We start from the raw sequence: 45,423 nt of genomic DNA, 5'->3' as shown, positions 1-45,423 counted from the left end.
TCCATGGCCCAGTGCGGCTAACCCGGCGTCCTGCCGGGTTACCCACGGATTCAAGCCTGCGTTCGGCCAGCGTGGTTTAACGGGGCGCCTAAGACCAAGATCAAAAGCCAGATCAAGAGCGACTCGCTTCGCATCGTGGTTACCGTTGGGTGCTACGCAGGTGTGTAGATACCTATGCCCCCGATGACGCCGGCCCAGCCAACACAAGACTCAGCGCTTGGGCAGGTAAGCCGGCAAATAAAGCCCCACATACGCATCAAACACCCGCATGCCTTCCTGCGCCATGCGCGGCGTAATCTGCCCATGCTGATGCACCGAGCGCGCATACACGCGGTCGCTCAATTCAAGCGCCAGGGCGAACACATCCACATCGCTCGGTAGTGTCGGCACTTCAAAGTGGCGATTGAATACCGCCAGCATCAAATCGCCGAGTTCCAGGTCATGCTGACGATCCGCCTGGGTCACTTCAGTCAACCCATGCTGGGCCAGGATCAACTGGCGCGCGGCGGCGTCATGGCTGTAGATGGCGAGCATGCGCTGCTCGACGATGCAGGACAGGTCGCGCCAGGTCTTGAGCGAGTCGTGTTCGATGGGCGCCTGGATGGCCGCGCGAAAGGCGGCGTGCACATCGGCCGTCAACGCCTCGAGCAGTGCCGGCACGCTGGCGAAAAAGTGGTACACCGACGATGGCGGGATCTGCGCCCGTTCGGCCACGCTGTAGATCGACAAACCGGCCACGCCTTCGGCCGCCAGCAAGGCGCGGGCGGCGTCCAGGATCGCGTCGATCCGCGCTTGACTGCGGGCGCGGGGTTTGCGAGTGGCGGCGGTTGTCATGGAAGTCTCCTACAAGGCAGCGGGCATTGTACGCGACCCTAGGATCGTTCCCACGCTCTGCGTGGGAATGCCTCACTGGACGCTCCGCGTCTGCTCTTGGGACGCGGAGCGTCCCTTGATGCATTCCCACGCGGAGCGCGGGAACGAGAGTGCAGCGCAAAAAAAACGCCACAGACCCTCAAGCCTGTGGCGTTTCTTCAATACCGCAACCGCTTACACGGTATGCAGGTACCAGTTGTACTCAAGGTCGGAGATGGAGTGTTCGAACTCCTCCAGCTCGCTTTCCTTACAGGCGACGAAGATATCGATATATTTGGGATCGATGTACTTGGCCATCACCTCGCTGTCGTCCAACTCGCGCAGGGCATCGCGCAGGTTGTTCGGCAGGCTCTGTTCGTTCTGCTCGTAGCTGTTGCCTTCCACGGGCGCGCCCGGTTCGATCTTGTTGGTCAGGCCGTGGTGCACGCCGGCCAATACCGAAGCCATCAGCAGGTAAGGGTTGGCGTCGGCGCCGGCCACGCGGTGTTCGATGCGCACAGCATCGGACGAGCCGGTCGGTACGCGAATCGCCACGGTGCGGTTGTCCAGGCCCCAGCACGGCGAATTCGGCACGTAGAACTGTGCGCCGAAACGGCGGTAGGAGTTGACGTTGGGGCACAGGAACGCCATCTGGGCGGGCAGGGTCTCGAGCACACCGCCGATCGCGTGACGCAATGCGGCGTTCTGCTCGGGATCCTCGCTGGCAAAAATGTTCTTGCCGTCCTTGTCCAGAATGGAGATGTGCACGTGCAAACCGTTGCCTGCCTGGCCCGGGTAAGGCTTGGCCATGAAGGTGGTGTCCATCTCATGGTCGTAGGCGATGTTCTTGATCAGGCGCTTGAGCAGTACCGCGTAGTCGCAGGCCTTGATCGGGTCGGCCACGTGGTGCAGGTTCACTTCGAACTGCGCCGGGGCACTTTCCTTGACGATGGCATCGGCCGGGATGCCTTGCTCCTTGGCACCTTCCAGAATGTCCTGGAGGCAGTCGACGTATTCGTCGAGGTCGTCGATCAGGTAGACCTGTGTCGAATGCGGGCGTTTGCCGGAGATCGGCGAGCGCGGCGGTTGAGGGCGGCCGTTCACGTTCTCCTGGTCGATCAGGTAGAACTCAAGCTCGAAGGCGGCGCAGATGGTCAGGCCCATGTCGTCGAACTTGCTCACCACTTGGCGCAGTACTTCGCGTGGATCAGCGAAGAAGGGTTCACCTTCGAGTTCGTGCATGGTCATCAGCAGTTGCGCGGTAGGGCGCTTTTGCCAGGGTTCATTGCACAGGGTGTCGGGGATTGGATAACAGATTCGGTCAGCATCGCCGATGTCCAGGCCCAGGCCGGTGCTTTCCACCGTCGAGCCATTGATATCCAGGGCAAATAAAGAGGCAGGCAGGTTAATGCCCTTCTCGTAAACCTTGTGGAGGCTGGTGCGTTCGATGCGCTTGCCGCGCACCACACCATTCATATCCGCAATTAGAAGGTCTACGTACAGAACCTCAGGATGATCCTTAAGGAACGCGTTCGCTTCGTTAAGCTGAACGGCACGCGGGGGTACCGACATGATGCAACACCTTTGTTGTTAAAAATATCAATCATTGATCTTTTCTGGTTTCAGTCAACCCGAACGGCATGCCGAAGTCAAGCGAGGCCTTTTTTGCCCTAAAAAAGCGCCTTGGCGCCTTTTTTGGGGCTTTTTAGAGCGGTTTTTTGGGTTTCAGGGTCTTGGGACCAGCCGGCTTGAGCGGGCCGTGTTGTATTTTTTACGGGGGTGTTGTGTAAGAAAATGAACAAGGCTAAGCTCGATTCAAACCCATAACAGCAATAATATCGGGGTGCTTCATGTTTCACCTGCCACCATTGGGTGTCTATGCCTGCTTGAACCGGGCGTTGTCCGCAGTCCTTTCGTCCCGCGTCAATGCTCGCGCACCGGCTAATATTCTTGACGGCCGGTCCGGCCTCTTCTTTGCCATCTCATCCGCCACTGACAAGCCCTTGTCCACCTCGCCGATCAAAATTGCGCACAACTTTGGCGTGAGGAATGCAACGTTGCAGCAAATGGCAGGTAAGCTCCTACCCTGAATGAACACACGACGCGGATGCTGCGTCAACCAACGCCTGGCCTTTAACGGATGCCAGGAAACCCAGCCCAGAGGCATTTATGAGTAACAACCTCGACCAGCTCACCGATTGGTTGAAAGACCACAAGATCACAGAAGTCGAATGCATGATTGGCGACCTCACCGGCATCACCCGGGGCAAGATTTCGCCGACCAACAAGTTCATCGCCGAAAAAGGCATGCGCCTGCCCGAAAGCGTTCTGTTGCAGACCGTAACCGGCGACTATGTCGAAGACGACATCTATTACGAATTGCTCGACCCGGCCGACATCGACATGATCTGCCGCCCCGACCAGAACGCGGTATTCCTGGTGCCCTGGGCCATCGAGCCGACCGCCCAGGTGATCCACGACACCTACGACAAGCAAGGCAACCCGATCGAGCTGTCGCCGCGCAACGTACTCAAGAAAGTCCTCAAGCTCTACGCCGACCGTGGCTGGCAGCCTATCGTGGCGCCGGAGATGGAGTTCTACCTGACCAAGCGCTGCGAAGACCCGGACTTCCCGCTGCAACCGCCGATTGGCCGTTCCGGTCGACCGGAGACGGGGCGCCAGTCCTTCTCTATAGAAGCCGCCAACGAATTCGACCCGCTGTTCGAAGACGTCTATGACTGGTGCGAACTGCAGGAGCTGGACCTCGATACCTTGATCCACGAAGACGGCACCGCACAGATGGAAATCAACTTCCGTCACGGCGATGCGCTGTCCCTGGCCGACCAGATCCTGGTGTTCAAGCGCACCATGCGGGAAGCCGCGCTCAAGCACAACGTGGCCGCCACCTTCATGGCCAAGCCCATGACCGGCGAGCCCGGCAGCGCGATGCACCTGCACCAGAGCATCATCGACATCGCCACCGGCAAGAACGTCTTCTCCAACGAAGACGGGAGCATGAGCCAGCTGTTCCTCAACCATATTGGCGGCCTGCAGAAATTCATCCCCGAGTTGCTGCCTTTATTCGCCCCCAACGTGAATTCATTCCGCCGCTTCCTGCCCGACACCTCGGCGCCGGTGAACGTGGAATGGGGTGAAGAAAACCGCACCGTGGGCCTGCGCGTACCGGATGCCGGGCCGCAGAACCGCCGCGTGGAAAACCGCTTGCCGGGCGCCGACGCCAACCCGTACCTGGCGATTGCCGCCAGTTTACTGTGTGGCTACATCGGCATGGTCGAAGGCCATAACCCGAGCGCACCCGTGGTGGGCCGTGGTTACGAGCGGCGCAACCTGCGCCTGCCGCTGACCATCGAGGACGCCCTGGAACGCATGGAAAACAGCAAGACCATCGAAAAATACCTGGGGCAGAAATTCATCACAGGCTACGTCGCGGTCAAGCGGGCCGAGCATGAAAACTTCAAGCGCGTGATCAGTTCGTGGGAGCGGGAATTCCTGCTCTTCGCCGTCTGATGCGCCGGGCGCGCCTTCACATGGCGCGCCCTTCACCGAAAATTCCAGGAGATCGGTATGTCCAGCAACAACCCGCAAACCCGTGAATGGCAAGCCTTGAGCAATGATCACCACCTCGCGCCGTTCAGCGACTTCAAGCAATTGAAAGAGAAAGGCCCAAGGATCATCACCAAAGCCCACGGCGTCTACCTGTGGGACAGCGAAGGCAACAAGATCCTCGACGGCATGGCCGGCCTGTGGTGCGTGGCGATCGGTTACGGTCGCGATGAACTGGCCGACGCCGCCGCCAAACAGATGAAAGAACTGCCGTACTACAACCTGTTCTTCCAGACTGCCCACCCGCCGGTACTCGAACTGGCCAAAGTCATTTCCGACGTCGCACCGGCCGGGATGAACCACGTGTTCTTCACCGGTTCCGGCTCCGAAGGCAACGACACCATGTTGCGCATGGTCCGCCACTACTGGGCGATCAAGGGCCAGCCGAACAAGAAAATCATCATCAGCCGCAAGAATGGCTACCACGGTTCCACCGTGGCCGGCGCCAGCCTGGGCGGCATGACCTATATGCATGAGCAGGGCGACCTGCCGATCCCGGGCATCACCCACATCGCCCAGCCGTACTGGTTTGGCGAAGGTGGCGACATGAGCCCTGAAGAATTCGGGATCTGGGCCGCCAACCAGTTGGAAGAGAAGATCCTGGAACTGGGCGTGGACAACGTCGGTGCCTTTATTGCCGAGCCGATCCAGGGCGCCGGTGGCGTGATCGTGCCGCCTGACAGCTACTGGCCGCGCATCAAGGAAATCCTCGCCAAGTACGACATCCTGTTTGTCGCCGACGAAGTCATCTGCGGCTTCGGCCGTACCGGGCAGTGGTTCGGCAGCGATTTCTACGACCTCAAGCCACACATGATGACCATCGCCAAGGGCCTGACGTCCGGCTACGTCCCCATGGGCGGCCTGATCGTGCACGACGACGTGGTGGCCGTGCTCAACGAAGGCGGCGATTTCAACCACGGTTTCACCTACTCCGGGCATCCGGTGGCGGCGGCGGTGGCCCTGGAAAACATCCGCATCCTGCGCGATGAAAAAATCGTCAGCCGCGTGCATGAAGAAACGGCACCGTATTTGCAGAAACGTCTGCGGGAACTGGCCGACCATCCACTGGTGGGTGAAGTGCGCGGTGTGGGTATGCTCGGTGCGATCGAGTTGGTGCAGGACAAGGCCACGCGCAAGCGCTACGAAGGCAAGGGCGCCGGCATGATTTGCCGAACCTTCTGCTTCGAAAACGGCCTGATCATGCGCGCCGTGGGCGATACCATGATCATTTCGCCGCCGCTGGTGATCAGCAAGGCTGAAATCGACGAGCTGGTGACCAAGGCCCGCCAGTGCCTGGACCTGACGTTGGCGGCATTGCAGGACTGAGTAGATAAATGTGGGGGCCGGTTGAAAGGGGGCCCCCGAACTTGCCAGACTGTCGTCCTGTTTTGTTGCCCTTTGGCTGGGCCCGAAACATTTACTACGTGCGGCCCAAAAAGAAAAATCGGAGCATCATCCAATGAAGGCATTAGGTTTGAAAAACGCTGGCAAGACCCTCCTCGCCTTGTCCCTGATGGGCGCAATGGCGGGCGCGGCCCAGGCGGACAATAAAGTCCTGCACGTCTACAACTGGTCCGACTACATCGCACCGGACACCATCGCCAACTTCGAAAAGGAGTCGGGCATCAAGGTGGTGTACGACGTGTTCGACAGCAACGAGACCCTGGAAGCCAAGTTGCTGGCAGGCAAGTCCGGCTATGACATCGTCGTACCGTCGAACAACTTCCTGGCCAAGCAGATCAAGGCCGGCGTGTACCAGGAGCTGGACAAGTCCAAGCTGCCTGAGTACAGCAACCTGAACAAATCGCTGCTCAAGGCCGTGTCGGTCAGCGACCCGGACAACAAGCACGCGTTCCCGTACATGTGGGGCTCGATCGGTATCGGCTACAACCCGGAGAAGGTCAAGGCCGCGCTGGGCGTGGACAAGATCGAGTCGTGGGATGTGCTGATGAAGCCGGAAAACATCGCCAAGCTGAAAAGCTGCGGCGTGAGCTTCCTCGATTCGCCGACCGAAATGCTGCCGATTGCGCTGCATTACCTGGGCCTGCCGACCGACACCCAGAAGAAAGCCGACCTCAAGCAAGCCGAAGACCTGTTCCTGAAAATCCGTCCTTCGATTGGCTACTTCCACTCGTCCAAGTACATCTCGGACCTGGCCAACGGCAACATCTGCGTGGCCGTGGGTTACTCGGGTGACATCCAGCAGGCCAAGTCCCGTGCGGCTGAAGCCGGTGGCAAGGTCAAGGTGGCCTACGACATTCCGAAAGAAGGCGCCGGCAGTTTCTTCGACATGGTCGCCATCCCGAAAGATGCTGAAAACGTCGAAGCCGCCTACGCGTTCATGAACTACCTGCTCAAGCCGGAAGTGATGGCTTCGATCACCAACAGCGTGCGTTTCCCGAACGGTAACGAGAAAGCCACCGCACTGGTCGACAAAGACATCACCAGCGACCCGGGCATCTACCCACCAGCGGACGTGCAGGCCAAGCTCTACGCCATTGCCGACCTGCCGGCTGCAACCCAGCGTGAAATGACCCGCAGCTGGACCAAGATCAAATCGGGCAAGTAACGCACAAAACCTGTAGGAGCGAGCTTGCTCGCGAAAAATTCAAGAGCGCTGCGGGGTGCCTGATGCCCCGCATGAGCGTTGACGACCTTCGCGAGCAAGCTCGCTCCTACAGTTAAATGACAGAAAGTTTTTGCCGGATCGGTTTATCGAGGGTAAGTTGCGCGCCGGTTTGTTGCCGGGCAACAACTTGGGCCCAACTATTTAAGAGGACCTCCACTTGCCAATTTCTTTATTTCGCAAAGCCTTGCTGGTGGGTGCAGGTATCACGCTGGCTGTCAGCGTGCAGGCCGCACCGACTGTGCATGTTTATAACTGGTCGGACTACATCGGCCCCGACACCCTGGCCAATTTCGAAAAGGCCACCGGCATCAAGCCCGTGTATGACGTGTTCGATTCCAACGAAACCCTGGAAGGCAAGCTGCTCGCCGGGCGTACCGGCTACGACGTGGTGGTGCCGTCCAACCACTTCCTGGGCAAGCAGATCAAGGCCGGGGCGTTCCAGAAGCTCGACAAGTCATTGCTGAACCACTACGCCAACCTCGACCCGGCGTTGCTCAAGCGCCTTGAGAAAAACGATCCGGGCAATGCGTACGCCGTGCCGTACCTGTGGGGCACCAATGGCATCGGTTACAACGTCGATAAGGTGAAGGAGGTGCTGGGCGTCGACAAAATCGACTCCTGGGCCGTGCTGTTCGAGCCGGAAAACATGAAGAAGCTCGCCAGCTGCGGTGTTTCATTCATGGATTCGGCGGATGAAATGCTGCCCGCAGTCCTCAACTACATGGGCTTGGACCCGAACAGCACCAACCCGGCCGACTACAAGAAGGCCGAGGAGAAGTTGCTCAAAGTCCGCCCCTACGTGACCTACTTCCATTCCTCCAAATACATCTCGGACCTGGCCAACGGCAATATCTGCGTGGCCGCCGGTTTTTCCGGCGATGTGTTCCAGGCCAGGGCACGTGCCGCCGAAGCGGGCAAAGGCGTGAACATCGCCTACGCGATTCCCAAGGAAGGCGGCAACCTGTGGTTTGACGTGCTGGCGATCCCCAAGGACGCCACCAACGTCAAGGAAGCCCACGCGTTCATCAACTATTTGCTGCAACCTGAGGTGATCGCCCAGGTCAGTGATTACGTCGGTTACGCCAACCCCAACCCAGGGTCGGACTCACTGATGGAGCAATCGATACGCACCGACGCAGCGGTTTACCCACCGCAGGCGGTACTCGATCGGACATTCGTCAACGGCGAGCTGCCCCCGACCGTGCAGCGTTTAATGACCCGTAGCTGGACCAAGGTCAAGACGGGCAAGTAAGGCTCAAACTATCCAAGTTCGCTCACCTGGGGCGAACTGCAAATTTGTTGGGAGTTTCGTAAATGGCAGTTGCCTCCGGCGCCTATAAGAAAGCCCTCGAGGGCGACCAGACACCGAAGAAGGTGCTGGTCAAAATCGACCGGGTCACGAAGAAGTTCGACGAGACGATTGCCGTGGACGATGTGTCCCTGGAAATCAAGAAAGGCGAGATCTTCGCCTTGCTCGGCGGCTCGGGTTCGGGCAAGTCCACCCTGCTGCGCATGCTGGCAGGCTTCGAACGCCCGACTGAAGGTCGGATCTACCTCGATGGTGTGGACATCACCGACATGCCGCCCTATGAGCGGCCGATCAACATGATGTTCCAGTCCTACGCCTTGTTTCCGCACATGACCGTGGCGCAGAACATCGCCTTCGGCCTGCAACAGGACAAGATCCCCAAGGCCGAAGTGGATGCCCGCGTGGCCGAGATGCTCAAGCTGGTGCAGATGAGCCAGTACGCCAAGCGCAAGCCGCACCAGCTGTCCGGTGGCCAGCGCCAGCGTGTGGCATTGGCCCGCTCCCTGGCCAAGCGTCCGAAACTGCTGCTGCTCGATGAGCCGATGGGGGCGCTGGACAAGAAGCTGCGTTCGCAGATGCAACTGGAGCTGGTGGAGATCATCGAACGCGTCGGCGTGACCTGCGTGATGGTGACCCACGACCAGGAAGAGGCCATGACCATGGCCGAGCGTATCGCGATCATGCACCTGGGCTGGATCGCTCAGATCGGCAGCCCGATCGACATCTACGAGACGCCTACCAGCCGTCTGGTGTGCGAGTTCATCGGCAACGTCAATATCTTCGACACCCAGGTGGTGGATGACGCCGAGGGCCACGCGGTACTCAAGTGCCCGGACCTGGACCGCGACATTTACGTGGGCTATGGCATCGCCACCGCGGTGGAAGACAAGTCGGTGACCTACGCGATTCGCCCGGAAAAACTGCTGGTCACCACCCAAATGCCGACCTGCGAGCACAACTGGTCCAGCGGCAAGGTGCACGACATCGCCTACCTGGGCGGCCACTCGGTGTTCTACGTGGAACTGCCGAGCGGCAAGCTGGTGCAGTCCTTCGTCGCCAACGCCGAGCGCCGTGGCCAGCGGCCGACCTGGGGTGACCAGGTCTACGTATGGTGGGAAGACGACAGCGGCGTGGTACTGCGCTCATGAACATGAAGAAATTCAAGCGGCGCTTGGATCGCATAATCCCCAATGGCAAGCAGGTGGTCATCGGGATTCCCTTCCTCTGGCTGTTCCTGTTTTTCGCACTGCCGTTCTTCATCGTGTTGAAAATCAGCTTTGCCGAAGCCGATGTGGCGATCCCGCCCTACACCGAGATCTACACCTACGTTGAGCAGAAGCTGCAAGTGGTGCTGAACCTGGCCAACTACAGCTTGCTGGCGGGAGACGAGCTCTACATCGCCGCGTACCTGGGCTCGCTGAAGATGGCCTTTTTCAGCACGCTGCTGTGCCTGCTGATCGGCTACCCGATGGCCTACGCCATCGCCACCGCACGCAAGGAAATGCAAACCGTGCTGGTGTTGCTGATCATGATGCCGACCTGGACTGCGATCCTGATCCGCGTCTATGCGTGGATGGGCATCCTCAGCAACAACGGCTTGCTCAACGGCTTCCTGATGTCCATGGGGTTGATCAACGAACCGCTGCAGATCCTCAACACCAACATCGCGGTGTATATCGGCGTGGTCTATTCGTACCTGCCGTTCATGATCCTGCCGCTGTACGCCAACCTGGTCAAACACGACCAGAGCCTGCTGGAAGCGGCGTCGGACCTGGGCTCAAGCACCTTCAACAGCTTCTGGAAAATCACCGTGCCGCTGTCCAAGAACGGCATCATCGCCGGGTGCATGCTGGTGTTTATCCCGGTGGTGGGCGAGTTCGTGATTCCTGAACTGCTCGGCGGCCCGGAAACCCTGATGATCGGTAAAGTGCTGTGGCAGGAATTCTTCAACAACCGTGACTGGCCGGTGGCGTCCGCCCTGGCGGTGGTGATGCTGGCGATCCTGATCGTGCCGATCATCCTGTTCAACCGCAGCCAGGCCAAAGAGCTGGAGGGCAAGATATGAAGCGCTTTCGTTTCTCCAGCTTCATGCTGGTCGTGGGATTGCTGTTCATTTACCTGCCGATGCTGATCCTGGTGATCTACTCGTTCAACGAGTCCAAGTTGGTGACGGTGTGGGGCGGCTGGTCGATCAAGTGGTACGTGGGCCTGCTGGACAACACCCAGTTGATGGGCTCGGTGGCGCGTTCCCTGGAAATTGCCTGCTACACGGCGGTGGCGGCCGTTGCGCTGGGCACGCTGGCGGCGTTCGTGCTGACGCGCATCAGCCAGTTCAAGGGCCGCACGCTGTTCGGCGGCCTGGTCACGGCGCCGCTGGTGATGCCGGAGGTGATTACCGGCCTGTCGCTGTTGCTGCTGTTCGTGGCCATGGCGCAGATGATCGGTTGGCCTCAGGAGCGTGGCATCGTCACTATCTGGATCGCCCACACGACATTCTGCGCGGCGTATGTGGCGGTGGTGGTGTCGGCGCGCCTGCGTGAGCTGGACCTGTCGATCGAAGAAGCGGCAATGGACCTGGGCGCACGTCCATGGAAGGTGTTCTTCCTGATCACCATCCCGATGATCGCGCCATCGCTGGCGGCGGGCGGCATGATGTCGTTCGCACTGTCCCTGGACGACCTGGTACTGGCCAGCTTCGTGTCGGGCCCGGGTTCGACCACCTTGCCGATGGAAGTGTTCTCGGCGGTGCGCCTTGGGGTCAAGCCCGAGATCAACGCGGTGGCGAGCCTGATCCTGTTGGCGGTGTCGCTGGTAACCTTCCTGGTGTGGTTCTTCAGCCGCCGTGCCGAAGAGCACCGCAAGAAAGCCATCCAGCAAGCCATCGAAGAAGCCGCAGCGGATGGCTGGCAGCAGCCGGACAAGCGCCGCGCCCCGGCACCGGTCTAACTGCCGGAACCGGATCAACATGTGGGAGGGGGCTTGCCCCCGATGGCGGAGTGTCAGGCAAAGATTAGCTGACTGATCCACCGCTATCGGGGGCAAGCCCCCTCTCACATTTGATTGCATTTCAGGCTGGTTAAGCTGACCACGGCGACTGGCGAATCACCTCGACAAAGTTCATCGGCTTGAACCCCGGCTCCTGATCCACCAGCACATCGGTCTTCACGTTGCCAAACGTGGTCTGCGGGCGATGGCGCAAGCCGTCGGCGAACGCGCAGATGATGCATTCCTTGAACCCCTCACCGCGCGGATGCGCATGCACCACCGCTTCGCGCTGCACGGTGGTGAATGCGGCGTAGTCCATGCCCAGCACGTCCATCTCCACCCCGGCAGTCACCAGCGCCACGGTAGGGCGCAGATGCTGCGGTACGCCCGGCGTGGTGTGCAGGGCGATGGACAGCCACACTTGTTCGATATCGTCGTCGCTCAGCCCATACGGCTTGAGAAAGGCGGCGGCCGCGTTGGCGCCGTCCACTTCGAAACGTTCATGGTCACTGCGATGGCCCTCCACCAGGCCGAGGTCGTGGAACATCGCGCCGACGTACAGCAGCTCCGGGTTGTAGGCCAGTTGCTTGCGCTCACCGCTCAAGGCGCCGAACAGGAACACCCGGCGCGAGTGGTGGTAGAGCAGGTCTGACTCAATGTCGCGGATGTACTCGGTGGTGGCACTGGCCAGGGCACTGTCGGGGATTTTGATACCGGCGATGGTGGTGCTCATGGTGGCTCTCCTCTGGAAAGCTCCAGTCTGGTCGTGCACCCGCGCAAGGGCTATTGCGGCGAGGGAGTGATCCCGGCCAATTTGGCTATACATCGTGCCATGCTCAAATCAGCTAGGGTTGTGCCTGCGAAGATCCAAATGTGGGAGGGGGCTTGTTCCCGATAGCGGTGGGTCAGTACCAGATGCAGTGACTGACATTCTGCAATCGGGAGCAAGCCCCCTCCCACAGGGGATTTGTGTTTATCCAGTTAGAAAAAAGGCGTGTCTGACCATGAGCAAAACCGTCGCCATCCTGATCTTCCCCGGTGTCCAGTCGCTGGATGTGACCGGGCCGATGGATGTGTTCTGCGAGGCCAACCGCTTCCTGGCGCCCGAAGCGCATTACCACCTGGAGGTCATTGGCCTCGGCCACGGCACGATGGCGTGCTCGAACGGTTTGTCCTTGCAGGCGCACAAGCACTACAGCGAAGCCCTGCAACCCTACGACCTGCTGCTGGTCGCCGGTGGTCCGCAGTTGCCCTTTGAAGATTTCGGCCCCCGCTTTGATGACTGGCTGCGCGGCGCCGCTGCCAGGGCACAGCGCTTCGGCTCGATCTGCAACGGCGCCTTCATGCTGGCCCGCGCTGGCCTGCTGGATGGTAAAACCGTCACCACCCATTGGGGCGACGCCGCCGACCTGGCCCGGTTGTGCCCCTCGGCCCAGGTCGAGGCCGATCGTTTGTATGTGCAGGACGGCAACCTCTATACCTCGGCCGGGGTCACGGCGGGGATCGACCTGTCGCTGTACCTGCTGGCCCAGGACCACGGCCCGGAAGTCGCATTGAGCGTGGCCAAGCGCCTGGTCGTGTTTACCCAGCGTTCGGGCGGCCAGTCGCAGTTCAGCCCGTTCCTCACGCCCCATGCCGAAGCCACCTCGGCGGTGGCGCTGGTGCAGTTGTACGTGCTGGCGAACCTGACCGGGGATTTGAGCATTGCCGACCTGGCCAGGGCGGCCAATATGAGCGCGCGCAATTTCTCCCGGGTGTTCGCCCGTGAAGCGCGGATCACGCCGGCGGAATTTGTCGAAAGGGCGCGCGTGGACGCGGCGCGGGTGATGCTCGAAAGCACTCATGCGCCGCTGAAGACCGTGGCCTATCAATGCGGGTTTCGCGATGCCCAGCATATGCGCAGTGTGTTCAACCGCCGGCTGGGCGTGACGCCGCAGCAGTTCAGGCTCAACTTTGCCGTAAATGTGGGAGGGGGCTTGCCCCCGATGGCGGAGTGTCAGCCAAAGATTAGCTGACTGATCCACTGCTATCGGGGGCAAGCCCCCTCCCACATTTGATTGCATTTCAGGCTGGTTAAGGTGACCACCTCACCCCCTCCCATATTTTGACCCAGTGATACTCGGTTATCTGGCAGGCAACAGTTTCAAAGTGCCGCGGGTATTCGCCGTGATTTCTTCTTCACTGAAATGCGCCTGCTCGTACCCGCCTTCGATATAGGTTTGTGCCTGGTCGCTGTAGTGCGCATCAAACGGCACGCCGCTTTGACCCACCGGGTTGATGGTCAGGGCATGGGCCGCGTCGGCGAAGTCGATCAGGCGGCGGGTCGAAGGGCCGTAGGTCACCGGCCAGGGTGCCGGGCCGATCATGGCGGTCTGGTTGTTCGGCACTTCGTGGCTGCCCGGTGCCGCGAAGGGACCGACGTTGAAGAGTTTGTCCAATGGCTTTTGCATGCCCAGCGGGTGGCCGTGGGTCAGGGTGTGCGCTTTGCCCCACTGCCACTGGGACGGGTCATCGCCGAAGGTGGCTTTCAGATGCGCCAGGCTGTTGTCCCAGGCTCGCTTGACGGTGTCGGCCCGCGTGCCATTCCACCAGGGCGAATCCGCGGTGGCGGCCAGGCGGGGCAGGGCGGCGTCGATCACACGGGTGCCGAGCAGCGTCTTGAACAGGGCGTCGCCCAATTTCGGGTGGAAGGTTGCATCGGCCAGGTTGAACAGCAACTGGTTGAACAGGGTGGCACTGGTGGACTCCAGTGGGTAGTCGCCTGTCCAGCTTGCCAGTTGTTCCACCAGCTTCAACTGCGCCGGGTCTGTGACCACCTCGCGCAACACCGGCAACAGCGGCGCCAGCAGTCGCGGGCCAAAGGCGGTGGTGGTGCCCAGTTGCAGGGCCTGGCTATTGTTCACATCCCATTTCACTTGGTTGTCGCTCAACTGCGCAGCCAACCGCTGGCCACGGTCGGCGAGGTTGTAATAGCCGGGGATTTCCATGCCGCTGGGCGATGCCGGCTGGGCGTTGGCGGAGACCACATAGCCGCGCGCCGGGTTTTCCTCCTGGGGGTTGGCGCTGAACGGGTAGAAGCCCAATTTATCGGCCTGGGCGGTACTGCCGTCGAGGATGAACCCCGGGTTGACGCCGGCCGGGCGTATCGGCAACTGCGCCGCCGCCCACCAGCCGATATCGCCTTTGGCATTGGCCCACACGATATTCAGGCCCGGCGCCGATACCTTGGCCGCCGCTGCGCGTGCCTTGGCCAGGGTGTCGGCGCGGTTGAGCTGGTAGAAGCCTTCGAGGATCGGGTTCTCGGTGTCGAGGAACGCCCACCACATGGCAATCGGCGTGGCGCCTGCCTGTTCACCGAGCACGTCATTGACGATCGGGCCGTGGGGCGAGCGGCGCAGGACGAGCGTGACCGGGGCCTGGCCCTTGACCTGGATTTGCTGTTCGCTGCTGCTCATGTCCACCCACTGGCCGTGGTACCAGACCTGGTTGGGGTTGGCCGGGTTGACCTTCTCGGCGATCAGGTCGAGGTCGTCGTTCTGGAACATGGTCAGGCTCCAGCCGAAATCCAGGTTGTGGCCCAGGAACGCCACCGGCACCAGCGCGTTGTGATAGCCATACAACTCAAAGCCGGGCGCCGACAGCTGCGCCTCGTACCACACCGACGGCACCGAAAAGCGAATATGCGGATCGCCGGCCAGTAACGGTTTGCCGCTTTTGGTACGGTTGCCGCTGATGGCCCAGGCGTTGCTGCCTTCCAGTTGCGGCAAGCCGTTGTCGGCCAGGGCCTGCTCGCTCAGGCGGGCGAGGGCGCCGAGGGTGTTCCAATCGGCCGCCGCCAGGTTGAGTGCGCCTTTGGGTTGCCAGTCCAGGTCGAACACCTTGAGGTAGTCGCTGCCCAACTGGTCGCGCACGTAAGTCAGCACCGGTTCGGTACGAAAGGCTGCGGCGAAGCTGTAGGCCATATACCCGGCGACACTGATGGAGTCCTCGGCGGTGAAGGGCCGCTTGGGAATGCCCAGTACGTCGAACTCCATCGGGCTGGCGTGGCTGGCCTGGTATTGATTGATCCCGTCCAGATAGGCTTGCAGGGCCTTCCAGGCGTCCGAGTCAGGGTTCATGTGCTCGACGTAGCTCAGGGCACGCTCGCGAATGCGCAGGCTGCGAAACAGCTTGTCGGTCTCCAGCAGCTTGGGACCCAGCACTTCGGCCAGTTCGCCACGGGCCAGGCGGCGCATGATTTCCATCTGGAACAACCGGTCCTGGGCATGCACATAGCCCAGCGCGCGGTACAGGTCGGCTTCGTTCTCGGCACGGATATGCGGCACGCCACGGTCGTCGTAGCGCACGGTGACCGAGCCTTGCAGGTGCGCCAGCGTGACCGTGCCCTGGCGGCCGGGTTGCTTGCTGTAGACATACCCGCCGGCGCCAAGGGCAACCAGCACAACCAGCACCACGAGAGCCAGCAAGACACGCTTCATCGACTTTCCTTACCCAGAATGGACAGACTACGGTTGCTCAGGCCACGAACAATAGCAGCCCACCGCCAGGGTGTGCGTGGCGTTGATTTCGCGCCCGGCTTGCAGGGCCTTGAGGATCGGCTCGATAAAGCTGTTGCCGGCATTGCAGGTCAACCCTTCACTGTACGGGCCGAAATACGCGAGCTTGCCCGTACGGTCCCAAATGCCCACGGCCGGGCTGGCCGGTACCTGGTCGGCGCCGGGCAGGGCCTCGAGGGTTTTCATCCGGCGCAGATTGTCCGGCAGGGCGCCGTGGCTGCCGGCTTTTTGCAGGGCATAGAACTCGACGCCTTGCGGCGCGTAGTGCTCGATCAGCTCACCCAGGTGTTGCTGGTTACCGACATTGCACGGGCAGGCCGGGTCCCAGAAGTGCACCAGCCGAATCGGGCCAGGGCCGCTGAGTGCGGCGGGCAGTTGCAGCGCATCCCCGGAAAACACCGCCGTATGCTCGCTGAAGGCGCGCAGGTAACGGCCCTGGAACCAGTCATACGCGGCCCACAGCACGCCGGCGCAGATAATCAGCACCAGGCTGGTGAACAAGGCAGTGCGGTAGGGCTGTCGCATTCAGAGGTATCCTCGCGGGTCGCGTAGCTTGCCATGCTTGTCCTGACACATGAATATCGCAGCTCGATATTCATCTTCACCGTCAGTCTGGAAGCCTTTATGCCCGTCACCTTTGACCCTGATCATCTGCGCGAAAGCTTGCAGCCCCTGATGCATGCGCAGCCGCTGTCAGCCGAGGCGCGGGTGTACCAGCGGTTCTACGGGTTGGACCTGCCGGCCCGCAAGGCCGTGAGCCGCCTGGGGCGTATGGAGGTGGCCGGGTTCGAGGTGGTTGCGCAGGTGTGGTGGCCTTCGGCGCCGGTGGCAACGATGTTCATGTTCCACGGCTTCTACGACCACATGGGGCTGTATCGCCATGCCGTGGACTGGGCGCTGGAGCAGGGCTTTGTGGTGATCGCCTGCGACCTGCCAGGCCATGGCTTGTCCAGCGGCATACGGGCCAGCATCGATGATTTTGCGGTGTACCAGCACGTGGTGCAGGCCTTGTTCGCCGAAGCCGCGGCGTTGCAACTGCCGCAACCCTGGCACCTGTTCGGGCAAAGCACCGGTGGCGCAATCGTGATTGACCACCTGCTCAACCACGGCGACGAAAGCCCGGCCCAGGGCAAGACGTTTCTACTCTCGCCCCTGGTACGTCCGCGAGCCTGGGGTTGGTCGCAGCTCAGCTATTACCTGCTGCGCCCGTTCGTCAAAGGCATCGCGCGACGTTTCAGCGATAACTCCAACGACCCGGCATTCAGGCCTTTTCTCGAAGCCGACCCGTTGCAGCCGCGCCAACTGCCCACCGCCTGGGTGGGCGCGCTGGCGTGCTGGATCAAACGCATCGAAGCCGCACCCCGCAGCGCTCGGCGGCCAGTGATCGTGCAGGGCGAGGAGGATATGACGGTGGATTGGCAGCACAACTTGCAGGTGCTGCGCAGTAAGTTCGATCGGCCTGAGGTGTTGATGCTCAAGCGCGGCCGGCACCATCTGGCCAATGAGATCCCCGAGATTCGCGAGGAGTACTTCAATTTTCTTACGCAGCAACTGAAGTAACACAATCCAAATGTGGGAGGGGGCTTGCCCCCGATAGCGGTGGGTCAGTCAACTTATGTGTAGCTGATCCATTGCAATCGGGGGCAAGCCCCCTCCCACATTTTATTACTGCGCCAGGCTTGAGGTGCTCTGGCCGACAGCCAGTCCCGCACGGATGGCCGCCAGCGCCGCCTGGTAATACGCCTTCCCCTCCGGCGATTCGGCAAACGTCGCGAACTCTTCCAGCTCCGGGTCGGACAAGTCCCGATAGACGTACAGCAGCGTGTTATTCAGATCCTTATCGATCTGCTGCATCAAGCGCTCCCGCTGCCCATTCAACATGCCCTGGGCCTGACCGCCGCCCAGCAGGCCGGGGATCATCTGGCTCAAGCTGTCCGCCGCCACGCCGGCAATCGCCAGGCTGACTTCGGCGCCCGCTTCACGCGCGGGCAGGGCCTGGGCCAGGTGGCCGATGATCAGGCTGCGGGTGGCGTCGGCCTGGATTTTCGGCAGGCCCTGGGCGTTTTTCGCCAATTGGTCGCGACGCGTGGCGAGCAGCTCGGCGGCGACAATCTTGCGGCCCAGGGGCGATTGGAAAAACGCTAGGGCCGGTTTCGGGTCCGCCAGGTGCTTGCGCAATTGCGCTTCGGCACGCTGGTCCATGGCCTGGGCCGCGAAACGTTTGCTGCTGTTGTCCACCAGCGCCTGGTACACCGCCGGCGGCAGGCTGTTGCGGTAGCGCTGCTGTGCGGCAGTGAGGGCGTCGTTGAAGTGCGCACGTTGTTCGGCCCAGCCGGCGACTTTGTACAACTGGTCATGGCCGTCTGCCCAGGCGGGTAAAACGCAGAACATCAGCAAGGAAAAAAACAAACGACGCATAAGGACTCCTGTCAGTCGGCCACTATTGTCCGTGTCGGGCGTAGGATTTGTCGAGAAGTCCTATCAGTCACCTGACTAAAGTGTATTCGGGCGCTCGACGGCGCTGTCGGATTCACAGGCGTATGGATACTATGCGCGCCATGCAAACACCCCTCGATCACCCGCTGCTGCAACGCATTGTCGACGACCTGGCCGAAAAAGGCTGGTCGCAGCAGAACGCCTTCCTGCCCCAGGCTCTGACCCTGGAGCTGGCGGCCGAGTGCCGTAAACGTGCGGCCGAAGGTGAACTGGCGCCGGCGGCCGTGGGGCGCGGGCCGGCCCAGGAAATTCGCGAGGGGATTCGCGGCGATCATATCCAATGGCTGGAAGAGGGCGACGCCGCCGTCTGCGACACCTACATGGCCGTGATGGACAGCCTGCGCCTGGCGATGAACCGTGGCCTGTTCCTCGGCCTGGAAGACTTCGAAAGCCACTTCGCGATGTACCCGCCCGGGGCGTTCTACCTCAAGCACCTGGACCGTTTTCGCGACGATGACCGGCGCATGGTCTCGGCGGTGATCTATTTGAATGATGCCTGGCTGCCCGAACATGGCGGTCAGTTGCGCATGTACCTCAAGGGCGGCATCGAACATGACGTGGTGCCCGCCGGCGGCAGCCTGGTGGTGTTCCTGTCGGGCGAGGTGCCCCACGAAGTCCTGCCCGCCACGCGCGAACGCCTGTCCCTGACCGGCTGGTTTCGTAGGCGCGGTAACGAGCCGTTCTGAGCAGGCAAAAGGCTCCGATCCATCCCTCAAGTCTTGCCTGGAACACAATGTGGGAGGGGGCTTGCCCCCGATAGCATTCTGTCAGTCAGCACATTTGATACTGATACACCGCCATCGGGGGCGAGCCCCCTCCCACATGGGTTATCGCGTATCCCCGTCGAGCCACTTCTCTTCCAGCGCCTTTAACCGACCATCGTCCTTCACCCGTTTCAACGCCCCGTCCAGGCTGCTCTTGAACGCAGGGTTGCCCTTCTGAAACGGAATCGCCAGTTCAGGTTTGTCGTTATACGCGGCGCTGAAATCGAAACGATCCTTCAGCTCGGCAGTCATAGCGATATGGTTGATTGCCACGTCGTATTTGCCGGTCGCCACGCCGTTCAGCAGGTCGGCATCATCGGTGGTGATAAACGAGGAGCGAACGTCCATTTCCTTGGCCAGTTGCTCGCCCAGCTCCACTTCAAAGCCGGTGAGTTTGTCGCCTTCCTTGAAATTGAAGGGCGGGGTATTGGCTTCGAGGGCGATGCGCAGTTCACCGCGATCGTTGACGTCGTCGATCAGCTCGGCGTGAGCCCAGGGGCTCAGAAGGGGAAGCAACAGTAACAGGCCAGGCGAGAAGCGCATGGTCACTCCTAAGGAATTCGGATGTACGAGGCGCTGTTCAGCATCGTTTTGCTATGGTGTTGAGTGCCTTGGACAGCAATTTGCCGCGAAGTTGTCATAACCCTACAGATTTCACAGAAAAACTGGAGAAGCGAATGAAAGCCCTTTTGTCCCGTGCAACCCTGGCCAGCCTGTTGCTGGGTGCTTCGATGTTGGCGACCGCCGCTGACGGTATCCCGCGTAGCGCTCCACCTGAAGGTGCCAAGGTGTTTATCGTTTCGCCGAAAGACGGCGCCACCGTCGATAAAACCTTTACCGTGAAATTCGGCATGGAAGGCCTGAAACTGGCACCGGCCACCGATCAGACGCCCGGCACCGGCCATCACCACCTTCTGATCGACCAGAAAGAACTGCCGGATGCAAAACTGCCGATCCCGGCCACCGACACCGTAATCCATTACGGCAAGGCCCAGACCGAGACCGAGCTGACCCTGACCCCCGGCAAGCACACCTTGCAACTGGTGGCCGGCGACAAGCTGCACATGCAGTTCAACCCGACGGTTGCCTCGAAAGTCATCACGGTTAACGTCAAGTAAGCGTTGTCCAGGCGAAAAAAAGGGAGACCCCGGCGGGGTCTCCCATTTTTTTGTGCAGACTGATCGTTCCCTCGCTCCGCGTGGGAATGCATCCCGTGACGCTCCGCGTCGCCATCTCGCACGTGCCTGGTTATTCACTGAGAGCAGGACGCAGAGCGTCCCGAGCGGCATTCCCACGCAGAGCGTGGGAACGATCAAAAGGCGAAAAAAAGGGAGACCCGCCGGGTCTCCCTTTTTTGTGCAGCGTTTAAAGCGTTAGAACAACACGCGGCTACGAATCGTGCCGTTGATGTGCTGCAGCTTCTCTTGCGCCAGGTCCGAGTACTCGGCGTCGACGTCGATTACCACGTAGCCGACCTTCTCGTTGGTCTGCAGGAACTGACCGGAGATGTTGATGCCGTTTTCCGCGAAGACCTTGTTGATCTCCATCATCACACCCGGAATGTTCTGGTGGATGTGCAGCAGACGGTGCTTGCCAGGGTGAGCCGGCAGGGCCACTTCCGGGAAGTTGACCGACGATACCGAGGTACCGTTGTCGCTGTACTTGACCAGCTTTTCCGAGACTTCCAGGCCGATGTTGGCCTGGGCTTCAGCGGTGGAGCCGCCGATGTGCGGGGTCAGGATCACGTTGTCCAGGCCGCGCAGCGGGCTTTCGAAGATGTCGTCGTTGGAGCGTGGCTCCACCGGGAACACGTCGATGGCGGCGCCGATCAGGTGCTTGTCCTTGATCGCGTCGGCCAGGGCGTCCAGCTCGACCACCGTGCCGCGTGCGGCGTTGATCAGGATCCCGCCTTTCTTGATCGCACGGATTTCCTTCTCGCCGATCATCCACTGGGTCTCGGCGGTTTCCGGAACGTGCAGGGTGACGATGTCGGACATGCCCAGCAGCTCGGTCAGGCTCGACACTTGCGTGGCGTTGCCCAGCGGCAGCTTGGTCAGGGTGTCGTAGAAGAACACCTGCATCCCTAAGCCTTCTGCCAGTACCGACAGCTGTGTGCCGATCGAACCGTAACCGACGATCCCCAGCTTCTTGCCGCGAATTTCGAAGGAATTGGCCGCGCTCTTGATCCAGCCGCCACGGTGGCAGGACGCGTTCTTCTCGGGGATACCGCGCAGCAGCAGGATGGCCTCGGCCAGCACCAGCTCCGCAACGGAACGGGTGTTGGAGTAGGGTGCGTTGAACACCGCGATACCGCGCTCGCGCGCCGCGTTGAGGTCGACCTGGTTGGTGCCGATGCAGAAACAGCCGACGGCCACGAGTTTCTTGGCGTGGTCGAAGATCTCTTCGGTCAGCTGAGTGCGGGAGCGAATGCCGATAAAGTGCGCGTCGGCGATCTTTTCCTTGAGCTGGGCTTCCGGCAGAGAACTGGTGATGTACTCAATGCTGGTGTACCCGGCGGCTTTCAGAACGTCGACAGCCGATGGGTGGACGCCTTCCAGAAGAAGGAACTTGATCTTGCTCTTATCGAGAGAAGTCTTGCTCATCTGCGTAAACCTGTATCCCGGAGAAAAATGGCAGGGAATCGAGCAGCGCAAGCTGACCCGGACGGCAGGAAAGCCGTCACCGCAGAAACGCCCTTGGGCTCTGTCCTGCGGGGGCGGTATGCTAGCATACGCGCCCCGCTAAACACCTATTCCTGCGACGTGAAGCGTTCTCAGGATGACCATGAATTGTTCGAGAGTTCTGTCGATGACCCATCCTGCCCTGATTGATGAGCTGAAGACCCTGGTTGAGCCCGGCAAAGTGCTGACCGACGCCGACTCCCTGGAGGCTTACGGCAAGGATTGGACCAAGCACTTCGCGCCCGCGCCATGCGCCATCGTGTTCCCCAAGACCACCGAGCAGGTGCAGGCCATCGTCCGTTGGGCCAACACCCACAAGGTGGCGCTGGTGCCATCCGGCGGGCGTACCGGCCTGTCGGCGGCGGCCGTTGCGGCCAATGGCGAAGTGGTGGTGTCGTTCGACTACATGAACCAGATCCTCGACGTGAACCTCACCGACCGCACCGCCAAGTGCCAGCCGGGCGTGGTCACCAAGCAGTTGCAGAACGTCGCTGAAGAAAACGGCCTGTACTACCCGGTGGATTTCGCATCGTCCGGTTCCAGCCAGATTGGCGGCAATATCGGCACCAATGCCGGCGGGATCAAGGTGATTCGCTACGGCATGACCCGCAACTGGGTAGCCGGGATGAAAGTGGTCACCGGCAAGGGCGATGTGCTGGAACTGAACCGCGACCTGATCAAGAACGCCACCGGCTACGACATGCGCCAGCTGTTCATCGGCGCCGAAGGCACCCTGGGCTTTGTGGTGGAAGCCACCATGCGCCTGGACCGTGCGCCGAAAAACCTCACGGCCATGGTGCTTGGCACCACCGACTTCGACTCGATCATGCCGGTGCTGCACGCCTTCCAGGGCAAGCTCGACCTGACCGCGTTCGAATTCTTTTCCGACAAGGCCCTGGCCAAGGTCCTCGGCCGTGGCGATGTGCCGGCGCCGTTCGAAACCGAATGCCCGTTCTACGCACTGCTGGAATTCGAAGCCACCACCGAAGAAGTCGCCAATCACGCCCTGGAAACCTTTGAGCACTGCGTCGAGCAGGGCTGGGTGCTGGACGGCGTGATGAGCCAGAGCGAAACCCAGCTGCATAACCTGTGGAAACTGCGCGAGTACATCTCCGAGACGATTTCCCACTGGACGCCGTACAAAAACGATATTTCGGTCACCGTTTCCAAGGTGCCGGCGTTCCTCGGCGAAATTGACGCAATCGTCGGCGAACACTACCCGGATTTCGAAATCGTCTGGTTCGGTCACATCGGCGACGGTAACCTGCACCTGAACATCCTCAAGCCGGAAAACCTGAGCAAGGACGAGTTCTTCGCCAAGTGCGCCACCGTGAACAAGTGGGTGTTCGAGACCGTCGCCAAGTACAACGGCTCGATCTCCGCCGAACACGGCGTGGGCATGACCAAGCGCGATTACCTGACCTACAGCCGTTCGCCGGTTGAAATCGAATACATGAAAGCAGTGAAAGCCGTGTTCGACCCCAACGGGATCATGAACCCTGGCAAGATCTTCGCTGTTTAACCGCCCCTGAAGGAGTCGTTTCATGAGCTACCAGCACAAGTACGTCGACGGCACCAACATCCACTTCCCCATGGGTAAAGTGGTGTGCATCGGGCGTAACTACGCCGAGCACGCCAAGGAACTGGACAACCCGGTACCCACCGAGCCGCTGCTGTTCATCAAGCCGGGCAGTTGCGTGGTGCCGCTCGAAGGCGGTTTCGCCATTCCAACCGAGCGCGGTTCGGTGCATTACGAAGCGGAGATCGCCGTGCTGATCGGCAAGCCGTTGTCGAACAAGCCAAGCCGCGAAGAAGTGCTGGACGCCATCTCCGGCTTCGCCCCGGCCCTGGACCTGACCCTGCGCGACAAACAGGCGGAGCTCAAGGCCAAGGGCCTGCCATGGGAGATCGCCAAGTCGTTCGACGGCGCAGCGGTGATCGCGCCTTTCGTGGTGAGCAGCACGTTCGCCGACGTGACCGATATCGGCATTCGCCTGACCATCAATGGCGAAGTGCGTCAGAACGGCAACAGTGCGCAGATGCTCAACCCGATCGTGCCGATGATCCAGCACATGGCCGGCTGCTTCTCGCTGCAGGCCGGTGACGTGATCCTGACCGGCACACCGGCGGGCGTCGGGCCGCTGAATGTCGGTGACAAGCTGGTGCTGGAGTTGTCGGGCGTGAACCGCTTCGAAAGCGTGGTGCGCTGATTTTTTCATGACGAAGTGCGGTAAAAATGTGGGAGGGGGCTTGCCCCCGATTGCAGTGTGTCAGCCAGCAAATCTGTGGCTGACACTCCGCTATCGGGGGCAAGCCCCCTCCCACATTTGATTGTGTACATCTGCCAAAACCGGTGTTTTTGCATTTTTTTCACACGTCACCCGGATAATCCCGATCCTGTGCTATTCCCTACCGCTGACTTTCCGGAAAAAAGCGCCCCATGGCCGTGCCTCTGCCCACCTCCAAACCTACGCTTCGCTCGCGCCTGACCATGCGCTGGTATTCCTGGGTGTTCCTGGCCGGTGCGATCCTGTACGGCATCGCCTGGGCCATGCACTGGGACGATCGGGGTGTGCTGTGGGTGCTGGAGGGTTTTGAAAGCCCGGCCGAACGCCGGGAAAGCGTGTGGCTGCCTGACTATCGCGTGGTCATCGACGCCAAGCTGCTGCCCGGTATGGAGAAGGATGAGGCTTCGGACCTGTCCTACAACCCCCAGACAAAAACCCTGTTTTCCGTGATGGGCAAGAACCCGTTCCTGGTGGAGCTGAGCCTGCAAGGCGATGTGCTGCGCAAGATGCCGCTCAATGGCTGGAACAACCCGGAAGGCGTGACGGTGATGGAAAACGGCCTGATGGCCGTGGTCGATGAGCGCCAGCACAGCCTGACCCTGATCAAGGTCGATGCAGGCACCACGGCGTTGAACAAGGCCGATTTCCCCAGTTATGACCTCGGCCCGTCCAAGGACCAGAACAAAGCCTTCGAAGCCATTACCTGGGACAAGCGCAACCAGCAGCTCGTGCTCGGCGAAGAGCGCCCACCGGCGCTGTTCACCTGGAAAAGCGATGGCAGCCAGACCCTGGTAGGCGACAAGCAAAAACTGGCCAGCACCGAGCTTGATATGCGCAACCTGTCGGCGCTGGCCGTCGACCCGCGTACCGGGCATCTGCTGGTGCTGTCGGCCGACTCCCACCTGTTGCTGGAGCTGGACGAGAAGGGTGAGCAAGTCAGCTTCATGACCTTGCTGGGCGGTTTCAACGGCCTGAAGGACACCATCCCGCGTGCCGAAGGCGTGACCATGGACGAGAGCGGTACGCTGTATATCGTCAGTGAGCCGAATCTGTTTTATCGTTTTGAGAAACAGAAATAACGTACGTTTACGTCAGGCATTTCTCAAATAGCGGCATTCGACAGGCATCCGAGCGCGTTTAAGTTTAAATTCAGGCGACCTTGATATCTATTCGCCAGTTTTTTCACTGAGCCCGCCCCGATGCGTCGACTTGCCCGCCCCAAACCCGCTTTAGTCATCCTGATTCTGATTGCCCTGGTTGCCGCCGGGGTCGTTGCGCAACAGTTTCGTCTGTTCGAACGTGCCTGGTTCAACTGGCGGGTGTGGCATCAGCCCGCCGATGAACGCAGCATAGGCCTGGCCGATTACCGCGTGTCCCTGGAGGGCCAGGTGATCGAGGGGCTCGACGACGATGTGTCGGCCCTCACCTACGACCCCGTGCGCAAAAGCCTGTTTACCGTCACCAATAAAAACGCCGAGTTGGTCGAGCTGTCCCTGCAGGGCAAGATCCTGCGGCGGATTCCCCTGGTGGGTTTTGGCGATGCCGAGGCGGTGGAGTTCATCAGCGACAACATCTATGTGATCAGCGACGAGCGCCAGCAGCGGCTGATCAAGGTGCATGTGGATGACGACACCCAGTTTCTCGATGCGGCCGATGCGGAGCAGATGACCCTGGGCGTGCACATTGGCAGCAACAAGGGCTTTGAGGGCCTGGCCTATGACTCGGTGGGCAAGCGCCTGTTTGTCGCCAAGGAACGCGACCCGATGGTGATTTACGAAGTCCACGGTTTTCCCCATTTCAAAGCGGAAAAAACCTACTCGGTACACGTGATCAACAACCCCAAGCGCGATGCCGGGCTGTTTGTGCGCGACCTGTCGAGCCTGCAATACGATGAGCGCAGCGGCCATTTGCTGGCGCTGTCGGATGAGTCATTCCTGGTGCTGGAGCTGGACATCGACGGTCGCCCGCTGAGCAGTCTGTCGCTGCTCAACGGGCGCCACGGCCTGAAAAAGCGTGTGCCCCAGGCCGAAGGCATCGCCATGGACGACGAGGGCACGCTGTATCTGGTCAGTGAGCCGAACCTGTTCTACGTGTTCAAAAAGCCCTGATCAGAACATCCACTGCACGCTGTGTTACATAAATCCAGCGTGGAGCACATACCAAATGGGAGAGGGGGCTTGCCCCTCCCACATTGGAACTGCCACATTGGAGTTGTGGTGTCTTTAGGCTTTGAGGGTTTTTACGCCTTCCGGGGTGCCCAGCAGCAGCACATCCGCCGGACGTGCGGCGAACAGGCCGTTGGTGACCACGCCAACGATGGCGTTGATATGCGTCTCCAGCTCCACCGGGTGGGTGATCTGCATGTTGAACACATCGAGGATAATGTTGCCGTTATCGGTCAGCACGCCTTCGCGGTACACCGGGTCGCCGCCCAGTTTCACCAGCTCGCGGGCCACGTGGCTGCGGGCCATCGGGATGACTTCCACCGGCAGCGGGAAAGCACCGAGTACCGGCACCAGCTTGCTGGCGTCGGCGATGCAAATGAAGGTCTTGGCCACGGCCGCGACGATTTTCTCGCGGGTCAGGGCTGCGCCGCCGCCCTTGATCAGGTTCAGGTGTTCATCGCTTTCGTCCGCGCCGTCGATGTAGAACTCCAGGTCGCTCACGGTGTTGAGCTCGTACACCGGAATGCCATGGCCTTTAAGGCGTGCGGCGGTCGCTTCGGAGCTGGCCACGGCGCCATCGAACGCGCCTTTGTGCTGGGCCAGCGCATCGATAAAGCAGTTGGCAGTGGAGCCGGTGCCGACACCGACGACGCTCTTGTCGTCGAGTTTGGGAAGGATTAAATCGACGGCGGCCTGGGCCACTGCCTGTTTGAGTTGATCCTGGGTCATGCGGGCTCCGGAGCGGGCGGGGAGTTATCGAGGGCGGCGAGTATACCCCAACAAACCTTGGGATTCGTGTGGTCTCCCGGCCAAAAGCCGGGTTAGACTCCGTGGTCCTGCCCAACCCCCGAAGTAGATGCCTGCCGATGCTTGAACACTACGTCAAAAAGATCCTCACCTCGCGCGTTTACGACGTTGCCGTAGAAACACCCTTGCAGACTGCCCGCCAGCTTTCCGAGCGGCTGGGCAATCAGATTTGGCTCAAGCGCGAAGACTTGCAGCCGGTGTTCTCGTTCAAGATTCGCGGCGCCTACAACAAACTGACCCAGCTCAGTGCCGAAGAACGCGCACGCGGCGTGGTCACCGCCTCGGCGGGCAACCATGCCCAGGGCCTGGCCCTGGCGGCCAAGGTGCTGGGGGTCAAGGCGACCATCGTGATGCCCAAGACCACGCCGGAAATCAAGGTCGAAGGCGTGCGCTCCCGTGGCGGCAAAGTGGTACTGCACGGCGATTCCTTCCCGGAGGCGCTGGCCTATTCGCTCAAGCTGGTCGATGAAAAAGGCTACGTCTACATTCACCCCTACGATGATCCGCACACCATTGCCGGGCAGGGCACGGTGGCGATGGAAATCCTGCGCCAGCACCCCGGGCCGCTGGATGCGATCTTCGTACCGGTGGGCGGCGGCGGGCTGATCGCCGGTATCGCGGCGTACGTGAAATACCTGCGTCCGGAGATCAGGATCATCGGCGTCGAGCCGGACGACTCCAACTGCCTGCAAGCGGCGATGGCCGCCGGTGAGCGTGTGGTGTTGCCGACCGTGGGCATCTTCGCCGATGGCGTGGCGGTGGCGCAGATCGGCCAGCACACCTTCGACATCTGCAAAGACTATGTGGATGAAGTGATCACCGTCAGCACCGATGAAATCTGTGCAGCGATCAAGGACATCTACGACGACACCCGCTCCATCACCGAGCCGGCCGGTGCGTTGGGCGTGGCCGGGATCAAGAAGTACGTCGAGACCCGCGGCGTCAGCGGCAAGACCTTTGTCGCCATCGATTCGGGCGCCAACGTCAACTTCGACCGCCTGCGCCATGTAGCCGAACGTGCCGAGCTGGGTGAAGGCCGCGAAGCCATCATCGCCGTGACCATTCCCGAGAAGCCGGGCAGCTTCAAGGCGTTCTGCGAGGCGGTGGGCAAGCGCCAGATTACCGAATTCAACTACCGCTATCACACCGGCAGCGAGGCCCACATCTTCGTCGGCGTGCAGACCCACCCGGAAAACGATCCGCGCAGTGCGTTGATCGCAAGCCTCACGGACCAGGGTTTCCCGGTGCTGGACCTGACCGAAAACGAATTGGCCAAGCTGCATATCCGCCATATGGTGGGTGGTCACGCCGCCAAGGTCAGCGACGAGCTGGTGTTTCGTTTTGAGTTCCCCGAACGGCCGGGGGCGTTGTTCAACTTTCTTAACAAACTGGGCGGGCGCTGGAATATCTCGATGTTCCACTATCGCAACCACGGCGCGGCCGATGGCCGTGTGGTCGCCGGCCTGCAAGTGCCGGCGGACGAGCGCCACCTGGTGCCGGCGGCCCTGGCGGAAATCGGCTACCCGTACTGGGATGAAAGCGAAAACCCGGCCTACCAGTTGTTCCTCGGTTGAGCGACTAAGCTGACTGAGCGGCCTTCAAGGAATCGAGACTATGGAAACGCTGACCACCCTCAAGGTTATCCACATCGCCGCCACCGTGTTGCTGCTGCTCAGCGGCCTCGGCCTGGCGGTACTGGCCTGGCGCAAGCGCAGCGCCGGGCCGGCGGTGACTATGCAACGGCCGTGGGCATTTGTGTGGCTGCTGATGGGCATTTGCCTGCTCAGCATGCCGTTCACCGGCTGGTGGCTGGTGCACCTGACTGGCTGGCCGCTGGGGCAAACCTGGATTCTGGGCTCCAGCATTCTCTACACCGTGGCGGCGCTGGCATGGTTCTGGCTGGTGGCGCGGCTTAATCGCTTGCGTAGAGGCGAGGGTGGCAGCCTGAATTTCACTGTGGTGCTCGCGGTGGTGAGCCTGGTGGGGTTTGTGGCGATTGCCGGGCTTATGGGGGCCAAGCCCGTGTAGGAGCGAGCTTGCTCGCGAAGAACGTCAACGATGACGCGGGTATCCTGGATGCACGCGGCGCTCTCAGGTTTTTCGCGAGCAAGCTCGCTCCTACAGGGTTGGGGGGTCAGCTGCGCAGCGTAATCACCGGCCAGCCGCGCCGTTCAGCCTCAGCACGAAGATTGGGGTCCGGGTCCACCGCCACCGGGTGCGTCACCTGCTCCAGCAACGGCAAATCATTCATCGAGTCGCTATAGAAGTAGCTGTCCTCCAGGCTATACCCGGTCTCCTCCAGCCAACGGTTCAAACGCGTCACCTTGCCTTCGCGAAAGCACGGCACATCGGTGCTGCGTCCGGTGTAGCGGCCATTTTCCATCTCGCATTCGGTGGCAATCAGGGTTTCAACGCCCAGGCGTGCGGCAATCGGCGCGGTGACGAAACGGTTGGTGGCGGTGATGATCACCAGCTTGTCGCCGGCGGCGCGGTGTTTGGCCAGCAGTTCCAGCGCCTTGGGCAAGATGATCGGCTCGATGCAGTCGCGCATATAGTCGTTGTGCCATTCGTCCAGCTGAGCCATTTCGGTGCGGCCGAGGATTTCCAGGCAGAAGTTCAGGTAAGCGGCGTTGTCCAGCGTGCCGGCCAGGTAGTCCTGATAAAACTCGTCGTTGCGGGCCTTGTAGGCCACCGCATCGAGAATCCCGCGTTCACACAGGTAATCGCCCCAGGCGTGGTCGCTGTCACCGCCGATCAGGGTGTTGTCCAAGTCGAATAAAGCCAGGCGCATTGCAGTTACTCGCTGAAAAGTCTGTAAAAAGGCGTCCAGAATACGGTCTTTTCACAAGAGTGCACATAAGGTAAGAAGCCTCGTTGCCGCTGGAGGAAGCTTTGTGGAACAATGCGGTGATATGCGTTTGCGAGGTTGTTGCCGTGATCGACCCCGATGGTTTCCGTCCTAATGTCGGGATTATTCTCACGAATGATGCCGGACAGGTGCTATGGGCTCGCCGAATCAACCAAGATGCCTGGCAGTTTCCTCAAGGTGGGATCAACCCCGATGAAACCCCTGAAGACGCCTTGTACCGTGAGTTGAACGAAGAAGTCGGCCTTGAGCGCGAAGATGTGCAAATTCTGGCCTGTACCCGTGGCTGGTTGCGCTATCGTTTGCCGCAACGCCTGGTGCGTACCCACAGCCAACCGCTGTGTATCGGCCAGAAGCAGAAGTGGTTTCTCCTGCGCCTGATCTCCAATGAGCAGCGGGTGCGGATGGATTTGACCGGTAAACCGGAGTTCGATGGCTGGCGCTGGGTCAGTTATTGGTACCCGCTGGGCCAGGTGGTGACATTCAAGCGCGAGGTTTATCGTCGCGCTCTCAAAGAGCTTGCCCCGCGCCTTTTATCGCGCGACTGACGACGGAGTTCGACCCCGAGCCATGCTCAATACGCTGCGCAAGATCGTCCAGGAAGTTAACTCCGCCAAGGATCTCAAGGCGGCGTTGGGGATTATTGTGTTGCGCGTCAAGGAAGCCATGGGCAGCCAGGTCTGCTCGGTTTACCTGCTGGACCCCGAGACCAACCGTTTTGTGCTGATGGCCACGGAGGGCTTGAACAAGCGCTCCATCGGCAAAGTCAGCATGGCGCCCAATGAAGGTCTGGTGGGCCTGGTGGGGACGCGTGAAGAACCCCTGAACCTTGAAAATGCGGCCGATCACCCGCGTTATCGCTACTTTGCCGAAACCGGCGAAGAACGCTACGCCTCGTTCCTCGGTGCGCCGATCATTCACCACCGCCGCGTTGTCGGCGTGCTGGTCATCCAACAGAAAGAACGCCGTCAGTTCGACGAAGGTGAAGAAGCCTTCCTGGTGACCATGAGCGCGCAGCTCGCCGGGGTGATCGCCCACGCCGAGGCCACCGGCTCGATTCGCGGCCTGGGGCGCCAGGGCAAGGGCATCCAGGAAGCCAAGTTCGTCGGCGTGCCGGGTTCGCCGGGTGCCGCCGTGGGTACCGCCGTGGTCATGCTGCCACCGGCCGACCTCGACGTGGTGCCGGACAAGACCGTCGATGACATCGACGCTGAGATCAAACTGTTCAAGACCGCCCTGGAAGGCGTGCGCGCCGACATGCGCAACCTGTCGACCAAGCTGGCGACCCAGTTGCGCCCCGAAGAGCGTGCGCTGTTCGATGTCTACCAGATGATGCTGGACGACGCGTCCCTGGGCAACGAAGTCAAGACCGTGATCAAGACCGGCCAGTGGGCCCAGGGCGCACTGCGCCAGGTGGTCACCGATCACGTCAACCGTTTCGAAATGATGGACGACGCCTACCTGCGCGAGCGTGCCTCGGATGTACGCGACCTGGGTCGCCGTCTGCTCGCCTACCTGCAGGAAGACCGCACCACCAACCTGGTCTACCCCGACAACACCATCCTGATCAGCGAAGAACTGACCGCCACCATGCTCGGCGAAGTGCCTGAGGGCAAACTGGTGGGCCTGGTCTCGGTATTGGGTTCGGGTAACTCCCACGTGGCGATCCTGGCCCGTGCCATGGGCATCCCGACGGTGATGGGCCTGGTGGACCTGCCGTATTCCAAAGTGGATGGTATCGACATGATCGTCGATGGCCATCGCGGCGAAGTCTTCACCAACCCCAGCGAATTGCTGCGCAAGCAATACGCCGAAGTGGTCGAGGAAGAGAAACAGCTGGCGCTGGGCCTGGACTCCTTGCGCGAACTGCCGTGCGTGACCATCGACGGCCACCGTGTGCCACTGCTGGTCAACACCGGCCTGCTGGCCGATGTGGCCCGTGCGCAACAGCGCGGCGCGGAAGGGGTAGGGCTGTATCGCACCGAAGTGCCGTTCATGATCAACCAGCGTTTCCCGAGTGAGAAGGAGCAGCTGGCGATTTATCGCGAGCAACTGCAAGCCTTCCATCCGTTGCCGGTGACCATGCGCAGCCTGGATATCGGCGGCGACAAGTCACTGTCGTATTTCCCGATCAAGGAAGACAACCCCTTCCTCGGCTGGCGCGGTATTCGCGTCACCCTCGACCACCCTGAAATTTTCCTGGTGCAGACCCGCGCCATGCTCAAGGCCAGCGAAGGCCTGAACAACCTGCGTATCCTGCTGCCGATGATCTCCGGCACCCACGAGCTGGAAGAAGCCCTGCACCTGATCCACCGCGCCTGGGGCGAAGTGCGCGACGAAGGCGCCGACGTGCCGATGCCGCCGATCGGCGTGATGATCGAAATTCCGGCGGCGGTGTATCAGGCCAAGGAGCTGGCGCGGCAGGTGGACTTCCTGTCCGTGGGCTCCAACGACCTGACCCAGTACCTGTTGGCTGTGGACCGCAACAACCCACGGGTCGCCGACCTTTACGACTACCTGCACCCGGCCGTGCTGCAAGCGCTGCAACATGTCGTGCGCGACGCCCATGCCGAAGGCAAGCCGGTGAGTATCTGCGGGGAAATGGCCGGCGACCCGGCGGCGGCGGTGCTGTTGATGGCGATGGGCTTTGACAGCCTGTCGATGAACGCCACCAACTTGCCGAAAGTGAAGTGGATGCTGCGCCAGGTTGAATTGAGCATGGCCAAGGATTTGCTGGCCGAGCTGATGACCATCGACAACCCGCAGGTTATCCACAGCTCGCTGCAATTGGCGCTGAAGAATCTGGGGCTGACCCGAATGATCAATCCGGCTTCTGCGAAAACCCTTTAGACCTGCCAATGAACATCCAATTGTGGGAGGGGGCTTGCCCCCGATAGCAGTGTGTCAGTCAGAGTATCTGGTACTGATACACCGCAATCGGGGGCAAGCCCCCTCCCACAGTTGATTTTCAGTGTGTTCAGAAATTGAGCTCGACCTCGCCCAAGCGGCCACCCTGCGGCCCGAAACTGCGCTCCACCATCCGCCGCGTGCCGTCGGCATTCACAATCAGCGCCGTGCTCGCCCGTGTTCCGTAACTGGGGCTGGCGATAAATACGCTCGACAACAGGCTCTCCGTCGCCAGGCCGACGCCGGTATCCGGCAGCTCGGCGAACGGTGCGCTCTGCGGGTCGCTCAAGATATCCAGCAACGCTTGTGGCTGCGGATCGTCGAGGATGTCTGCAAGTGCGGCCCTGGCCTTGAGCAACTTCGGCCAGGGCGTATCCAGCCCGGCATTGGACAAACCGTACACGCCGGCCTTCAACCGCGTCGGCGTGGTCTCGTTGGCGTTGTAATGCCACAGTTGGTCCGGTGTGCCCACCAGCAGGTTGAACCCGGCGTATTCAATCGAGCGGCCATTAACATCGGCCAGATAGTCGTCAATCGACAGCGAACCACTGAGAAAACGCGCCACCAGTTCGCCACGGGATTTGCGTGACGGTGGCTGGTGCGGGTCGCGGATATTGGTCAACGCGGCAAAGCGCCCGTCGGCGTTAACCCCCAGCCAGGTGCCGCCCGCTTCCTGGTCGCGACCGGCATAGACCTGGGGTAGATCCGGCCATTGCGCCAGGGGCAGGCTGGGCCGGGCATAGAACTCATCGCGGTTGGCCGCGACGATCAGCGGCTGGGCATGGCCCGGCCGCCAGGCAAAGACAATCAGGCACATCGGGCGATCCCTTATGTGTTTTTCCTTACTCTACCCACACAACCGCAGGCGTTCCATCGCAACGAAGTTGGGCCGCGCACCTTCCATCCGTTAACATGCCGGGCCGTTGGGTGTGTATGTGAACTTCTTAATTTGATCTCGCAGCTGTAACGCAGGCTTAATCGCGCATCGGCATGGTCCGATGCGTCATGACTAAATGTTTAACGAGGAGTCGCAATGCTGCCTTACCCGCAGATCGATCCGGTGGCCCTGGCCATCGGTCCGCTGAAAATCCACTGGTACGGGTTGATGTACCTGATCGGCATCGGCGGTGCCTGGCTGCTGGCTTCCCGGCGCCTGAACCGTTTCGACCCGACCTGGACCAAGGAGAAGCTCTCCGACATGGTGTTCTGGATGTCGATGGGGGTAATCGTCGGCGGGCGCCTGGGGTATGTGCTGTTTTACGATTTGTCGGCGTATATCGCCAACCCGACGCTGATCTTCGAAGTGTGGAAGGGCGGCATGGCGTTCCATGGCGGCTTTGTCGGCGTGATGATCGCCGCCTGGTGGTTCGGCCGGCGCAACGGCAAGTCGTTCTTCCAGTTGATGGACTTCGTCGCACCGTTGGTGCCCATCGGCCTGGGCGCCGGGCGCATCGGTAACTTCATCAACGCCGAGCTGTGGGGCAAGCCCACCGACGTGCCGTGGGCCATGGTGTTCCCGCCGTTCAGCGACCCGGCGCAACTGCCGCGCCATCCGTCGCAGCTGTACCAATTCGCCCTGGAAGGTGTGGCACTGTTCCTCATCCTCTACCTCTTTTCACGTAAACCTCGCCCAACCATGGCGGTTTCCGGGATGTTCGCGCTGTTCTACGGGATCTTCCGCTTCATCGTCGAGTTCGTGCGGGTGCCGGATGCGCAGTTGGGCTACCTGGCGTGGGGCTGGCTGACCATGGGCCAGGTCCTCAGTATTCCGATGATCCTGGCGGGCCTGGGCCTGTTGTGGTGGGCGTACAACCGTGCGCAACCGCTGAAGAACGCCGCGCTTTAAATTCGAATGCCAGGACCAGGAGGTCCTGGCTTCAACGATACGGGTAATCACATGAAGCAATACCTCGAACTCCTGCACGACGTCGTGACCAATGGCCTGACCAAGGGCGATCGTACCGGCACCGGCACCAAGGCCGTGTTCGCCCGCCAGTATCGGCATAACCTGGCCGACGGCTTCCCGCTGCTGACCACCAAGAAGCTGCACTTCAAAAGCATTGCCAACGAGCTGATCTGGATGTTGAGCGGCAACACCAACATCAAGTGGCTCAACGAAAACGGCGTGCGCATCTGGGACGAATGGGCCACCGAAGACGGCGACCTGGGCCCGGTGTACGGCGAGCAGTGGACCGCCTGGCCCACCAAGGACGGCGGCACGATCAACCAGATCGACTACATGGTTCACACGCTCAAGACCAACCCCAACAGCCGCCGCATCCTGTTCCACGGCTGGAACGTCGAATACCTGCCGGACGAAACCAAGAGCCCCCAGGAAAATGCGCGTAACGGCAAGCAAGCGCTGCCACCGTGCCACCTGCTCTACCAGGCGTTCGTGCACGACGGCCACCTGTCGATGCAGCTGTACATCCGCAGCTCCGATGTCTTCCTCGGCCTGCCCTATAACACCGCCGCGCTGGCGTTGCTCACCCACATGCTGGCGCAGCAGTGCGACCTGATCCCCCACGAGATCATCGTCACCACCGGCGATACCCACGCCTACAGCAACCACATGGAACAGATCCGCACCCAGCTGGCGCGCACGCCGAAAAAGCTGCCGGAACTGGTGATCAAGCGTAAACCGGCATCGATTTACGACTACAAGTTCGAAGACTTCGAAATCGTTGGCTATGACGCGGATCCGAGCATCAAGGCTGAAGTCGCGATCTAAAGCCTGTCTCGGTAAAAGTGTGGGAGGGGGCAAGCCCCCTCCCACATTTTGATCTGTGTTCACTTGAGGCTAATGGCCGTGGCTTCTGCCCACGTGCGAGGGCTCGGCCTCGCTGGCCGCAATCCCTCCGCTGACTTCCAACTGCTGCAGGATTCCACACGGCTCCCCACCCCCGCAGCGCTGGCGCAGGTCCAGCAATTGCTCCTGCAACGCCAGCAGCCCATCGATCCGCGCTTTCACATGGTGGATATGCTCATCAATCAACGCATTCACGCTTTCGCACTGGTCCTGGGGGCTGTCGCGCAGGCTGAGCAGGCTGCGGATTTCTTCCAGTGTCATGTCGAGGCTGCGGCAGTTGCGGATAAAGATCAGCCGCTCGGTATGCGCCTGGGTGTACACGCGGTAGTTGCCGTCCGTGCGTGCGGGGGGTGGCAGCAGGCCTTCCTTCTCGTAATAACGGATGGTTTCCACCGGGCAGTCGGTGAGTTTGGCCAGTTCGCCGATCTTCATCGCAGCAATCTCCAAATGGGTGCTTGACCCTATAGTGGCTACAGGGTCTTTACTTGGCAACAGGCACCTTTCCGGACGCGACACCATGAGCGATTCCCTCCACACCCCGCACAAGCACGACCACGATCACAGCGAGCACACGCTCAAGCCGGTACATGACCACGGCGGCGCCTGCTGTTCCGGCGCTCCGGCACCTGCGCGGGTGCAACTGAGCGACGCTCCCACCGCCGGCTCGCGCCTGAGCACCTTTCGCATCGAAGCGATGGACTGCCCTACCGAACAGACGCTGATCCAGAACAAACTGGGCAAGCTTGCCGGCGTGCAGCAGTTGGACTTCAACCTGATCAACCGCATCCTCGGCGTCACCCACGATTTGCCGAGCACTGCGCCGATCATCGACGCGATCAAATCCATCGGCATGCAGGCCGACCCGATTGAAGAAGGCACGCCTGCCGCCGCCCCGCCTGCCAAGAAGCACTGGTGGCCGCTGGCTGTGTCGGGCGTGGGCGCGTTGGGCGCCGAGGTCCTGCATTTCAGCGGCATTGCACCGACCTGGGTGATCGCCATTGTGGCGCTGGTGTCGATCCTCAGCGGTGGCCTCACCACCTACAAAAAGGGCTGGATTGCCCTGAAAAACCTCAACCTGAACATCAACGCACTGATGAGTATCGCCGTGACCGGCGCGGTGCTGATTGGCCAGTGGCCGGAAGCGGCGATGGTGATGTTCCTGTTTACGGTGGCCGAGTTGATCGAAGCCAAGTCACTGGACCGTGCGCGCAATGCCATCAGCGGCTTGATGCAGATGACCCCGGAACAGGCCACGGTGCGGCAGGCTGATGGTTCCTGGATGGAGCAGGAGGTCAAAAGCATTGATCTTGGCGCCATTGTGCGGGTCAAGCCCGGCGAGCGCATTGGCCTGGACGGCGAGGTGACTGCTGGTCAATCCACTATCGACCAGGCACCGATCACCGGTGAAAGCCTGCCGATTGAGAAGACCGTGGGCGATAAAGTCTTCGCCGGTACGATCAACCAGGCCGGCTCCCTGGAATACAAAGTGACCGCAGCGGCCAACAACTCCACTCTGGCGCGGATCATCCACGCGGTGGAGCAGGCCCAGGGCGCCCGGGCACCGACCCAGCGTTTTGTCGACAGCTTCTCGAAAATCTACACCCCGGCGGTGTTCCTGTTTGCCCTGGGCGTGGCCGTCATCCCGCCGCTGTTCATGGCGGGCGTCTGGTTCGACTGGATCTACCGCGCCCTGGTGTTGCTGGTGGTCGCGTGCCCGTGCGCCCTGGTGATCTCCACCCCGGTGACCATCGTCAGCGGCCTTGCGGCGGCGGCGCGCAAAGGCATCCTGATCAAGGGCGGCGTGTACCTGGAGGGCGGTTACAAGCTCGACTACCTGGCCCTGGACAAGACCGGCACCATCACCCACGGCAAGCCGGTGCAAACCGACTATGTGCCGCTGTTCGACACCGTGCAGGACAGCGCGCCGGCCCTGGCCGCGAGTCTGGCGGGGCGTTCCGACCACCCGGTGTCCCTGGCCATCGCCAACGCGGCGGTGGATAAAAACCTGCCGTCCCACGTTGTGGATAACTTCGAGGCATTGCCCGGGCGTGGTGTGCGCGGTGACATCAACGGCGAAACCTACCATCTGGGCAACCACCGTCTGGTGGAAGACCTCGGGCTGTGCTCGCCGGCGCTGGAGGAGAAACTCTTCGCCCTGGAAAAACAGGGCAAGTCCGTGGTGTTGCTGCTCGACAAGTCCGGCCCACTGGCCTTGTTCGCGGTGGCCGACACCGTCAAGGACAGCAGCCGCGAAGCCATCCGGCAACTGCACGACCTGGGCGTCAAGACCTTGATGCTGACCGGCGATAACACCCACACCGCCCAGGCGATTGCGGCTCAGGTCGGTATCGATCAGGCCCGAGGCGACTTGTTGCCCACCGATAAGCTGCAAGCGATTGAAACGCTCTACGGCCAGGGCTACCGCGTCGGCATGGTCGGCGACGGCATCAACGACGCCCCGGCCCTGGCCCGCGCCGAAATCGGCTTCGCCATGGCTGCGGCGGGCACCGACACCGCGATCGAGACCGCCGACGTGGCATTGATGGACGATGACCTGCGCAAGATTCCCGCATTCATCCGGCTCTCCAGGCAAACGTCGAGTATCCTCAAGCAGAACATCGCCCTGGCGCTGGTGATCAAGGCGATTTTCCTGGCGGTCACGTTCCTGGGCATGGCGACCATGTGGATGGCGGTGTTCGCCGACATGGGCGTCAGCCTGCTGGTGGTGTTCAATGGCCTGCGCCTGTTGCGCAAATAGACGATGAGAGGGCGGTGTGCTGAGTGCTGAGCTGAAGGCGTTTTACAAGGTCGCCCGCCTGGGCAGCATCACCCAGGCGGCGAAAAAACTCGGCCTGAGCCAGCCCACGGTCACCACCCAGATTCGCAACCTGGAAAGCCAATACGGCGTTGAACTGTTCTACCGTGGCGGTCGCCGTCTGACGGTGAGCGATGAGGGCGCGCGGCTGTTGCCGATGGTCAAGGCGCTGTTGCAGCAGGAAGCGGATATCGAGTTTTTCCTGCGTAACAATGGCCAGGTTCAAGGCGCGCTGAGGATCGCCGCGACGGCGCCGTACTACATCCTCGATCTGGTCAAAGCCTTTCGCGAACGCCTGCCGCAAGTGGAAGTGTCGGTGGAAATCGGCAACTCCCAGCAGGTGCTCGAAGCGCTGGACGACTACCGTGTCGACGTCGCCGCCTCGTCGCAACTGCTGGAGGACGCGCGCCTGGTGCGTCGTGTGCTCGGCACTGATCCTCTGGTATTGGCGGTGCATCGCAACCATCCGTTGGCCAGGCTTGATCATGTGCCGTTGACTGCGCTGGCCGGGCATACGCTGCTGATGCGTGAAGCGGGGTCCACCACCCGCAGGCTGACGGAAGACATGCTTCAGGGCGCTGGCGTCAGCTACGGGCCGCTGCTGGAAATCGGCAGTCGTGAGTCGATCCGCGAGGCGGTGCTGCGCAATATCGGCATCAGCATCATTGCGCGGCAGGAAGTGCCCCATGATCCGCAGCTGAAGGTGCTGACCCTTGAGAATGCGCCGCAGATTCCGGAGTATCTGTACTGCCTCAAGGAGCGCAAAGGTGCGCGGCTGCCGGCGGCTTTCCTTGGCCTTGCCCAGGAAATGTCGCCAATTTGATCGTTCCCACGCTCCGCGTGGTAACGCCTCCCGGGACGCTCCGCGTCCCGCTTGATCATGCTCACCTCCAAGAGCCCAACCCAAATCCACCAATACCCCTATCACGCCCTTTTGCCCTTCTGCCACATCAGCGAAGTATTCCCCCCCTAGCATGGCCTTCATCCGATCGATGAGGCGCCACCATGAACACAGCCCTGACCCACCCCGGCGCACCGATGAAGGTGCGCGGTCTCCAGAAACGCTTCGGCGCCTTTACCGCGCTCGATAACGTGTCGCTGGATGTCGCCGCCGGCGAGCTGGTGTGCCTGCTGGGCCCGTCCGGCTGCGGCAAGACCACCATGCTGCGCTGCATTGCCGGCCTTGAGCACCAGGACAGCGGCGAAATTTACCTGGGTGACCGCGATGTTTCCCGGCTGCCGCCCCAGGCGCGGGACTACGGCATCCTGTTCCAGTCCTACGCGCTGTTTCCCAACCTGACCGTAGAAGCGAACATCGGCTACGGCCTTACCGGCAGCGGTCGCGATGAGGTGCGCAAGCGTGTCGGGCAGATGCTTGAGCTGGTCGGCCTGCTCGGCAGCGAAAAGAAATACCCCGGCCAATTGTCCGGCGGGCAACAGCAGCGGGTAGCCCTGGCGCGTGCCCTGGCGCCGGCACCTTCGTTATTGCTGCTGGATGAACCGATGTCGGCCCTCGACGCCCAGGTTCGCGAGCATCTGTGCACCGAACTGCGCCAACTGCAACGACGCCTGGGCATCACCACGCTGATGGTTACCCACAATCAGGACGAAGCCATGCTGATGGCCGACCGTATCGCCGTGATGAACAACGGCAAGGTCGAGCAATACGCGACGCCCCAGGACATCTACGACCGCCCGGCCACGCCGTTCGTGGCGGAATTTGTCGGCCAGGGCAATTGGTTGCCGTTCAGCCGCAACAGCGCCAGCCACGCCCAGGTCGGTGGGCTGAACATGCGCCTGGCCGACGACGCCGGCATGGCCACCTCCGGTCGCCTGTTCTGCCGGCCGGAAGCCATCAGCGTGAATCCGCCGGTGCATGAAGAAAACCTGTTTGCGGCCAAGGTGCGCGAGATCACGTTTCTGGGCAACCGCTGCCGCATGAGCTTCGAACTGGCGCAGCTGCCGGGCCACGCGTTGCTGGCCGAACTTGCGCCACACGACATGCCGCGCCTGGGCAGCCAGGATATCTGGGTGGCGTTGCCGCCGCGCAGCCTGCAGGTGTTTGCCTGAGATGGCTGCGATCATGAGCGTGCCGCTGCCGCGTCAAGCGGCCCGCGCCGGGTGGGGTGACCGCCTCTTCGTGGTCGGCGGCAAATGGCTCTGGCTGGGCCTGTTGGTGGTGGCGGTGCTGCTGCCGCTGCTGGCGATCTTCTGGCGTGGCTTCAGCAGCGAAGCCGGGCAGGGCGGCGGCCTGATCGCCGCACGTGAATTGCTGACCAGCGCTAATTTCCACTGGTTGCTGGGCAATAGCCTGAAAGTCTCCCTGAGCGTAGCCGCCATCGTCGTACCGTTGGCCTATCTGTTTGCCTACGCGCTGCAACGCACCTTGATCCCCGGCAAGGTGATCTGGCGCGGCGTGTCGCTGCTGCCGTTGATGGCGCCCTCGATGTTGCCGGGCATCGCGCTGGTGTACCTGTTCGGCAACCAGGGGCTGTTGCGTGGGTTGCTCTCGGACAATATCTACGGCTTCTGGGGCATTGTCCTGGGCGAAGTGATTTACACCTTCCCACACGCCCTGATGATTCTGCTGTCCGCATTGTCGCTGGCGGATGCGCGCTTGTTCGACGCGGCCTCCAGCATGGGCGCCAGCCCCGCCCGGGCGTTTCGCAGCATCACCTGGCCGGCCACGCGCCAGGCGGTGTTCGCGGCGTTTTGCCTGGTGTTCACGTTGACGATCACCGACTTTGGCGTGCCGGTGGTGGTCGGCGGCGACTACCAGGTGCTGGCCCTGGAAGCCTACAAGGCCGTGGTCGGTCAGCAACAATTCGGGCGCGGCGCGTTGATCGGCATGGTGCTGCTGTTGCCGGCGCTGTTCAGCTTTGGCGTGGATGCGTGGTTGCGCCGCCGTCACGGTGATGCCATGAGCGGCCGTGCCCAGGTCTTTCAGCCGCTGCCGTCGCGTTCAAGGGATGGCTGCTACCTGGCCATCGTGCTGCTGATCTGCGCGGCGCTGCTGCTGGTGTTCGGCATGGCGGTGTATTCCTCGCTGGTCAAATTCTGGCCCTATAACCTGTCGCTGTCGCTCAACCACTATCAGTTCGAAGACACCGCCGGCGGCGGTTGGCTGGCCTATCGCAACAGCCTGACCATGGCGCTGTGCACGGCGCTGATCGGCAGTGTGCTGATCTTCACCGGTGCCTATTTGATGGAAAAAACCAAGGGCCAAAAGGGCCTGAACCTGGCCCTGCGTCTGCTCAGCTTTGTGCCGATGGCCGTGCCGGGCCTAGTGCTTGGCCTGGGCTATGTGTTCTTTTTCAACCTCGGCGGCAACCCGCTGCATGTGTTCTACGGCAGCATGGCACTGCTGGTGGTGTGCACCATTGCTCACTACCTGACCACCGCACAAATGACCGCCACCACCGCACTGCGCCAACTGGACGCCGAATTCGAAGCCGCCGCGTTGTCCCTTAAGGCGCCGCTCTACCGCCATTACCTGAAAGTGACGGTGCCGATCTGCCTGCCCGCGCTGCTGGATATTCTGCGTTACCTGTTCGTGTCGGCAATGACCACCGTCTCCGCTGCGATCTTTCTCTACAGCCCCGACACCATCCTCGCCGCCGTCGCCGTGTTGAACATGGACGACGCCGGCAATGTGGGCGGTGCGGCGGCCATGTCGACCCTGATTCTGTTCACCTCAGGCAGCGTTTCGTTGCTGCTGGCGTGGGCTTCACGTGGCGCCTTGCGCCGCTCCCAAGCCTGGCGCCAGACCGCGCCCGGGCAATGATCCTTCAAAGGAGGTATTCCATGTTCAAGCCCCTGGCGCTGGTCGCTGCCGTACTCACTGCATTCAGCCTGAATGCCTTCGCCAAGACTGAGCTGACCGTGTACACGGCCCTCGAAGCCGAACAGTTGAAGACCTACAAAAAGGCCTTCGAACAGGCCAACCCCGACATCGAGATCAAGTGGGTGCGCGACTCCACCGGCATCATCACCGCCAAACTGCTGGCCGAGAAAGACCGCCCGCAGGCTGACGTGGTCTGGGGCCTGGCCGCCTCCAGCCTGGCGATACTTGACCAGCAAGGCATGCTCGATACCTATGCCCCGAAAGACTTGGACAAGATCGGCAAAAACTACCGCGACGCCGCCAACCCGCCGGCCTGGGTCGGCATGGACGTGTGGGCCGCCACCATCTGCTTCAACACCGTCGAAGCCGAAAAGCAGGGCCTCACCAAGCCGGTGAGCTGGCAGGACCTGACCAAGCCTGAGTACAAGGGCAAGATCGTGATGCCCAACCCGGCCTCCTCCGGCACCGGCTTCCTGGACGTGAGCGCCTGGTTGCAGACCTTCGGCGAGAAGCAGGGCTGGCAATACATGGACGACCTGCACCAGAACATCGGCCAGTACGTGCACTCCGGCTCCAAGCCGTGCAAGTTGGCGGCATCCGGTGAGTTCCCGATCGGGATTTCGTTTGAATACCCGGCCGTGCAGTTGAAGCGCCAGGGCGCACCGCTGGACATCATCCTGCCCAAAGAGGGCCTGGGCTGGGACATCGAAGCCACCGCGGTGATCAAGGGCACGACCCATGCCGAGGCTGCGAAAAAACTGGCGGACTTCTCTGCAAGCCCGGCGGCGATGGAGTTGTACAAGGACAATTTCGCCGTGCTCGCCCAACCGGGGATCGCCAAACCGCAGACTGAATTGCCCGCCGATTACGAGCAGCGGTTGATCAAGAACGACTTTGTGTGGGCGTCGAAGCATCGCGACAGCATTCTGGCTGAGTGGCGCAAGCGTTATGACGGGAAGTCGGAAAAGCAGTAACCGATCGTTCCCACGCTCCGCGTGGTAACGCCGCTCTGGACGCTCCGCGTCCGCTCTTGAACGTCGTGACGCAGAGCGTCACTGGATGAGTTCCCACGCGGAGCGTGGGAACGAGAGGACGGTATGAGTAGTGATCTGTTAATTGTCGGCGCCGGCATCCTCGGCCTCTCCCATGCCTACGCCGCCGCCAAGCGCGGCCTCAAGGTCAAGGTCTTCGAACGCAGCGCCACGCCCCTGGGCGCCTCGGTGCGTAACTTCGGCCAGGCGCTGGTCACCGGCCAACCGCCGGGGCCGATGCTCGACCTGGCAAGGGAAAGCCGCGCTATCTGGGGGCATTGGGCGCAGGTGGCCGGCCTTGCGCTCAAGCGCAATGGCTCCTACCTGTTTGCCCGTACCGAAGCCGAAGCGCATCTGCTCGAAGCCTTTTGCCGCGGGCGTGCCCGCGAGCACGGCTACAACGTCGAGCTGCTGCAAGGCGCGGCCTTGAATGACCTGTACGCCGGCCAGTTCCGCCATCACCGCGCCGCGCTGCATGGCAGGGACGACCAGCAACTCTATTCACGCGAAGCGATTCCGGCGCTGATCAACTACCTGGCGCAAGCGCTGAACGTGGAGTTTCACTTTTCCACCCTGGTGCATGACGTCGAGCCGGGCCAGTTGCACAGCACGGCGGGGCGTTTTCGCGGCGAGCAGATCATTGTGTGTTCCGGTCACGACTACCAGACCCTGCTGGCCGATTCGATGGCCGCACTCAACCCGCAAGTCTGCCGCCTGCAAATGCTGCGGGCACGGCCGGCGCATGACCTGAACCTGCAACATGCCTTGCTGACCGGCCTCAGTTGCGTGCATTACGGTGCGTTTGCCGACTTGCCCGAGGCCGCCGCGGTACAGGCGCAGATCCTGCGCGAAACGCCGTACTTGCAGGCGCACGGGATTCACCTGCTGATCAGCCCCACGCCCCATGGCGAGTTGATCATCGGCGACTCCCATGATTACGGCAGCGATGCATCGCCCTTCAACGCCGAACAGGTCGATGACTGGCTGATCGAACTGGCCGAGCAGACCCTGGGCTGCAAGATCCAGGTGGTGGAGCGTTGGCAGGGTGTGTATGGCTCGCGTGGGCCCGCGCCGTTTTCATTTGTCCAGGCGGCTGCGGGCATCAGCGCCGCGTTGATGCATACCGGTGTGGGCATGAGCGTTGGCCCGGCGATGGCCGAGCGAAATATCACCACAGTGTGGGGGCCTGAGTGATGACTCGGGAGCGCTTGCTTGCCGAGCTGTTCGGCCTGTACGAACGCCATGGCACGGTGGATTACATCGGCGAGCCGGTGTCGCAGATCGAGCACATGTCCCAGGCTGCGCAGCTCGCGATGGCCGAAGGCTTTGACGATGAAGTGGTGCTGGCGGCGTTCTTCCACGATATCGGCCACCTCTGTGGTCAGGGTGGCGAGGGCATGGGTGGGTATGGCGTGCTCAGCCATGAGCGGCTTGGCGCAGATTACCTGCGCCGTGCAGGCTTCAGCGAACGCATGGCGAGGTTGGTGGAATATCACGTACAAGCCAAGCGTTACCTGACCTTCAAGCAGCCGGACTATTACGCACAGTTGAGCGAGGCCAGCCGCCGCACGCTGGCGTATCAGGGCGGTGTGATGACTGCGCAGCAAGCACAGGCGTTCGAGCAGGACCCGCTCTGTCACATCAGCCTGCGCATGCGCCATTGGGACGAACAGGCCAAGCAGATGCACGTCTCGTTGTTGGACCTTGAAGTGCTCAAGGCCAAGGCCCTGCGACTATTGGCCGATCAGGACGCGTCCAGCCGCTGAGCCAGCGCCTGGATTTGCGCCTGACGCTCGGCCTGGCTCAACTTGGGGTGTGGGTTGAGCGACGACCATTGCGGATAGGCGCGGGCCCTGTTCAACGCGTCCGGCAGCTTGCCTTCGCGCCAGGTCTTGTCCTGGGGCGTGTCGACTTTGATGCTGTGCATGGCCGCATGGCCGCGCAGGTTCAAGGCCTTGACCAACTGGCGCTGGCGCAGGGCGAGCAGGCGCAGCA

Annotated in this window: 41 protein-coding genes; 28 read left to right on the top strand and 13 right to left on the bottom strand. The window is 61.4% G+C overall.

The features are described 5' to 3' along the window. Window positions 1–210: 210 nt before the first annotated feature. Together BFP96_RS21190 and BFP96_RS21185 are read right to left on the bottom strand one after the other, a co-directional pair. Window positions 211–834 carry a TetR/AcrR family transcriptional regulator gene (locus BFP96_RS21190; protein WP_065936953.1) on the bottom strand — a complete coding sequence of 208 codons (624 nt, stop codon included), beginning with the start codon at window positions 832–834 and terminating at the stop codon, window positions 211–213. A 213-nt stretch (window positions 835–1,047) separates the two neighbouring features. Continuing rightward, window positions 1,048–2,424, bottom strand: coding sequence for a glutamine synthetase family protein (locus BFP96_RS21185; protein ID WP_003176781.1), 1,377 nt, complete (start codon window positions 2,422–2,424; stop codon window positions 1,048–1,050). Window positions 2,425–3,021: 597 nt separating this feature from the next. On the opposite strand from BFP96_RS21185, the gene BFP96_RS21175 reads away from it, so the two are divergent. The 7 genes from BFP96_RS21175 to BFP96_RS21145 all read left to right on the top strand — a co-directional run bounded on the left by BFP96_RS21175 (window position 3,022) and on the right by BFP96_RS21145 (window position 11,360). After that, window positions 3,022–4,380, top strand: coding sequence for a glutamine synthetase family protein (locus tag BFP96_RS21175; RefSeq protein WP_057723413.1), 1,359 nt, complete (start codon window positions 3,022–3,024; stop codon window positions 4,378–4,380). Window positions 4,381–4,437: 57 nt separating this feature from the next. Next, window positions 4,438–5,802, top strand: a complete 1,365-nt coding sequence (locus tag BFP96_RS21170) for an aspartate aminotransferase family protein (RefSeq protein ID WP_065893884.1) — start codon at window positions 4,438–4,440, stop codon at window positions 5,800–5,802. 148 nt (window positions 5,803–5,950) lie between these two features. Then, window positions 5,951–7,045: a polyamine ABC transporter substrate-binding protein gene (locus BFP96_RS21165; protein WP_065934330.1), complete on the top strand. Its 1,095-nt coding sequence runs from the start codon at window positions 5,951–5,953 to the stop codon at window positions 7,043–7,045. Between the two features lie 217 nt (window positions 7,046–7,262). After that, the gene (locus BFP96_RS21160; RefSeq protein ID WP_065893883.1) at window positions 7,263–8,357 is read left to right on the top strand and encodes a polyamine ABC transporter substrate-binding protein; all 1,095 of its coding nucleotides are present in this window, start codon (window positions 7,263–7,265) and stop codon (window positions 8,355–8,357) included. Window positions 8,358–8,419: 62 nt separating this feature from the next. Next, window positions 8,420–9,562: an ABC transporter ATP-binding protein gene (locus BFP96_RS21155; protein ID WP_065893882.1), complete on the top strand. Its 1,143-nt coding sequence runs from the start codon at window positions 8,420–8,422 to the stop codon at window positions 9,560–9,562. Beyond that, window positions 9,559–10,479, top strand: a complete 921-nt coding sequence (locus BFP96_RS21150) for an ABC transporter permease subunit (RefSeq protein ID WP_065887049.1) — start codon at window positions 9,559–9,561, stop codon at window positions 10,477–10,479. The genes BFP96_RS21155 and BFP96_RS21150 overlap by 4 nt, the downstream gene beginning before the upstream one ends. Then, a complete protein-coding gene (locus tag BFP96_RS21145; protein ID WP_057723417.1) occupies window positions 10,476–11,360 on the top strand; it encodes an ABC transporter permease subunit in 885 nt (294 codons plus the stop codon). Before BFP96_RS21150 ends, BFP96_RS21145 begins: the two co-directional genes overlap by 4 nt. A 130-nt stretch (window positions 11,361–11,490) precedes the next feature. On the opposite strand, the gene BFP96_RS21140 is transcribed toward BFP96_RS21145, so the two are convergent. Continuing rightward, complete coding sequence (locus BFP96_RS21140; protein ID WP_065936951.1) at window positions 11,491–12,132, bottom strand: HD domain-containing protein; 642 nt, start codon at window positions 12,130–12,132, stop codon at window positions 11,491–11,493. A 271-nt stretch (window positions 12,133–12,403) separates the two neighbouring features. On the opposite strand from BFP96_RS21140, the gene BFP96_RS21135 reads away from it, so the two are divergent. After that, on the top strand, window positions 12,404–13,414 hold the full coding sequence (locus tag BFP96_RS21135; protein ID WP_065936950.1) for a GlxA family transcriptional regulator: 1,011 nt from the start codon (window positions 12,404–12,406) through the stop codon (window positions 13,412–13,414). Window positions 13,415–13,522: 108 nt separating this feature from the next. Here BFP96_RS21135 and BFP96_RS21130 read toward each other — a convergent pair whose 3' ends face one another. Continuing rightward, entirely contained in the window at window positions 13,523–15,877 is a 2,355-nt protein-coding gene (locus BFP96_RS21130; protein ID WP_065936949.1) for a penicillin acylase family protein, read from the bottom strand. Window positions 15,878–15,904: 27 nt separating this feature from the next. Continuing rightward, a complete protein-coding gene (locus tag BFP96_RS21125; protein WP_065893878.1) occupies window positions 15,905–16,480 on the bottom strand; it encodes a DUF6436 domain-containing protein in 576 nt (191 codons plus the stop codon). Window positions 16,481–16,579: 99 nt separating this feature from the next. Between BFP96_RS21125 and BFP96_RS21120 the strand changes: the two genes are divergently transcribed. After that, a complete protein-coding gene (locus tag BFP96_RS21120; protein ID WP_065936969.1) occupies window positions 16,580–17,515 on the top strand; it encodes an alpha/beta hydrolase in 936 nt (311 codons plus the stop codon). 105 nt (window positions 17,516–17,620) lie between these two features. On the opposite strand, the gene BFP96_RS21115 is transcribed toward BFP96_RS21120, so the two are convergent. Further along, window positions 17,621–18,373 (bottom strand): DUF2059 domain-containing protein, encoded by a 753-nt coding sequence (locus BFP96_RS21115; RefSeq protein ID WP_065893877.1) that lies wholly within the window; start codon window positions 18,371–18,373, stop codon window positions 17,621–17,623. Between the two features lie 131 nt (window positions 18,374–18,504). Here BFP96_RS21115 and BFP96_RS21110 point away from each other — a divergent pair, with 131 nt between their 5' ends. Next, window positions 18,505–19,137, top strand: a complete 633-nt coding sequence (locus BFP96_RS21110) for a 2OG-Fe(II) oxygenase (protein WP_065893876.1) — start codon at window positions 18,505–18,507, stop codon at window positions 19,135–19,137. Window positions 19,138–19,278: 141 nt separating this feature from the next. Here BFP96_RS21110 and BFP96_RS21105 read toward each other — a convergent pair whose 3' ends face one another. Next, a complete protein-coding gene (locus BFP96_RS21105; protein ID WP_065936948.1) occupies window positions 19,279–19,758 on the bottom strand; it encodes a transporter substrate-binding domain-containing protein in 480 nt (159 codons plus the stop codon). Window positions 19,759–19,892: 134 nt separating this feature from the next. Here BFP96_RS21105 and BFP96_RS21100 point away from each other — a divergent pair, with 134 nt between their 5' ends. Then, window positions 19,893–20,333: a DUF4399 domain-containing protein gene (locus BFP96_RS21100; protein ID WP_065887058.1), complete on the top strand. Its 441-nt coding sequence runs from the start codon at window positions 19,893–19,895 to the stop codon at window positions 20,331–20,333. Between the two features lie 255 nt (window positions 20,334–20,588). Here BFP96_RS21100 and serA read toward each other — a convergent pair whose 3' ends face one another. Continuing rightward, window positions 20,589–21,818: a phosphoglycerate dehydrogenase gene (gene serA, locus BFP96_RS21095; protein ID WP_003176761.1), complete on the bottom strand. Its 1,230-nt coding sequence runs from the start codon at window positions 21,816–21,818 to the stop codon at window positions 20,589–20,591. Window positions 21,819–22,023: 205 nt separating this feature from the next. Between serA and BFP96_RS21090 the strand changes: the two genes are divergently transcribed. From BFP96_RS21090 to BFP96_RS21075, 4 genes are all read left to right on the top strand, one after another. Next, window positions 22,024–23,418: an FAD-binding oxidoreductase gene (locus BFP96_RS21090; protein ID WP_065936947.1), complete on the top strand. Its 1,395-nt coding sequence runs from the start codon at window positions 22,024–22,026 to the stop codon at window positions 23,416–23,418. Between the two features lie 22 nt (window positions 23,419–23,440). Continuing rightward, window positions 23,441–24,106: a fumarylacetoacetate hydrolase family protein gene (locus tag BFP96_RS21085; protein WP_065887060.1), complete on the top strand. Its 666-nt coding sequence runs from the start codon at window positions 23,441–23,443 to the stop codon at window positions 24,104–24,106. Window positions 24,107–24,336: 230 nt separating this feature from the next. Beyond that, entirely contained in the window at window positions 24,337–25,263 is a 927-nt protein-coding gene (locus BFP96_RS21080; protein WP_065936946.1) for an SdiA-regulated domain-containing protein, read from the top strand. A 120-nt stretch (window positions 25,264–25,383) separates the two neighbouring features. Next, on the top strand, window positions 25,384–26,292 hold the full coding sequence (locus BFP96_RS21075; RefSeq protein ID WP_065887062.1) for an SdiA-regulated domain-containing protein: 909 nt from the start codon (window positions 25,384–25,386) through the stop codon (window positions 26,290–26,292). A gap of 114 nt (window positions 26,293–26,406) precedes the next feature. Here BFP96_RS21075 and rpiA read toward each other — a convergent pair whose 3' ends face one another. After that, complete coding sequence (rpiA, locus tag BFP96_RS21070; RefSeq protein ID WP_065936945.1) at window positions 26,407–27,078, bottom strand: ribose-5-phosphate isomerase RpiA; 672 nt, start codon at window positions 27,076–27,078, stop codon at window positions 26,407–26,409. A 137-nt stretch (window positions 27,079–27,215) separates the two neighbouring features. On the opposite strand from rpiA, the gene ilvA reads away from it, so the two are divergent. After that, complete coding sequence (gene ilvA, locus BFP96_RS21065) at window positions 27,216–28,730, top strand: threonine ammonia-lyase, biosynthetic (RefSeq protein ID WP_065893871.1); 1,515 nt, start codon at window positions 27,216–27,218, stop codon at window positions 28,728–28,730. A 40-nt stretch (window positions 28,731–28,770) separates the two neighbouring features. Beyond that, on the top strand, window positions 28,771–29,184 hold the full coding sequence (locus BFP96_RS21060) for a DUF2269 family protein (RefSeq protein WP_065897661.1): 414 nt from the start codon (window positions 28,771–28,773) through the stop codon (window positions 29,182–29,184). 106 nt (window positions 29,185–29,290) lie between these two features. Here the strand turns inward: BFP96_RS21060 and BFP96_RS21055 are convergent, their stop codons facing one another. Continuing rightward, window positions 29,291–29,947: a histidinol-phosphatase gene (locus BFP96_RS21055; RefSeq protein ID WP_065893869.1), complete on the bottom strand. Its 657-nt coding sequence runs from the start codon at window positions 29,945–29,947 to the stop codon at window positions 29,291–29,293. Between the two features lie 143 nt (window positions 29,948–30,090). Here BFP96_RS21055 and BFP96_RS21050 point away from each other — a divergent pair, with 143 nt between their 5' ends. Next, on the top strand, window positions 30,091–30,570 hold the full coding sequence (locus BFP96_RS21050) for an RNA pyrophosphohydrolase (protein WP_053128161.1): 480 nt from the start codon (window positions 30,091–30,093) through the stop codon (window positions 30,568–30,570). Between the two features lie 22 nt (window positions 30,571–30,592). Then, window positions 30,593–32,872, top strand: a complete 2,280-nt coding sequence (gene ptsP, locus BFP96_RS21045) for a phosphoenolpyruvate--protein phosphotransferase (RefSeq protein ID WP_065887067.1) — start codon at window positions 30,593–30,595, stop codon at window positions 32,870–32,872. Between the two features lie 127 nt (window positions 32,873–32,999). Here the strand turns inward: ptsP and BFP96_RS21040 are convergent, their stop codons facing one another. Further along, window positions 33,000–33,746 (bottom strand): NRDE family protein, encoded by a 747-nt coding sequence (locus tag BFP96_RS21040; protein WP_065936944.1) that lies wholly within the window; start codon window positions 33,744–33,746, stop codon window positions 33,000–33,002. 216 nt (window positions 33,747–33,962) lie between these two features. Here BFP96_RS21040 and lgt point away from each other — a divergent pair, with 216 nt between their 5' ends. Both lgt and BFP96_RS21030 read left to right on the top strand, forming a co-directional pair. Continuing rightward, the gene (gene lgt, locus BFP96_RS21035; RefSeq protein ID WP_065936943.1) at window positions 33,963–34,775 is read left to right on the top strand and encodes a prolipoprotein diacylglyceryl transferase; all 813 of its coding nucleotides are present in this window, start codon (window positions 33,963–33,965) and stop codon (window positions 34,773–34,775) included. A gap of 51 nt (window positions 34,776–34,826) precedes the next feature. After that, window positions 34,827–35,660 (top strand): thymidylate synthase, encoded by an 834-nt coding sequence (locus BFP96_RS21030; RefSeq protein WP_065893867.1) that lies wholly within the window; start codon window positions 34,827–34,829, stop codon window positions 35,658–35,660. A 69-nt stretch (window positions 35,661–35,729) separates the two neighbouring features. Here BFP96_RS21030 and cadR read toward each other — a convergent pair whose 3' ends face one another. Next, a complete protein-coding gene (gene cadR / locus BFP96_RS21025) occupies window positions 35,730–36,170 on the bottom strand; it encodes a Cd(II)/Pb(II)-responsive transcriptional regulator (RefSeq protein ID WP_065893866.1) in 441 nt (146 codons plus the stop codon). Window positions 36,171–36,255: 85 nt separating this feature from the next. On the opposite strand from cadR, the gene BFP96_RS21020 reads away from it, so the two are divergent. The 7 genes from BFP96_RS21020 to BFP96_RS20990 all read left to right on the top strand — a co-directional run bounded on the left by BFP96_RS21020 (window position 36,256) and on the right by BFP96_RS20990 (window position 45,194). Beyond that, window positions 36,256–38,496 carry a heavy metal translocating P-type ATPase gene (locus tag BFP96_RS21020; protein ID WP_065936942.1) on the top strand — a complete coding sequence of 747 codons (2,241 nt, stop codon included), beginning with the start codon at window positions 36,256–36,258 and terminating at the stop codon, window positions 38,494–38,496. Window positions 38,497–38,512: 16 nt separating this feature from the next. After that, window positions 38,513–39,376: a LysR family transcriptional regulator gene (locus BFP96_RS21015; protein WP_065887073.1), complete on the top strand. Its 864-nt coding sequence runs from the start codon at window positions 38,513–38,515 to the stop codon at window positions 39,374–39,376. Between the two features lie 182 nt (window positions 39,377–39,558). Further along, window positions 39,559–40,623, top strand: coding sequence for a putative 2-aminoethylphosphonate ABC transporter ATP-binding protein (locus BFP96_RS21010; RefSeq protein ID WP_065936941.1), 1,065 nt, complete (start codon window positions 39,559–39,561; stop codon window positions 40,621–40,623). A gap of 1 nt (window position 40,624) precedes the next feature. After that, window positions 40,625–42,337, top strand: coding sequence for a putative 2-aminoethylphosphonate ABC transporter permease subunit (locus BFP96_RS21005; protein WP_065936940.1), 1,713 nt, complete (start codon window positions 40,625–40,627; stop codon window positions 42,335–42,337). Window positions 42,338–42,357: 20 nt separating this feature from the next. Continuing rightward, entirely contained in the window at window positions 42,358–43,371 is a 1,014-nt protein-coding gene (locus BFP96_RS21000; RefSeq protein WP_065936939.1) for a putative 2-aminoethylphosphonate ABC transporter substrate-binding protein, read from the top strand. Between the two features lie 123 nt (window positions 43,372–43,494). Then, window positions 43,495–44,622 carry a TIGR03364 family FAD-dependent oxidoreductase gene (locus BFP96_RS20995; protein WP_065893862.1) on the top strand — a complete coding sequence of 376 codons (1,128 nt, stop codon included), beginning with the start codon at window positions 43,495–43,497 and terminating at the stop codon, window positions 44,620–44,622. Continuing rightward, entirely contained in the window at window positions 44,622–45,194 is a 573-nt protein-coding gene (locus tag BFP96_RS20990) for a phosphonate degradation HD-domain oxygenase (RefSeq protein WP_065936938.1), read from the top strand. Before BFP96_RS20995 ends, BFP96_RS20990 begins: the two co-directional genes overlap by 1 nt. Here the strand turns inward: BFP96_RS20990 and BFP96_RS20985 are convergent. Beyond that, window positions 45,173–45,423 (bottom strand): DUF3482 domain-containing protein (locus BFP96_RS20985; protein ID WP_139113430.1); only part of this gene is annotated, 251 nt, incomplete at its 5' end. The genes BFP96_RS20990 and BFP96_RS20985 overlap by 22 nt on opposite strands.

It is taken from the genome of Pseudomonas sp. 34 E 7, from assembly GCF_900005715.1.
GTDB lineage: Bacteria > Pseudomonadota > Gammaproteobacteria > Pseudomonadales > Pseudomonadaceae > Aquipseudomonas > Aquipseudomonas orientalis_A.
The sequence above is the reverse complement of the archived record's forward strand: the minus strand, read 5'-3'. Positions and strand labels throughout refer to the sequence as shown.

Excerpts from the sequence above, each read along its gene's own strand:
- BFP96_RS20990 (WP_065936938.1), top strand. The coding sequence starts at position 44,622 with ATGACTCGGGAGCGCTTGCTTGCCGAGCTGTTCGGCCTGTACGAACGC.
- BFP96_RS21010 (WP_065936941.1), top strand. The coding sequence starts at position 39,559 with ATGAACACAGCCCTGACCCACCCCGGCGCACCGATGAAGGTGCGCGGT.
- BFP96_RS20995 (WP_065893862.1), top strand. The coding sequence starts at position 43,495 with ATGAGTAGTGATCTGTTAATTGTCGGCGCCGGCATCCTCGGCCTCTCC.
- BFP96_RS21085 (WP_065887060.1), top strand. The coding sequence starts at position 23,441 with ATGAGCTACCAGCACAAGTACGTCGACGGCACCAACATCCACTTCCCC.
- BFP96_RS21120 (WP_065936969.1), top strand. The coding sequence starts at position 16,580 with ATGCCCGTCACCTTTGACCCTGATCATCTGCGCGAAAGCTTGCAGCCC.
- BFP96_RS21005 (WP_065936940.1), top strand. The coding sequence starts at position 40,625 with ATGGCTGCGATCATGAGCGTGCCGCTGCCGCGTCAAGCGGCCCGCGCC.
- rpiA (WP_065936945.1), bottom strand. The coding sequence starts at position 27,078 with ATGACCCAGGATCAACTCAAACAGGCAGTGGCCCAGGCCGCCGTCGAT.
- BFP96_RS21170 (WP_065893884.1), top strand. The coding sequence starts at position 4,438 with ATGTCCAGCAACAACCCGCAAACCCGTGAATGGCAAGCCTTGAGCAAT.
- BFP96_RS21145 (WP_057723417.1), top strand. The coding sequence starts at position 10,476 with ATGAAGCGCTTTCGTTTCTCCAGCTTCATGCTGGTCGTGGGATTGCTG.
- BFP96_RS21140 (WP_065936951.1), bottom strand. The coding sequence starts at position 12,132 with ATGAGCACCACCATCGCCGGTATCAAAATCCCCGACAGTGCCCTGGCC.
- BFP96_RS21055 (WP_065893869.1), bottom strand. The coding sequence starts at position 29,947 with ATGCGCCTGGCTTTATTCGACTTGGACAACACCCTGATCGGCGGTGAC.
- BFP96_RS21100 (WP_065887058.1), top strand. The coding sequence starts at position 19,893 with ATGAAAGCCCTTTTGTCCCGTGCAACCCTGGCCAGCCTGTTGCTGGGT.
- BFP96_RS21150 (WP_065887049.1), top strand. The coding sequence starts at position 9,559 with ATGAACATGAAGAAATTCAAGCGGCGCTTGGATCGCATAATCCCCAAT.
- BFP96_RS21135 (WP_065936950.1), top strand. The coding sequence starts at position 12,404 with ATGAGCAAAACCGTCGCCATCCTGATCTTCCCCGGTGTCCAGTCGCTG.
- BFP96_RS21060 (WP_065897661.1), top strand. The coding sequence starts at position 28,771 with ATGGAAACGCTGACCACCCTCAAGGTTATCCACATCGCCGCCACCGTG.
- BFP96_RS21090 (WP_065936947.1), top strand. The coding sequence starts at position 22,024 with ATGACCCATCCTGCCCTGATTGATGAGCTGAAGACCCTGGTTGAGCCC.
- BFP96_RS21040 (WP_065936944.1), bottom strand. The coding sequence starts at position 33,746 with ATGTGCCTGATTGTCTTTGCCTGGCGGCCGGGCCATGCCCAGCCGCTG.
- BFP96_RS21115 (WP_065893877.1), bottom strand. The coding sequence starts at position 18,373 with ATGCGTCGTTTGTTTTTTTCCTTGCTGATGTTCTGCGTTTTACCCGCC.
- serA (WP_003176761.1), bottom strand. The coding sequence starts at position 21,818 with ATGAGCAAGACTTCTCTCGATAAGAGCAAGATCAAGTTCCTTCTTCTG.
- BFP96_RS21075 (WP_065887062.1), top strand. The coding sequence starts at position 25,384 with ATGCGTCGACTTGCCCGCCCCAAACCCGCTTTAGTCATCCTGATTCTG.
- BFP96_RS21190 (WP_065936953.1), bottom strand. The coding sequence starts at position 834 with ATGACAACCGCCGCCACTCGCAAACCCCGCGCCCGCAGTCAAGCGCGG.
- cadR (WP_065893866.1), bottom strand. The coding sequence starts at position 36,170 with ATGAAGATCGGCGAACTGGCCAAACTCACCGACTGCCCGGTGGAAACC.
- BFP96_RS21125 (WP_065893878.1), bottom strand. The coding sequence starts at position 16,480 with ATGCGACAGCCCTACCGCACTGCCTTGTTCACCAGCCTGGTGCTGATT.
- BFP96_RS21080 (WP_065936946.1), top strand. The coding sequence starts at position 24,337 with ATGGCCGTGCCTCTGCCCACCTCCAAACCTACGCTTCGCTCGCGCCTG.
- BFP96_RS21185 (WP_003176781.1), bottom strand. The coding sequence starts at position 2,424 with ATGTCGGTACCCCCGCGTGCCGTTCAGCTTAACGAAGCGAACGCGTTC.
- BFP96_RS21105 (WP_065936948.1), bottom strand. The coding sequence starts at position 19,758 with ATGCGCTTCTCGCCTGGCCTGTTACTGTTGCTTCCCCTTCTGAGCCCC.
- BFP96_RS21000 (WP_065936939.1), top strand. The coding sequence starts at position 42,358 with ATGTTCAAGCCCCTGGCGCTGGTCGCTGCCGTACTCACTGCATTCAGC.
- ptsP (WP_065887067.1), top strand. The coding sequence starts at position 30,593 with ATGCTCAATACGCTGCGCAAGATCGTCCAGGAAGTTAACTCCGCCAAG.
- BFP96_RS21130 (WP_065936949.1), bottom strand. The coding sequence starts at position 15,877 with ATGAAGCGTGTCTTGCTGGCTCTCGTGGTGCTGGTTGTGCTGGTTGCC.
- BFP96_RS21030 (WP_065893867.1), top strand. The coding sequence starts at position 34,827 with ATGAAGCAATACCTCGAACTCCTGCACGACGTCGTGACCAATGGCCTG.
- BFP96_RS21175 (WP_057723413.1), top strand. The coding sequence starts at position 3,022 with ATGAGTAACAACCTCGACCAGCTCACCGATTGGTTGAAAGACCACAAG.
- BFP96_RS21020 (WP_065936942.1), top strand. The coding sequence starts at position 36,256 with ATGAGCGATTCCCTCCACACCCCGCACAAGCACGACCACGATCACAGC.
- lgt (WP_065936943.1), top strand. The coding sequence starts at position 33,963 with ATGCTGCCTTACCCGCAGATCGATCCGGTGGCCCTGGCCATCGGTCCG.
- ilvA (WP_065893871.1), top strand. The coding sequence starts at position 27,216 with ATGCTTGAACACTACGTCAAAAAGATCCTCACCTCGCGCGTTTACGAC.
- BFP96_RS21110 (WP_065893876.1), top strand. The coding sequence starts at position 18,505 with ATGCGCGCCATGCAAACACCCCTCGATCACCCGCTGCTGCAACGCATT.
- BFP96_RS21155 (WP_065893882.1), top strand. The coding sequence starts at position 8,420 with ATGGCAGTTGCCTCCGGCGCCTATAAGAAAGCCCTCGAGGGCGACCAG.